The sequence below is a fragment of the Nonomuraea sp. NPDC049725 genome (genome assembly GCF_040674795.1).
GTDB classification, from domain to species: Bacteria; Actinomycetota; Actinomycetes; order Streptosporangiales; family Streptosporangiaceae; genus Nonomuraea; species Nonomuraea ceibae.
Window position 1 is genome coordinate 340,265 of the sequence record NZ_JBFANJ010000010.1, and the last position, 54,216, is coordinate 394,480.

Annotated in this window: 60 protein-coding genes and 1 tRNA gene (2 of these 61 only partly in view); 25 read left to right on the top strand and 36 right to left on the bottom strand. The window is 71.9% G+C overall.

The annotated features are described in order from the left end of the window. Window positions 1–195 carry the 5' portion of a methyltransferase domain-containing protein gene (locus AB0J53_RS26930; protein WP_364177126.1) on the bottom strand. The gene continues 150 nt to the left of window position 1, outside the view, so the window shows 195 of its 345 coding nt (coding positions 1–195); its start codon is at window positions 193–195; the stop codon falls past the left edge of the window. Window positions 196–260: 65 nt separating this feature from the next. Between AB0J53_RS26930 and proS the strand changes: the two genes are divergently transcribed. From proS to AB0J53_RS26945, 3 genes are all read left to right on the top strand, one after another. After that, on the top strand, window positions 261–1,694 hold the full coding sequence (gene proS, locus AB0J53_RS26935; RefSeq protein WP_364177128.1) for a proline--tRNA ligase: 1,434 nt from the start codon (window positions 261–263) through the stop codon (window positions 1,692–1,694). Window positions 1,695–1,770: 76 nt separating this feature from the next. Beyond that, window positions 1,771–2,445 carry a helix-turn-helix domain-containing protein gene (locus tag AB0J53_RS26940; protein WP_364177131.1) on the top strand — a complete coding sequence of 225 codons (675 nt, stop codon included), beginning with the start codon at window positions 1,771–1,773 and terminating at the stop codon, window positions 2,443–2,445. After that, window positions 2,442–3,323 (top strand): alpha/beta fold hydrolase, encoded by an 882-nt coding sequence (locus AB0J53_RS26945; protein ID WP_364177134.1) that lies wholly within the window; start codon window positions 2,442–2,444, stop codon window positions 3,321–3,323. Before AB0J53_RS26940 ends, AB0J53_RS26945 begins: the two co-directional genes overlap by 4 nt. On the opposite strand, the gene AB0J53_RS26950 is transcribed toward AB0J53_RS26945, so the two are convergent. Beyond that, complete coding sequence (locus AB0J53_RS26950) at window positions 3,277–3,549, bottom strand: hypothetical protein (RefSeq protein ID WP_219500250.1); 273 nt, start codon at window positions 3,547–3,549, stop codon at window positions 3,277–3,279. The two genes, AB0J53_RS26945 and AB0J53_RS26950, sit on opposite strands and share 47 nt — an antisense overlap. Window positions 3,550–3,677: 128 nt before the next feature. Here AB0J53_RS26950 and AB0J53_RS26955 point away from each other — a divergent pair, with 128 nt between their 5' ends. The 3 genes from AB0J53_RS26955 to AB0J53_RS26965 all read left to right on the top strand — a co-directional run bounded on the left by AB0J53_RS26955 (window position 3,678) and on the right by AB0J53_RS26965 (window position 6,361). Beyond that, window positions 3,678–4,619 (top strand): histidine kinase, encoded by a 942-nt coding sequence (locus AB0J53_RS26955; RefSeq protein WP_364177138.1) that lies wholly within the window; start codon window positions 3,678–3,680, stop codon window positions 4,617–4,619. Next, entirely contained in the window at window positions 4,616–5,257 is a 642-nt protein-coding gene (locus AB0J53_RS26960; RefSeq protein ID WP_364177141.1) for a response regulator transcription factor, read from the top strand. Before AB0J53_RS26955 ends, AB0J53_RS26960 begins: the two co-directional genes overlap by 4 nt. A 69-nt stretch (window positions 5,258–5,326) precedes the next feature. Next, window positions 5,327–6,361, top strand: coding sequence for an iron-containing alcohol dehydrogenase family protein (locus tag AB0J53_RS26965; protein WP_364177300.1), 1,035 nt, complete (start codon window positions 5,327–5,329; stop codon window positions 6,359–6,361). Window positions 6,362–6,368: 7 nt separating this feature from the next. Here the strand turns inward: AB0J53_RS26965 and AB0J53_RS26970 are convergent, their stop codons facing one another. From AB0J53_RS26970 to AB0J53_RS26985, 4 genes are read right to left on the bottom strand one after another with little or no spacing between them, the layout of a single operon-like run. Further along, window positions 6,369–7,136, bottom strand: a complete 768-nt coding sequence (locus AB0J53_RS26970) for an amino acid ABC transporter ATP-binding protein (RefSeq protein ID WP_219500383.1) — start codon at window positions 7,134–7,136, stop codon at window positions 6,369–6,371. A gap of 29 nt (window positions 7,137–7,165) precedes the next feature. Further along, window positions 7,166–8,074, bottom strand: a complete 909-nt coding sequence (locus AB0J53_RS26975; protein WP_364177144.1) for an amino acid ABC transporter permease — start codon at window positions 8,072–8,074, stop codon at window positions 7,166–7,168. A gap of 1 nt (window position 8,075) precedes the next feature. After that, window positions 8,076–9,029, bottom strand: a complete 954-nt coding sequence (locus tag AB0J53_RS26980; RefSeq protein WP_364177147.1) for an ABC transporter substrate-binding protein — start codon at window positions 9,027–9,029, stop codon at window positions 8,076–8,078. Window positions 9,030–9,045: 16 nt separating this feature from the next. Then, entirely contained in the window at window positions 9,046–10,614 is a 1,569-nt protein-coding gene (locus AB0J53_RS26985; protein WP_219500246.1) for an amidohydrolase, read from the bottom strand. A 112-nt stretch (window positions 10,615–10,726) separates the two neighbouring features. Between AB0J53_RS26985 and AB0J53_RS26990 the strand changes: the two genes are divergently transcribed. Continuing rightward, a complete protein-coding gene (locus tag AB0J53_RS26990) occupies window positions 10,727–11,602 on the top strand; it encodes a LysR family transcriptional regulator (RefSeq protein WP_364177149.1) in 876 nt (291 codons plus the stop codon). Window positions 11,603–11,641: 39 nt separating this feature from the next. Continuing rightward, the gene (locus AB0J53_RS26995) at window positions 11,642–12,817 is read left to right on the top strand and encodes an amidase (protein ID WP_364177152.1); all 1,176 of its coding nucleotides are present in this window, start codon (window positions 11,642–11,644) and stop codon (window positions 12,815–12,817) included. Between the two features lie 12 nt (window positions 12,818–12,829). Here the strand turns inward: AB0J53_RS26995 and AB0J53_RS27000 are convergent, their stop codons facing one another. After that, window positions 12,830–13,861, bottom strand: a complete 1,032-nt coding sequence (locus AB0J53_RS27000; RefSeq protein ID WP_364177154.1) for an AsnC family transcriptional regulator — start codon at window positions 13,859–13,861, stop codon at window positions 12,830–12,832. Between the two features lie 106 nt (window positions 13,862–13,967). Between AB0J53_RS27000 and AB0J53_RS27005 the strand changes: the two genes are divergently transcribed. From AB0J53_RS27005 to AB0J53_RS27015, 3 genes are read left to right on the top strand one after another with little or no spacing between them, the layout of a single operon-like run. Then, window positions 13,968–14,711, top strand: a complete 744-nt coding sequence (locus AB0J53_RS27005) for an amino acid racemase (protein WP_364177157.1) — start codon at window positions 13,968–13,970, stop codon at window positions 14,709–14,711. A gap of 35 nt (window positions 14,712–14,746) precedes the next feature. Continuing rightward, window positions 14,747–15,952, top strand: a complete 1,206-nt coding sequence (locus AB0J53_RS27010; RefSeq protein ID WP_364177160.1) for an MFS transporter — start codon at window positions 14,747–14,749, stop codon at window positions 15,950–15,952. Window positions 15,953–15,985: 33 nt separating this feature from the next. Next, window positions 15,986–16,354 (top strand): MerR family transcriptional regulator, encoded by a 369-nt coding sequence (locus tag AB0J53_RS27015; RefSeq protein ID WP_357586166.1) that lies wholly within the window; start codon window positions 15,986–15,988, stop codon window positions 16,352–16,354. Here the strand turns inward: AB0J53_RS27015 and AB0J53_RS27020 are convergent. From AB0J53_RS27020 to AB0J53_RS27045, 6 genes are all read right to left on the bottom strand, one after another. Continuing rightward, window positions 16,344–16,766, bottom strand: coding sequence for a VOC family protein (locus AB0J53_RS27020; RefSeq protein ID WP_364177163.1), 423 nt, complete (start codon window positions 16,764–16,766; stop codon window positions 16,344–16,346). The genes AB0J53_RS27015 and AB0J53_RS27020 overlap by 11 nt on opposite strands. A 3-nt stretch (window positions 16,767–16,769) precedes the next feature. Further along, entirely contained in the window at window positions 16,770–17,183 is a 414-nt protein-coding gene (locus tag AB0J53_RS27025) for an AraC family transcriptional regulator (protein ID WP_364177166.1), read from the bottom strand. Window positions 17,184–17,203: 20 nt separating this feature from the next. Then, window positions 17,204–17,749, bottom strand: a complete 546-nt coding sequence (locus AB0J53_RS27030) for a dihydrofolate reductase family protein (protein WP_364177169.1) — start codon at window positions 17,747–17,749, stop codon at window positions 17,204–17,206. A 109-nt stretch (window positions 17,750–17,858) separates the two neighbouring features. Further along, complete coding sequence (locus AB0J53_RS27035; protein WP_364177171.1) at window positions 17,859–18,218, bottom strand: DUF1801 domain-containing protein; 360 nt, start codon at window positions 18,216–18,218, stop codon at window positions 17,859–17,861. A gap of 62 nt (window positions 18,219–18,280) precedes the next feature. Then, window positions 18,281–19,483, bottom strand: coding sequence for a glycerophosphodiester phosphodiesterase (locus AB0J53_RS27040; protein ID WP_308125602.1), 1,203 nt, complete (start codon window positions 19,481–19,483; stop codon window positions 18,281–18,283). A gap of 148 nt (window positions 19,484–19,631) precedes the next feature. After that, window positions 19,632–20,291, bottom strand: a complete 660-nt coding sequence (locus AB0J53_RS27045; RefSeq protein WP_364177174.1) for an SDR family NAD(P)-dependent oxidoreductase — start codon at window positions 20,289–20,291, stop codon at window positions 19,632–19,634. Between the two features lie 85 nt (window positions 20,292–20,376). Between AB0J53_RS27045 and AB0J53_RS27050 the strand changes: the two genes are divergently transcribed. After that, entirely contained in the window at window positions 20,377–20,745 is a 369-nt protein-coding gene (locus tag AB0J53_RS27050; protein WP_364177177.1) for a MerR family transcriptional regulator, read from the top strand. On the opposite strand, the gene AB0J53_RS27055 is transcribed toward AB0J53_RS27050, so the two are convergent. Further along, complete coding sequence (locus tag AB0J53_RS27055) at window positions 20,717–21,301, bottom strand: hypothetical protein (RefSeq protein ID WP_364177180.1); 585 nt, start codon at window positions 21,299–21,301, stop codon at window positions 20,717–20,719. The genes AB0J53_RS27050 and AB0J53_RS27055 overlap by 29 nt on opposite strands. A gap of 197 nt (window positions 21,302–21,498) precedes the next feature. Here AB0J53_RS27055 and AB0J53_RS27060 point away from each other — a divergent pair, with 197 nt between their 5' ends. Both AB0J53_RS27060 and AB0J53_RS27065 read left to right on the top strand, forming a co-directional pair. Then, on the top strand, window positions 21,499–22,239 hold the full coding sequence (locus AB0J53_RS27060; protein WP_364177183.1) for a hypothetical protein: 741 nt from the start codon (window positions 21,499–21,501) through the stop codon (window positions 22,237–22,239). 65 nt (window positions 22,240–22,304) lie between these two features. Further along, entirely contained in the window at window positions 22,305–22,760 is a 456-nt protein-coding gene (locus AB0J53_RS27065; RefSeq protein ID WP_364177186.1) for a hypothetical protein, read from the top strand. Here AB0J53_RS27065 and AB0J53_RS27070 read toward each other — a convergent pair. Continuing rightward, window positions 22,742–23,569: a hypothetical protein gene (locus AB0J53_RS27070; RefSeq protein WP_364177189.1), complete on the bottom strand. Its 828-nt coding sequence runs from the start codon at window positions 23,567–23,569 to the stop codon at window positions 22,742–22,744. The genes AB0J53_RS27065 and AB0J53_RS27070 overlap by 19 nt on opposite strands. A 79-nt stretch (window positions 23,570–23,648) precedes the next feature. Between AB0J53_RS27070 and AB0J53_RS27075 the strand changes: the two genes are divergently transcribed. Next, a complete protein-coding gene (locus tag AB0J53_RS27075) occupies window positions 23,649–24,209 on the top strand; it encodes a TetR family transcriptional regulator (RefSeq protein ID WP_364177191.1) in 561 nt (186 codons plus the stop codon). Between the two features lie 3 nt (window positions 24,210–24,212). Here AB0J53_RS27075 and AB0J53_RS27080 read toward each other — a convergent pair whose 3' ends face one another. From AB0J53_RS27080 to AB0J53_RS27100, 5 genes are all read right to left on the bottom strand, one after another. Continuing rightward, on the bottom strand, window positions 24,213–24,917 hold the full coding sequence (locus tag AB0J53_RS27080) for a hypothetical protein (protein WP_364177194.1): 705 nt from the start codon (window positions 24,915–24,917) through the stop codon (window positions 24,213–24,215). After that, window positions 24,910–25,497 (bottom strand): RNA polymerase sigma factor, encoded by a 588-nt coding sequence (locus AB0J53_RS27085; protein WP_364177197.1) that lies wholly within the window; start codon window positions 25,495–25,497, stop codon window positions 24,910–24,912. The genes AB0J53_RS27080 and AB0J53_RS27085 overlap by 8 nt, the downstream gene beginning before the upstream one ends. Window positions 25,498–25,660: 163 nt before the next feature. Further along, complete coding sequence (locus AB0J53_RS27090; RefSeq protein WP_364177200.1) at window positions 25,661–26,149, bottom strand: MerR family transcriptional regulator; 489 nt, start codon at window positions 26,147–26,149, stop codon at window positions 25,661–25,663. Window positions 26,150–26,159: 10 nt separating this feature from the next. Beyond that, window positions 26,160–27,020 carry an SDR family NAD(P)-dependent oxidoreductase gene (locus AB0J53_RS27095; protein WP_364177203.1) on the bottom strand — a complete coding sequence of 287 codons (861 nt, stop codon included), beginning with the start codon at window positions 27,018–27,020 and terminating at the stop codon, window positions 26,160–26,162. 53 nt (window positions 27,021–27,073) lie between these two features. Then, window positions 27,074–29,185, bottom strand: coding sequence for a hypothetical protein (locus tag AB0J53_RS27100; RefSeq protein ID WP_364177206.1), 2,112 nt, complete (start codon window positions 29,183–29,185; stop codon window positions 27,074–27,076). Between the two features lie 218 nt (window positions 29,186–29,403). Here AB0J53_RS27100 and AB0J53_RS27105 point away from each other — a divergent pair, with 218 nt between their 5' ends. Beyond that, complete coding sequence (locus tag AB0J53_RS27105) at window positions 29,404–30,270, top strand: LLM class flavin-dependent oxidoreductase (protein WP_364177209.1); 867 nt, start codon at window positions 29,404–29,406, stop codon at window positions 30,268–30,270. Between the two features lie 48 nt (window positions 30,271–30,318). Here AB0J53_RS27105 and AB0J53_RS27110 read toward each other — a convergent pair whose 3' ends face one another. The 4 genes from AB0J53_RS27110 to AB0J53_RS27125 all read right to left on the bottom strand — a co-directional run bounded on the left by AB0J53_RS27110 (window position 30,319) and on the right by AB0J53_RS27125 (window position 34,079). Then, complete coding sequence (locus tag AB0J53_RS27110) at window positions 30,319–30,945, bottom strand: response regulator transcription factor (RefSeq protein WP_364177212.1); 627 nt, start codon at window positions 30,943–30,945, stop codon at window positions 30,319–30,321. Between the two features lie 16 nt (window positions 30,946–30,961). Beyond that, window positions 30,962–31,948, bottom strand: coding sequence for a histidine kinase (locus AB0J53_RS27115; protein ID WP_364177215.1), 987 nt, complete (start codon window positions 31,946–31,948; stop codon window positions 30,962–30,964). 9 nt (window positions 31,949–31,957) lie between these two features. Beyond that, complete coding sequence (locus AB0J53_RS27120; RefSeq protein ID WP_364177218.1) at window positions 31,958–33,049, bottom strand: hypothetical protein; 1,092 nt, start codon at window positions 33,047–33,049, stop codon at window positions 31,958–31,960. A 124-nt stretch (window positions 33,050–33,173) separates the two neighbouring features. Then, the gene (locus tag AB0J53_RS27125; protein ID WP_364177221.1) at window positions 33,174–34,079 is read right to left on the bottom strand and encodes an NADP-dependent oxidoreductase; all 906 of its coding nucleotides are present in this window, start codon (window positions 34,077–34,079) and stop codon (window positions 33,174–33,176) included. A gap of 234 nt (window positions 34,080–34,313) precedes the next feature. Between AB0J53_RS27125 and AB0J53_RS27130 the strand changes: the two genes are divergently transcribed. Together AB0J53_RS27130 and AB0J53_RS27135 are read left to right on the top strand one after the other, a co-directional pair. After that, complete coding sequence (locus AB0J53_RS27130; RefSeq protein ID WP_364177224.1) at window positions 34,314–36,401, top strand: ATP-binding protein; 2,088 nt, start codon at window positions 34,314–34,316, stop codon at window positions 36,399–36,401. Further along, window positions 36,379–37,023 carry a response regulator transcription factor gene (locus AB0J53_RS27135; protein WP_357586125.1) on the top strand — a complete coding sequence of 215 codons (645 nt, stop codon included), beginning with the start codon at window positions 36,379–36,381 and terminating at the stop codon, window positions 37,021–37,023. The genes AB0J53_RS27130 and AB0J53_RS27135 overlap by 23 nt, the downstream gene beginning before the upstream one ends. Before the next feature lie 170 nt (window positions 37,024–37,193). Here AB0J53_RS27135 and AB0J53_RS27140 read toward each other — a convergent pair whose 3' ends face one another. Continuing rightward, window positions 37,194–40,418 carry a serine/threonine-protein kinase gene (locus tag AB0J53_RS27140; RefSeq protein ID WP_364177304.1) on the bottom strand — a complete coding sequence of 1,075 codons (3,225 nt, stop codon included), beginning with the start codon at window positions 40,416–40,418 and terminating at the stop codon, window positions 37,194–37,196. Here AB0J53_RS27140 and AB0J53_RS27145 point away from each other — a divergent pair. Further along, the gene (locus AB0J53_RS27145) at window positions 40,362–40,871 is read left to right on the top strand and encodes a hypothetical protein (protein ID WP_364177309.1); all 510 of its coding nucleotides are present in this window, start codon (window positions 40,362–40,364) and stop codon (window positions 40,869–40,871) included. The two genes, AB0J53_RS27140 and AB0J53_RS27145, sit on opposite strands and share 57 nt — an antisense overlap. Before the next feature lie 211 nt (window positions 40,872–41,082). On the opposite strand, the gene AB0J53_RS27150 is transcribed toward AB0J53_RS27145, so the two are convergent. Further along, the gene (locus AB0J53_RS27150; protein ID WP_364177227.1) at window positions 41,083–41,541 is read right to left on the bottom strand and encodes a nuclear transport factor 2 family protein; all 459 of its coding nucleotides are present in this window, start codon (window positions 41,539–41,541) and stop codon (window positions 41,083–41,085) included. 131 nt (window positions 41,542–41,672) lie between these two features. Between AB0J53_RS27150 and AB0J53_RS27155 the strand changes: the two genes are divergently transcribed. Continuing rightward, window positions 41,673–42,056, top strand: a complete 384-nt coding sequence (locus AB0J53_RS27155; protein ID WP_308125601.1) for a helix-turn-helix domain-containing protein — start codon at window positions 41,673–41,675, stop codon at window positions 42,054–42,056. A gap of 473 nt (window positions 42,057–42,529) precedes the next feature. Here the strand turns inward: AB0J53_RS27155 and AB0J53_RS27160 are convergent, their stop codons facing one another. After that, complete coding sequence (locus tag AB0J53_RS27160; RefSeq protein WP_364177231.1) at window positions 42,530–43,342, bottom strand: hypothetical protein; 813 nt, start codon at window positions 43,340–43,342, stop codon at window positions 42,530–42,532. 302 nt (window positions 43,343–43,644) lie between these two features. Between AB0J53_RS27160 and AB0J53_RS27165 the strand changes: the two genes are divergently transcribed. Next, window positions 43,645–44,055 carry a tyrosine-type recombinase/integrase gene (locus tag AB0J53_RS27165; protein WP_364177234.1) on the top strand — a complete coding sequence of 137 codons (411 nt, stop codon included), beginning with the start codon at window positions 43,645–43,647 and terminating at the stop codon, window positions 44,053–44,055. Here AB0J53_RS27165 and AB0J53_RS27170 read toward each other — a convergent pair. The 8 genes from AB0J53_RS27170 to galU all read right to left on the bottom strand — a co-directional run bounded on the left by AB0J53_RS27170 (window position 44,049) and on the right by galU (window position 49,050). Further along, window positions 44,049–44,432, bottom strand: coding sequence for a hypothetical protein (locus AB0J53_RS27170; protein WP_364177237.1), 384 nt, complete (start codon window positions 44,430–44,432; stop codon window positions 44,049–44,051). The two genes, AB0J53_RS27165 and AB0J53_RS27170, sit on opposite strands and share 7 nt — an antisense overlap. 65 nt (window positions 44,433–44,497) lie before the next feature. Next, window positions 44,498–44,571, bottom strand: a tRNA-Ala gene (locus tag AB0J53_RS27175). 65 nt (window positions 44,572–44,636) lie between these two features. Continuing rightward, complete coding sequence (locus AB0J53_RS27180; RefSeq protein ID WP_219500185.1) at window positions 44,637–45,224, bottom strand: hypothetical protein; 588 nt, start codon at window positions 45,222–45,224, stop codon at window positions 44,637–44,639. Window positions 45,225–45,348: 124 nt separating this feature from the next. Next, window positions 45,349–45,993 (bottom strand): GNAT family protein, encoded by a 645-nt coding sequence (locus AB0J53_RS27185; RefSeq protein WP_219500184.1) that lies wholly within the window; start codon window positions 45,991–45,993, stop codon window positions 45,349–45,351. 40 nt (window positions 45,994–46,033) lie between these two features. Continuing rightward, window positions 46,034–46,513, bottom strand: a complete 480-nt coding sequence (locus AB0J53_RS27190; protein ID WP_364177240.1) for a MogA/MoaB family molybdenum cofactor biosynthesis protein — start codon at window positions 46,511–46,513, stop codon at window positions 46,034–46,036. After that, window positions 46,510–46,980, bottom strand: a complete 471-nt coding sequence (gene moaC / locus AB0J53_RS27195; protein ID WP_219500182.1) for a cyclic pyranopterin monophosphate synthase MoaC — start codon at window positions 46,978–46,980, stop codon at window positions 46,510–46,512. Before moaC ends, AB0J53_RS27190 begins: the two co-directional genes overlap by 4 nt. Beyond that, on the bottom strand, window positions 46,977–48,161 hold the full coding sequence (gene glp / locus AB0J53_RS27200; protein WP_364177244.1) for a gephyrin-like molybdotransferase Glp: 1,185 nt from the start codon (window positions 48,159–48,161) through the stop codon (window positions 46,977–46,979). Before glp ends, moaC begins: the two co-directional genes overlap by 4 nt. Continuing rightward, window positions 48,148–49,050, bottom strand: a complete 903-nt coding sequence (galU, locus tag AB0J53_RS27205) for a UTP--glucose-1-phosphate uridylyltransferase GalU (protein WP_364177247.1) — start codon at window positions 49,048–49,050, stop codon at window positions 48,148–48,150. The genes glp and galU overlap by 14 nt, the downstream gene beginning before the upstream one ends. A 24-nt stretch (window positions 49,051–49,074) precedes the next feature. On the opposite strand from galU, the gene AB0J53_RS27210 reads away from it, so the two are divergent. The 3 genes from AB0J53_RS27210 to AB0J53_RS27220 all read left to right on the top strand — a co-directional run bounded on the left by AB0J53_RS27210 (window position 49,075) and on the right by AB0J53_RS27220 (window position 51,534). Beyond that, the gene (locus AB0J53_RS27210) at window positions 49,075–49,644 is read left to right on the top strand and encodes a 5-formyltetrahydrofolate cyclo-ligase (protein WP_219500169.1); all 570 of its coding nucleotides are present in this window, start codon (window positions 49,075–49,077) and stop codon (window positions 49,642–49,644) included. A 24-nt stretch (window positions 49,645–49,668) separates the two neighbouring features. Beyond that, window positions 49,669–51,174, top strand: a complete 1,506-nt coding sequence (locus AB0J53_RS27215; protein ID WP_219500167.1) for a potassium/proton antiporter — start codon at window positions 49,669–49,671, stop codon at window positions 51,172–51,174. 69 nt (window positions 51,175–51,243) lie between these two features. Then, window positions 51,244–51,534, top strand: coding sequence for an FmdB family zinc ribbon protein (locus tag AB0J53_RS27220; RefSeq protein ID WP_364177252.1), 291 nt, complete (start codon window positions 51,244–51,246; stop codon window positions 51,532–51,534). A gap of 4 nt (window positions 51,535–51,538) precedes the next feature. Here the strand turns inward: AB0J53_RS27220 and AB0J53_RS27225 are convergent, their stop codons facing one another. Then, window positions 51,539–53,506, bottom strand: coding sequence for an MFS transporter (locus AB0J53_RS27225; RefSeq protein WP_364177255.1), 1,968 nt, complete (start codon window positions 53,504–53,506; stop codon window positions 51,539–51,541). A gap of 319 nt (window positions 53,507–53,825) precedes the next feature. Here AB0J53_RS27225 and AB0J53_RS27230 point away from each other — a divergent pair, with 319 nt between their 5' ends. Continuing rightward, window positions 53,826–54,216, top strand: the 5' portion of a protein-coding gene (locus tag AB0J53_RS27230) for an S-methyl-5'-thioadenosine phosphorylase (protein WP_364177307.1). 206 nt of this gene lie beyond the right edge of the window; the window shows 391 of its 597 coding nt (coding positions 1–391); it begins with the start codon at window positions 53,826–53,828; the stop codon falls past the right edge of the window.

Below are 54,216 nucleotides of genomic sequence, written 5' to 3' on the forward strand. Positions count from 1 at the left end.
GGCGACGTGGTGGGCGTTGCGCTGCCGGGCGGCCTCGATCATCGTGGCCGAGCGGTCGATCGCGGTGACCGTGGCTCCGGCGTCGCAGGCCAGCTCGACCGCCACGCCGCGGCCGCAGCCGATCTCCAGGATCCGCTCTCCCGCCTGGACGCCGAGCGTGTCGACGGCCCAGGCCAGCCGTTCCGGCACCGCCATGCGGGCACCCTAGCAGCGGGCCGGAACGCCGAAAATCCCTGGACAGCGCCCGATATTCTCTGTGGATGGGACGTGATGAACGCGGTGTGACACCTCAGAGCGAGGACTTCTCTGCCTGGTACAACGAGCTGGTCGCCAAGGCCCAGCTGGTGGACCGGGGGCCGGCGAAGGGCACCATGGTCATCCGACCGTATGGCTACCGGCTGTGGGAGCTGCTCCAGGGAGAGCTGGACTGGCGGATCAAGGACACCGGTCACGAGAACGCGTACTTCCCGCTGCTGATCCCGGAGAGCTACCTGCAGCGCGAGGCCCAGCACGTCGAGGGCTTCTCGCCGGAGCTCGCGGTCGTCACGCACGCGGGCGGCAAGGAGCTGGAGGAGCCGCTGATCGTGCGGCCGACCTCCGAGACGATCATCGGCGAGATGATGGCCAAGTGGATCTCCTCCCACCGTGACCTGCCGCTGCTGCTCAACCAGTGGGCCAACGTGGTGCGCTGGGAGATGCGGCCCCGGATGTTCCTGCGCACCACGGAGTTCCTCTGGCAGGAGGGCCACACGGCGCACGCCGACCGGGACGACGCGATGCGCGAGACGATGCTGGCCCTGGACCTCTACGCCGAGGTGGCGCGCGACATCGCGGCGCTGCCGGTGGTGCCGGGCGAGAAGACCGCCGGGGAGCGGTTCGCGGGTGCGGAACGCACGTTCACCATCGAGGCCATGATGCGCGACGGCAAGGCGCTCCAGGCGGGCACCTCCCACTACATGGGGACGAACTTCGCCGAGGCGTTCGACATCCGCTACACCGCCGAGACGGGCAGGCAGGAGACCTGCCACACGACGTCCTGGGGCATGTCGACCCGGATGATCGGCGGCGTGATCATGACGCACGGCGACGACAAGGGCCTGGTGCTGCCGCCCCGGCTCGCGCCGCACCAGGTGGTGATCGTGCCGATCGGCCGGGGCGACGAGGTGCCGGCGGCGGCCCGCGACCTCGCCGGGCGGCTCCGGGCGGCCGGGGTGCGGGTGCACGTCGACGACCGCGCCCACCTGTCGCCGGGTTACCGGTTCAACGACTGGGAGCTGCGCGGGGTGCCGGTCCGGCTGGAGCTCGGGCCGCGTGACCTGGAGTCCGGCACGGTGGTCATGGTCAAGCGGCTCGGCGACGAGGGCAAGCAGCCGATCCCCCTCGACTCGTCCGCCGAGGTGCTGCCGGGGGTGCTGGACGACTTCCAGGCGTTCCTGCTGCGTCGGGCCACCGAGTTCCGCGACGCCCACACGCGGGCGGCCGGCGACTGGGGTTCGTTCACCGATGCCGTCGCCTCGGGCTGGGCGCTGGCCCCGCACTGCGGCGAGCCCGCCTGCGAGGGCGACATCAAGGCCGAGACCGGCGCGACGCCCCGGTGCGTCCCGCTCGACGGGGCCGCCGAGACCGGGGTCTGCGTGCGCTGCGGCCGGCCCGCCGCCTACGGCAAGCGGGTGGTCTTCGGCCGCTCCTACTGACCGGGCCGGCCTCCCGGGATCGGCGGTAGTGACCAGAACTGCTAGTGTGGTCACTACCTCGATCCCGGGAGGCCGCATGCCACGCCCCACGATCCCCGACCGCGCCGCGGTGATCCTCGACCACGCCCGCGCCGTGATCCTGGAGAAGGGCTACCCGCGCGCCACCATCGCCGACATCGCCCGGCGCGCCGGCATCGGCAAGGGCGCCGTCTACCTCGACTTCCCCTCCAAGGAGGCGCTGCTCGACGCCGTGCTGGCGCGCTCCATGCGGGAGCTGGCCGCCGCCGTGCGCGGGCGCGTCGAGCGTCACGACGGCCCCGTCACGCTCTCCGAGCTGTACGGCATCAGCATGGACGCGCTGCTGGCCGACGAGCTCATGCTCGCCTTCTACCTGGCCGACACGGCCGTCCTCGGCGACTACGTACGCGACAAGGGCCCCGAACGGTACGGGCCGCGCCTCGACTGGCTGACCGGCTACGCGAGCGACCTGCGCGAGGCCGGGCTGCTGCGCGGCGACGTCGACCCCGACGCGGCCTCGCTGGTGATGTCCGTCTTCTCCGTCGGCCTGATCAACGCCGCCCCCGTGCTGGGCGACCTGCCCCGCGAGCGGCTCGCGCGGGCCGTACGCGAGATGAGCTCGCTGATCAGCGCCGGCTGGGAGCTCGACCCCGCCGGGGCCGACGCGGCGGCGGTGCGCCAGGCGCACGCCACCCTGCTCGACCGGCTCGACGCCCAGATGGGAGCACCATGACCACCTCCACCACCGTGCTGCGACTCGACGGCGGCCCGCTCAGCGTGCACCGGAGCGGAGACCCGGCCGCCCCGCCCGTGGTCCTGCTGCACGGCGCCATGCTGGACGTCGCCCCGCTCATCTGGCGCCACCTGATCCCCGCCCTGGCGGTCACCCGGCACGTGATCGCCCCCGACCTGCCCCGGCACGGCGGCTCACGCCCCTGGACCGGCACCCTGGACCAGCAGCGGCTGGAAGGCGTGCTCGACGACATGCTCGACCGGCTCGGCGTCGCCCGGGCCCCGTTCGTCGGCCTGTCGATGGGCGGCGGCCTCGCCACCGGCTACGCGCTCACCCGCCCCGAACGGGTCAGCGCGCTCGTCGCGGTCAACCCGGGCGGGCTGGACGACGTGCGCCCCTGGCAGTTCGTCACCTGGCTCGCGCTGCGCTTCCGGCCCGCGCTGCGCTGGACCATGAAGTGGCTGGCCTCCTCCGCCTATCTGCGGCGTTCCATGGTCGACGCGCTCGCCGAGGGGGAGCGTACGCGCGACTTCGCGGAGGTGATGGCGATGACCGAGGCCGAGGCGCGCGCCCGCGCCGCGCACGGCGAGGCCGCCCTGGACGACTGGCAGATCACCGCGTACGGGCCGCGCCGCATGCGGCTGAACCACCTGCCGCACCTGCACCGGCTCGCGGCGCCGTCGCTGTGGGTGCACGGCGAGCACGACACCGCCGTGAACGAGGCCGTCGTCCGCCGCGCCGCCTCGCTCGCCCCCGGCGGCCGCTACGCCGTCGTGCCCGGCGCGGGCCACCTGGCCCCGCTGGACCGGCCCGACGAGGTCAACGCCCTGGTCATGGGCCTGCTGGACGAAGTTCAGCCGGTTCGTCGGCGAATGTGATCACGATGTAGCGGCCGTTGGCGTAGCTGACCACGGGCCGCCCCAGCCTCTCGCCCGCCTGCCGCGCGACCGCCTGGAACAGCTCCACCATCTCGGGCGTGTCGGCGCTCACCCGGAACCGCCCGTGCGTGGTGAGGTGCTCGACGACCAGCGGCACGAAGCCCGCCTCACTCCGGGCCCTTTCGTCCGTGGTGAGCGGGGTGCGGCGGAACGCGGGCTGCGTCATCACTGGTCTCCTTACGACGGCCGCCTCCCAGAATGCCACCCCGCCGACCGCACCCACCGCATGAACCGGGCGGAATCGTCCTTTCGGCCGGTGCAGCGGGGCGGGACCGGCGGCCTACCCTGAACCGCGTGAACGGCCGGGACCGACGGGACGAGCGTACGCGGGCGACGGCGGAGGCCGGGCTCGCGGCGGTGTTCGCCGTCCTGCTGGCCTTCTGGGCCCGTCAGGTCGCCACCAGCTGGGGCCCCGGCTACTGGGCCTTCGGCTGCGTGGCGGGGGCGATCGTGTGCGGGCTCGCCCTGGCGCGCCGGCGGGCGCGGCGGCTGACGGCGTTCGCCGGGTTCGCCGTCGCGGTGGCCGCCGCGCTGACCTCCCGGTCGGCCGGACTGCCCGCCGAGCCGGGCCCGGCGATGGCGCTGGGGCTGTCCGTGCTGGTCGGCTCGGCCGTCCGGGTGCTCCCGGTCCGCCAGGCGGCCGCCGTCGCGGGCGGCGGGCTGGCGGTGGCCGCCTGCACCCTGCTCACCGCCCGGCCGTCCGCCGCGCTCCCGCCCGTGCTGGCGCTGAACCTCGGCGCGTGGCTCGCCGGGGCCGCGACCGGCCTGGCCGTCCGCCTGCTGCACGCCCGCCGCCACGCCAGGGCCGAGGACGTACGCCGCCACGAACGCCTCAGGCTCGCCCGCGAACTGCACGACGTCGTCGCCCACCACGTCACCGGCATCGTGCTCCAGGCCCAGGCCGCCCAGGTGCTCGCCCGCAAACAGCCCGACCGGGTGAGCGGCTCGCTGACCGGCATCGAGAGCGCCGGCTCCGACGCGCTCGCCGCCACCCGCCGCCTCGTCGGCCTGCTGCGCGAGCCCACCCCGCCGCCCCGCGAAAGCCTCACCGACCTGGTCGGACGCTACGACGCCCCGCCCGCCCCCGCCCGCCGCCCTCGCCGCGGCGGCTACGGCCTGCTCGGCATGCGCGAACGCCTCGACGCCCTCGGCGGCACCCTCGACGCCGGCCCGCGCCCCGAGCCGGGCGGCTGGTCCGTCCGCGCCACGCTCCCCCTGCCCGGGGAGCGGCCGTGACCGTCAGCGTGCTGCTGGCCGACGACCAGGCGATGGTACGCGCCAGCCTGCGCGTCATCCTGGAGGACCGGCCCGGCTTCGAGGTCGTCGCCGAGGCCGCCGACGGCGACGAGGCGATCACCCTGGCCCGGCGGCTGCGCCCCGACGTGTGCCTGGTCGACGTGCGGATGCCGCGCCGCGACGGCGTCGAGGTCACCCGCGCCCTGGCCGGCCCCGGCGTGCCCGACCCGCTGCGCGTCGTCGTGGTCACCACCTTCGACCTGGACGAGTACGTCCACGGCGCGCTGCGCGCCGGCGCCGCCGGGTTCGTGCTCAAGGACGCCGGGCCTGACCTGCTCGTGGAGGCCGTCCGGGCGGCGCACGCCGGGGACGCGCTCATCTCCCCGTCGATCACGCCGCGGCTGCTGCACCACCTGACCTCCGCCGGGGCCCCGGCCCCGCGCGTCCCCCTGTCGGACCGGGAGACCGAGATCGTCCGCGCGCTCGCCCGGGGCCGCACCAACCACGAGATCGCCGCCTCGCTCTCCATCTCCCTCAGCACCGTCAAGGGCCACGTCTCGACCGTCCTGACCAAGCTCCCCGCCCGCAACCGCGTCGAGATCGCCGCCTGGGCCTGGGAACACGGCCTCATGACCTGACCTCCGGCCTATGATCGGCCGGACACCCGGCCACCGACGACAAGGACACCCATGCCCCTGCTGGCCCGCATGCTCGCCGCGCCCCTGTTCATCGACGTACGGGCCGGCGCGGTCGCCGGTCTGGGCACGCTGCTGTCCGACCTGCAGATCGCCCGCAGCGGCCGGGTGGCCGTCGCCGTCGGCCCCAGCCAGGGCGACGCCATCCGCGACGAGCTGCGCATCGACGGCGCCGAGGTGCTCCGCATCCCCGACGGCAGCCTGGCCTCGGCCGTCGAGCTCGGGCAGCGGCTGCGCTCCGGCCAGTTCGAGGCGATCGCGGGCATCGGCGGCGGCAAGACCATCGACGTGGCCAAGTTCGCCGCGCACATGGCGGGCATCCCGATGGTCGCGGTGACCACGAGCCTGGGCCACGACGGCATCGCCTCACCCGTCAGCACGCTGCGCCACGAATCGGGCACCGGCTCCTACGGGGTCGTCATGCCGACGGCCGTCCTGGTGGACCTCGACCGCGTCCGGTCCGCCCCGGCGGCGCTGTCCACGGCCGGGATCGGCGACGTGATCAGCGACCTGTCGGCGGTGGCCGACTGGGAGCTGGCCGCGGCGGAGGTAGGCGAGCAGATCGACGGCCTGGCGGTGGCGATGGCCAGGTCGGCGGCCCTGGTGGTGCTGCACCAGCCGGGCCCGGCGCGCGGCGACGAGTTCCTCACCGTGCTGGCCGAGTCGCTGATCATGTCGGGCATGTCGATGGCCGTGGCGGGGTCCAGCCGCCCGGCCAGCGGCGGCGACCACGAGATCATGCACGCCGTCAACGAGCTGTTCCCCGGCACGGCCAGCCACGGCGAGCTCGCCGGAGTGGGCGCGCTGTTCTGCACGTTCCTGCGCGGCGACGACGCCAAGGCCGAGCTCATCTCCGCGTGCCTGCGCCGCCACGGCCTCCCGCGCACGCCCGCCGACCTCGGCCTGTCGGATGCCGACTTCGCCAAGGCCGTGGCGTACGCGCCGCGCACCCGTCCGGGCCGTTACACCATCCTTGAACACCTCGACCTCTCCGAGCCCCAGCTCACCGACCGCGTGAGCGCCTACGTCAAGACGTTCACGGCCTGACCACTCCTCAGGCGTCCGATCGGAGGGCCGCCTCCGGGGCGCCGGGGCCGCGGACGCTGGACAGGAACGCCCTGGTCCGTTCGTGGGCGGGGTTGGCCAGGAGCTCGGCGGGGCGGCCCTGCTCGACGACGACGCCGTCGGCGAAGAAGGTGAGCCGGTCGCCGACCTCGCGGGCGAAGGCGATCTCGTGGGTGACGACGACCATGGTCATCCCGTCGGCGGCCAGGTCGCGCATGACCTCCAGGACCTCGTCGACCAGTTCGGGGTCCAGCGCCGAGGTGGGCTCGTCGAAGAGCATCAGGGCGGGGTTCATGGCGAGCGCCCTGGCGATGGCGACCCGCTGCTGCTGGCCGCCGGAGAGCTGGTGCGGCCGTTTGTGCGCGTGGTCGGCGAGGCCGACCCGGTCGAGGAGTTCGAGCGCCAGCTTGCCGGCCTGGTCCTTGGGGGTGCCGAGGACGTGGACGGGCCCGCAGGCGACGTTCTCCTGCGCGCTGTGGTGGGCGAACAGGTTGAAGCGCTGGAACACCATGCCGATGTTCTTGCGGAAGGCCGCGTACTCCTTGGGCGACCAGGGGTGGTAGCGGCCGTCGCGGAGGGTGTGGCCGACCTCCTCGCCGAGCACGCGCAGGCTGCCGCCGAGCACCGGTTCGAGGCCGTTGAGGCAGCGCAGGAACGTGGACTTGCCGGAGCCGGACGGGCCGATGACGCAGCTGACCTCGCCGGCGGCGACCTCGAAGTCGACGCCGTTGAGCACCTGGACGTCGCCGTAGCTCATGCGCACGCCCGTGGCGCGCACGACGGGGCTCACGCGGGCACCTTGGGCAGGACCTTGGCGGCGACGCCGCCGCGCCGGACGAGCCGGACGGCGTCGGAGCCGAAGCGGCGTTCCAGCCGGCCTTGCAGGAAGGTGGCGACGGTGGTCAGGAGCAGGTACCAGAGGCTGGCCACGATGAGCAGCTCCATGATCATGTTGTTGGTCTTGTAGATCTGGCTCGCGTTGGTCATCAGGTCGTGCCCGGCGACGACGTACACGAGTGAGGTGGTCTTCAGCATGGAGATGAACTCGTTGCCCGTCGGCGGGATGATGATGCGCAGCGCCTGGGGCAGCACGATCACCCGCATGCGCTTGGCCGGGGTCATGCCGAGCGCGTAGGCGGCCTCGCTCTGGCCGGTGTCGACGGCCTGGATGCCGGCGCGCACGGTTTCGGCGAAGTAGGCGGCCAGGTTGAGCCCGAGTCCCAGCATGGCGGCGGTGAACCCGGTCATCACCTGGTTGGTGTCCCACATGAGGCCGATCGAGGTGAACGGGATCTTGATGATGAGGGCCGGGAACAGGAAGGCCAGGTTGTACCAGAAGATGAGCTGGACCAGCACGGGCGTGCCGCGGAAGAACCAGATGTAGAGCGTCGCCAGCCGGCTCAGCACCGGGTTGTGCGCCAGCCGCATGATCGCGATGACCACGCCGAGCACCAGGCCGAGGATGGTGGCCAGGATGGACAGTTCGACGGTGACCCAGACGCCGGCCAGGATCCGCTCGTTGAACAGGTACGTGGCCACCGCGCTCCAGTCGAGGCGCGGGTTGACGACGAGGAGGAAGAGCAGCCAGCCGAAGATCGCCAGGGCGGCCACGGCGGACAGGACGCGGCCCCAGTGGCGGGTGCGGGCGACGGGGATCATGGCCCCCGACGGGCCGGCGATCGGTTCGGTGCGCACGCTACTTCCCGCCGTTGACCACGGCCGACTCGACGGCGAGCTTGTCGAGGTTCCAGGCGGCGAGGATCTTGCCGTACTCGCCGCTCTTGATCAGGGAGTCGAGCGCGCCCTTGACCGATTCGATGAGGGCGGTGTTGTCGGGCTTCATCCCGATTCCCCACGGGCTTTCGGTGCCTTCGAGCGCGATGGCCTCGACCTCGACCTTGGGGTCGGCGGCCTTGTAGGCGGCCACGACATAGTCGGTGATGGTGGCCTGGGCGCGGCCGTTGATGACCTGGAGCATGGCCTCGGTGTCGCCGGGGAACTTGAGGATGTTCAGCGCCTGCTTGCCGCCGGACTTGCAGTCGGCGTCGTACTTCTCGGCGAGCTCCAGGGACGAGCCGTTGTCGACGACGGAGACGGTCTTGCCGCACAGGTCGGCGGGGGTGTTGACGCCGGCCGGGTTGCCCTTCTTGACGAGCAGGCCGGAGCCGGCCTTCACGTAGTCGACGAAGGTGATCTTCGCCTGGCGTTCGGCGTTGTCGGTCATGGAGGAGATCACGAAGTCGTAGCGGCCGGTGAGCACGCCGGGGATCTGGGAGTTGAACTCCTCGTCCGTGAGCGTGTACTTGACGCCGAGCTTCCTGGCGATGGCCCTGGCCAGCGCGGGGTCGAAGCCGATGGCCGTCTTGCCGTCGCTCGCCCACAGCTCCATGGGCGGGTAGCCGATGGAGGAGACGACCTTCAGCCCCTCGGCCTTGACGTCCGCGGGGACCTTGGCCGCGAGCTCCTTGTCCGGGGTGATGGCGTTGATGACGCCGGCCGCCTTCTCCTCGGCGGGGGCCTGGTCGAGGACCACCTCCGCCGCGGGCTCCGCGTCGCCACCGGCGGCGGCGTCGAGGGACTGGGCGCCGCAGGCGGCGGTGGCGGCCAGCAGGGCGCCGCTGACGAGGAGGGTGGGGATACGGGTGTTCACGGGGGGTGGCTCTCCTTCAGGCTCGCTGCCAGCGGACTTCGCCGCCGACAACGGTGGTCATGACCTTGGTGCGCAGCACCGCGTCTGGCGACTCCTGGTAGGGGTCGGTGTCCACCGCGATGAAGTCGGCGAGCATGCCGGGGACGAGCAGGCCCTTGCGGTCCTGCTCGCCTGCCGCGTAGGCCGCGCCGAGGGTGTGCGCGGTGATCGCTTCGGCCATGCTCAGCCGCTGTTCCGGCTGCCATCCGCCGACGGGGGTGCCGTCCTGGCGGGTACGGGTCACCGCGGCGTACAGCGCGGCGAACGGATCGGGGTGCTCGACGGGGGCGTCGGAGCCGAAGGCCAGCGCGACGCCGGCGTTCAGCATGCCGCGCCAGGCGTAGGAGGCCAGGTCGTGGCCGGCGAGCAGCGAGTCGACGAGGTCGATGTCGCTGGTGCAGTGGACGGGCTGCATGGAGGCGACGACGCCGAGCCTGGCCATCCTGGTCAGGTCGGCCGGGCGCAGGTGCTGGGCGTGCTCGATGCGGTGACGCAGCCCGGGGGTGCGGCCGATGGCCTCGTAGGCGTCCAGCACGAGGTGGTTGGCCTGGTCGCCGATGGCGTGCGTGGCGATCGCGACGCCGGCGTCCGCCGCGGTCCTGAACAGCTTGACGAGGTCGTCGTACGGGGTGACCGCGATGCCGACGTTGTCCGAGTCGCCGGCGAACGCCTCGCTCATGTGGCAGGTGTGCGAGCCGAGCGCGCCGTCGCTGAAGATCTTGACCGGGCCGGTGCGGATCCAGTCGTCGCCCTGGCCGGTGCGGCGTCCTTCGGCGATGGCCGCTTCCAGGTGGACGGTCGGGATCGCCTTGTGCACGCGGATCTTGAGCTGGCCGGCGTCGCGCAGCCGCAGGTAGGCGTCGCGGCAGTCCTCGCCGTCGATGTCGTGCACGCTGGTGAGGCCGAGGGAGAGCAGCTCGTCCTGGGCGCGGCGCAGCTTGTCGCTCAGGTCGTCGGAGACCATGAGGGCGCGCAGCGGGTAGGAGGCGGACTCGCGCAGGATGCCGGTGGGCTCGCCGTTGGCGTCCCTGACGATCTCGCCGCCGACGGGGTCGGGGGTGGTGGCGTCGATGCCGGCCAGGCGCAGGGCGGCGGAGTTGGCCCACACGGTGTGGCCGTCGATGTTCGGCAGCGCGATCGGCAGGTCGCCGCTGACGGAGTCGAGCGCGTACCGGTCGGGCTGGGCGGGGGGGTTCCAGGTGTTGCTGTTCCACCGGCCGCCGAACAGCCAGGCGCCGGGGCGCAGCCTGGCGACGTGCGCGCCGATCAGGGTGAGGGCGTCGGCCAGGGAGCGGACGTCGCGCAGGTCGATGGCGTCGAGGCTGTGGGCGTACTGGGCGGTGTGGATGTGGGCGTCGTAGAGGCCGGGCAGGACGGCGGCGCCGTCCAGGTCGACGAGTTCGGCGCCGTGGCCCGCGGCCTCGCGGACCTCGGCCTCGGTGCCGACGGCCACGAGGTGCTCGCCGTCCACGGCCATGGCCTGGGCCGGCGGGCGGCCGTCCGCCCCGGTGTGGATGGCGGCGTTGCGGTACACACGGATGCTCAAAGTGACTCTCAAGGGTGCTGGAGTGACGGTGAGCATCACTGTAGGAGTAGCTAAAAGAACGCGGAAGCGCTATAAACACGGCATTTAGCAACCCTGAGAGCAAGGAACGCTAATGCTGAAGCCGGAACACCTTCGCACTCTGCGTGAGGTCATCCAGTTGGGCTCCTTCGCCGCGGCGGCGAATCGGCTCGGCTACACCTCCTCGGCCGTCTCCCAGCAGATGGCCGCGCTGGAGAAGAAGATCGGCGTGCGGCTGTTCGAGCGCTCGGCGCACAGCGTGCTGCCGACCGACGCGGCGGAGGTGCTGGCCAGGCACGCCGAGACGGTCCTCGTCGACATCGAGCGCATGATCGCCTCCGTCCAGGCCGTGCACCGGGGCAGCGAGCGGCAGATCCGGCTCGGCGTGTTCCCGAGCTTCGCCGACCGGCTGGCCGAGGTGCTGGGGCAGCTGGAGCAGGCGGACCTGGCCGGGGTGCGGATCTCGGTCGCCGAGCCGTCGCAGCTCATCCCGCACCTGGGCGCGGGCGGCGAGATGGACGCGGCGATCGTCTACCAGGTGGGCAACTCGGGGCTGTCGTGGCCGTCGGCGCTGAGCAGGCGGTGGATCGCCGAGGACCGCTACCGGCTGGTGCTGCCCGCGAGCTGGCCCGACCTGTCGCCGTACCGGGCCGAGCAGCTCGTCGACCTGCCGTGGATCGTGCACCACCCGGGCAGCAGCGACGCCTCGTTCTTCGACGGCGTGTTCTCCCGCTGGGACCTGCACCCCCGGGTGGCCTGCCACTCCGACGACTTCAAGATCACGATGTCGCTGATCGAGGCCGGGGTGGGCGCGGCGTTCGTCGCCGACCTGGCGCTGGCCCGGCACGGCCCCGGCGTGGTCGTCGCCGACGTGCCCTGGCTGAACACCAGCCGCAGCATCTTCGCCCTGGTCAGGCCGGACCGCGAGACCGCCAGGCTGCGGGCGCTCCTGGACGCCCTGGAGGTCTGAGCGCTATCAATTCCGCACAGCACCTTCGACAGGAGACCCATGGAACGCGCGGCGGCGATCGCCACTTCGGCCGAGGCCATCAGACGGCACGGTGACCACAACATCCTCATCGAGGCAGGCCCGGCCCCCGTGATCGACAGGCTCGCCACGCTTCCCGCCCGGCCGCCCGGCGGGCCGCTCGACGGCTGGACGTTCGTGGCCAAGGACATGATCGACGTGGCCGGCCTCCCCACCACCAGGGGCTCGATCCTGTACGGCGCCGAGGAGGCGCTGACGACCGCGCCGTGCGTCGAGGTGCTGGAGTCGGCCGGTGCGCTGCTGGTGGGCAAGGCCAACCAGCACGAGTTCGCCTGGGGCGTGACCAGCGAGAACCCGCACTGGGGCGACGTGCGCAACCCGCGCCACCCGCACCTGTCCCCCGGCGGCTCCAGCGGCGGCACCGCGGCGGCGCTGGCGGCCGGCATCGCCAGGTTCGGCCTGGGCACCGACACCGGCGGCTCGGTGCGGATGCCGGCGGCCTGCTGCGGCGTGGTCGGGCTGCGGCCCCGCGCGGGCGCGGTGCCGGGCGCGGGCGTCGCGCCGCTGGCGCCGATGTTCGACGTGGTCGGCCCGATGGCCACCTCGGTCGCCGACCTCGCCCGGGTGTGGGAGGCGCTGTCCGGCACCCCCGTCGCCCCGCTCTCCTCCCTGGCCGGATGGACGGTCGGCGTCGCCGAGGGCTGCGCGCAGGCCGCCGCCTTCGCCGGGCTCGGCGCCGGACTCCGCGAGGTCGCGCTGCCGTACGACATCCTCGCCCCCTACTGGACGATCGTCGGCGCGCAGGCCCGGCGCACGCACGAGGCCACCTACCCGAGGAACGCCGATCACTACAGCGACGGCGTGCGCCGCAAGCTCGACGACGCCGGCCGGATCGGCCGGGACCGTTACGCGGCTGCCGTCGAGGCGCTGGGCGCCGCGCGGGCCGGGTTCGCCGACCGCACGGCCGGGCTGGACCTGCTGATCATGCCCACGCTCGGCGGCCCCGCGCCCCGGGCGGGCTGCGACGAGGCCGCCGTCCGGGGCGAGGCCGGCCGGATCACCGCGGTGGTGTCCGCGCTCGGGCTGCCCGCGCTGGCGATCGGCGACCTGCAGCTGGTCGCCCGGTCCGAGGAGGCGGTGCTGCGTGCCGGGCTGGCCTGGGAGTCGCTGGGCGGGGCGATCCCGCCGCCCCGCTGACCGCCCCACCGGTCACGGGTGCGGCGCCAGGCTCCACGGATCGACGGGCACGACCCCGGTGCAGCGTCCCGCCGGGTCGAGCAGCCTGCCGTACAGCTTGGTCTGGCGCAGCACGACCTGCCGGTCGGCGACGGTCACGTACGGGAACTTCCGCTCCAGGCGCATCACCAGCGGGTGCAGGTCGGTGACGGCGTGCAGGCCGACGGTGAGCAGCATGTTGCTGGTCCCGGCCAGGGCGGCGCAGGTGCGGGTCTCCGGCCAGCCGAGCAGCGCCGTGCCGGTCTCCTCCAGGAGCCGGTCGGGCAGGCGCAGCCACAGCACGGCGGAGGAGTGCCAGCCGGCGTGCGAGCGGGCCAGGTCGCAGCGGAAGTCGATGTCCTCGGTGGCGACGAGCCTGGAGAGCCTGCGCTGCACGGTCCGCTCGGAGGTGCCGACGGTCGCGGCCAGCTCGGCGTAGCCGGCCCGGCCGTCGGCCAGCAGTGCGTGGAAGAGCCGCCGGTCGATCCCGTCCATCCGCCGGGTGGACTCGGGCGGCCCGCTGCGCCTGGCCAGCCCGGCCGCCGCGCCCTGCGGCAGCACCCGCAGCCGCCAGCGGCACGACGCCTCGAACACGCGCGTCGCCAGGTGGGTGCGCACCTTGGCGACGCCGGGCACCCGGGGCAGGTCGGTGAGCAGGTAGTCGGCCAGCGCCGGCATCGAGGCCGCCGCGGCGATCACGAACAGGTCGTGCCCGGCGGCGACGTGCTGCACGGTGATCAGGTGCCTGGCCTCGGCCAGCGTCGCCGCGACCTCGACGGCCGCGCCCGCCGCGCAGTCGATCTCCAGGAACGCCATGCTCATCTCGTGCATCTGCCGTTTGCCGAGCGCGACGGTGGTCCACGCCTCACCCGAACTGGTCAGCCGCTGCCAGCGCCGCGCCGCCGTGGCCGGGTCCGAGCCGGTGGCCTGGCCGATGTCCACCCAGCTCGCGCGCGGGTTGATCTGGAGGGCGTCGATGAGCTCCAGCTCGGCCTCGGACAGCAGTCTGCCGGATTCCTGCACCATGCCTCCCCGGATGACCGATTGCAGCATTTTTCGCGAAAAGTCACCTTATCCGGCGATCCTGTTGCCCGCGGCTGTCCCACCGGCCGCGAAGGAGAGGACGCATCCCGTGACCCGGTCGCACCACCGGCCGGCCCGTCCGCCGCGCCTGGTCGGCGTCCTGGGCGGCATGGGCCCCGCCGCCACCGCCGACTTCTACGGCAAGCTCGTCGAGGAGACCCCCGCCCGAGGCGACCAGAGCCACGTGCCGGTCGTCATCTGGGGCGACCCGCGCGTCCCCGACCGCTCGCTGAGCCTGCTCGGCCTCGGCGAGGACCCGACCCCGCAGCTCCGGCAGGGCATCCAGGCGCTCAGCCGCGCCGGGTGCGAGGTGCTGGCCGTGCCGTGCAACACCGCGCACGCCTTCGTCCCCCGCCTCGCCGACGAGGCCGGGCTCGAGCTCGTCAGCATCGTCGAGGTCACCGCCGACGCCCTCGCCGCCGACGGCGTCACCGCCGCCGGGCTGCTCGCCACCGCCGGCACCCTGCACTCCGGCCTGTACGCGGACGCGCTGCGCGGCCGGGGCGTCGCACCTCTCGAACCGTCAGGCGACGAGCAGGAGCGCGTGTCGGCGGCGATCGCCGCGGTCAAGGCCGGCGCCGTCACCCCGGCGCACCGGCACGCCCTGGCCGAGGTCGCCCGCGCACTCGCCGATCGCGGCGCCGAACGGGTGGTCGCGGCCTGCACCGAGATCGTCCTCGCCCTGGACAGCCGCCGGGTGCCCGTCCCCGTCCTGGACCCGGCCCGCCTCCTGGCCCGCCGCGTCGCCGCCGTCTCCCTGGGTCTCCCGGACCGGTTCCCCCAACGGGCTTGACCTTGACGCCGGGGTCAACGTTCTAGCGTCCCGGCATGACCGCCTCCACCCCAGCAGCCCGCCTCCGATCCACCACGGGACGCGGCCGATCCCCCGCCTGGCTGCTCTGCCTCGCGCTGCTGACGTTCGTCATCGGCACCGACGACTTCGTCATCGCCGGCGTGCTCGGCGAGATCGCCGCCGACCTCCGGGTGACCGAATCGGCGGCCGGCCAGCTCGTCACGGCGTTCTCCCTGGCCTACGCCGCCGCCGCGCCCCTGGCCGCCGTGGCGACCGCGCGGCTGCCCCGCCGGGCCGTCATGATCTGCGGGATGCTGGCCTTCGCCGCGCTGAACGCCCTGGCCGCGCTCGCTCCCACGTACACCGCCCTGATGGTCTGCCGGGTCCTGGCCGCGGTCACCGCCTCGATGATCACCCCGGCCGCGTTCGCGACCGCCGCCGTCCTGGCCCCGCCTGGGCGGGCGGGCCGGTTCATGGGGACGGTGGCGACCGGGCTGACCCTGTCGCTGCTCGCGGGCGTCCCGCTCGGCACCTGGCTGGGCGGCCTGGCCGGCTGGCGCTCGACCATGCTGTTCGTCGCGGCCCTGGCGCTGGTGACGGCCGCCGGCCTGGGACTGTTCATGCCCGCCCTGGACAAGGCGCCGCCCCTCACGCTCGGGCGGCGGCTGGCCCCGCTGGCGAGCCGCCCCGTGCTCGTCTCGCTCGCCGCCATGGTGCCCGGCGCGGCCGGCGGCCTGATGACGTTCGTCTACATCGACCCCATCGCGCAAGCTCTGTCCGGGGTGACCACGTACGGGCTCGCGCTGCTCATCGCGGTGATCGGCGTCGCGGGGATGGCCGGGGCGTGGCTCGGCGGCCGGGGCGCCGACCGGCTGGGCCCCGAGCGCACGATCTTCCTGGCTCTCGCGGTGCAGAGCGCGGGCACGCTGACGCTGACCGCGCTGGCGTGGCTGTGGCCCGGCCGGACGCCGGCGCTGCTGCTCGCCCTGGTGCTGGCCTGCTGGCAGATCGGCGGCTGGGCGTTCAACGCCCCCAGCCAGGCGCGGCTGCTGCGCATCGCCGGCCCCTCCGGCACGGAGGCCCTGGCGCTGAACACCAGCGCCATGTACGCCGGCATCGCCGTCGCGGGCTCGGCCGGCGGGCTGGCGCTGGCCGCCGGAGGCGCGGCGGGGGTGCTGCTGGCCGCTTCCGGGTTCACGCTGCTCGGCCTGGCCATGTTCGCGCTGGCCTGCCGCCGCTAGCCTGCAGACAGGCCGACGACCGTGGGAGGGACCGTGCGCATCGGAGAGCTGGCCCGCCGGACCGGGACGACCACCCGCGCCCTGCGCTACTACGAGCAGCAGGGCCTGCTCACCGCCGTCCGGGGCGGCAACGGCTACCGCGAGTACGACCCGTCCGCCGAGACCCTCGTGCGCAACATCCGCACGCTGCTGGCCGCCGGGCTCACCTCGGACGACATCCGGCAGATCAGCGGCTGCCTGACCGTGGACCTGGCGGGCGAGCCCCCGTGCGACGCGGCAGTCAAGCTGTACGAGCAGCGCCTGCGGGCCGTCGAGGAACGCATGGACACCCTCGCCGACCTGCGCTCCCGTCTCCAAGCCGAGCTCCGGGCGCTGCGCTCCGGCCCCGGCCTCAGCGCCTGACGAACGTCTGCACGAGCCGGAAGCGGTGACCGAACGGGTCGCGGAACATGGCGTCGATCCCGTACGGCCGCTCCTCCGGCTCCTCGACGAACTCGACCCCGGCGCCGCTGAGCTGCTCGTACGCGCCCCGGCAGTCGTCGGTCTCCAGGTGGAACCCGCCCGCCGTCCCCTTGGCCACCAGCTCCAGCACCTGGTCACCGGTGCCGTCGTCGACGACCGGGGGCCGGGGGACGTTCAGGATGAACGACACCTCCGGCTGCCCGGGCGGCCCCACGGTGAGCCAGCGGTATCCGTTCATCTCGGGCATCGAGACGTCCTCACGGACCTCCATGCCGAGCTTGCCGACATAGAAGTCCAGCGCCTCGTCCTGATCGGGCACCCACAGGTTGGCGTGCGTGAGCCGCAGCCGCATCGCTCAGGCACTCCCCTCGGCGCGCACCGGCCGGCCCCACGCCCGCAGCACACAGGCCGGGACGCGCGCCCGGTGCGCGGCGGGGGCGAACCTCGCCCGGTAGGCCGTCGGCGACAGGCCGAACGTCCGCCCGAAACTCGTGGTGAACGCGCCGACGCTGAGCAGGCCCACCTGCCCGCAGATGTCGCTGACCGTCCGGCCGGTGGTGAGCAGCAGCGCCGCGGCGCGCTCCATCCGGCGGGTCAGCAGATACTGGTGCGGCGTCTCCCCGAAGGTCCGCCGGAACTCACGGCTGAAATGCGCCTTCGACATGTACGCGGCCCGCGCCACCTCGGCCACGTCCAGCGGCTCGGCGTAGCGGCTGTCCATCAGGTCCTTGGCGCGTAGCAGGCGCCTTTGCTCCGGAACCTTCCCCATGCGGCCAGTATCGCGAACCGCTATGCGGCCGTGTAGGTGAGCGCCACGACCCCCGTGGCGAACGTCCGGCAGTCGAGGAGCTTGAGCGGCAGCTCGCCGAACCCCTGGCCGAACAGCCGCCGCCCGCTGCCGACGACGACGGGGTTGACCAGGAGGCCCAGCTCGTCGACCAGCCCGGCCCGCAGCAGCGACCTGACGAGGGTCGGGCTGCCGGTGGTGAGGATGTCCGGCCCGTCGCCCCGCCTGAGCGCGGCCACCTCGGCCACGGCGTCCCCCTTGATGAGCGTGGAGTTCTCCCACTCGGCCGCCTCCAGGGTGGTGGAGGCGACGAGCTTGGGCGTCTTGTTCATGGCGTCGGCCATCGGGTTGCCGGACTGGGTCTGGTGCGGCCAGAACGCCGCGAACTGCTCGTAGGTGTGGCGGCCCAGCAGCATGGCGCCGACCCCGGCGCGCCGCCTGGCGAGCTCGGCGCCGATCTCGCCGTCGAAATAGGGGCCCTGCCATTTCTCCGGCGACTCCACGACGCCGTCCAGGGAAATGAAAAGACCGCAGATCATCTTGCGCATGGTTTCTCCAGGGAAAGGCCTCGTACCGGCTCGGGAACGAGGCTTCCACCGGGCTCAGCAGCACGTCAACGGCGCTGCCTTCTCGAAACCTGCTGTTCTGCGCGGCGCGCTACTTGGCGTCCATCAGCGCGATCCAGTCGTTCACCAGCTTCTCCAGCGTCGCCTTGGCGGCCGTGACCTCGTCCATGCTGCGCAGCTTGGCGTAGGCCTTGCCCTTGGGGCCCGGCTCCAGCAGGCCGGTGTCGTCCGTCAGCAGGGCGCCCTGGTGGAAGATGACCGCGACGCAGTCCTTGAGCCTGGGGTTGAACGTGGCCAGCTCCTCCTTGTAGCTGAAGCTGGGGCCGCCCCATTTCACGTCTTCCACGATTTCCGGATGCGCGCTGATGATGGCCCTGACGGCGGCCATCTCTGCCTTCAGCGGGTGGTCGAGCTTGTCGAGGAAGTCGTCAACCTTCGCGGAGTTGGACATTTCGCAAAGCTAACACCGGCTGCGGTCCCGTCAGCTTCTTCCATCGTGCTCGACCGGCGTTCCTACTCCTGGCCCTCCTCGGGCAGGCCGTTGTCGAACTGCTTCGGCTGCACGTGCTTGTGCGGCCCGCCCCGCTCGGCCTTGGCCAGCGCGGCGGTGTCCGGGTAGTCGGTGACGAAGGCGTCCACGCCCAGGTCCAGGTGGGCGCGGTACTCGGCGAGCGCGTCACCGTGGTCCGTCGGGACCTGGCCCCGGCGCAGCGGCCCCGGCAGGTACTGGTTCTCGCTGCGGAAGGTGTAGACGCCGATCTTCAGCCCCGCCCGGTGCGCGTCGGACACCAGCGTCGTCGGCTTGCCCCAGCTTCCGTCCGGGTTGACGGGGATGGCGGAGGACTTGTCCGGCCCGATCCACTGCGCGTACTCGGCGATCTTCGCCAGCCCCTCGGGCTTCATCATGTCGGCGTACGTCGTCGGGTCCCCGGCCGCCTTCAGGTCGTACGGCTGGCCGCTGGTGCCGAGCGCCTGCCACAGCGGCACCCGCAGGTCCTTGGCCACCCGCTTCAGGCTCGACGGCTCGAACGACTGCACCACCACGGGGCTGTTCGGCCGGTTGAGCCCGTTGCGCTTGACCGTCTCGATCAGCGGCTCCTCCAGCGGCAGCCCGATGGACCTGAAGTACGTCGGGTGCTTGGTCTCGGGGAACACGCCGACCCGCTTGCCGTACTGGCGCGACATCCGCTCGGCCAGGTCGATCACCTCCTGGAAGGTGAGCACCTGGTAGTAGCCGTTGTAGACGGTGTTGCGCTGGCGGATCGACGGCAGCCGCTCGACCGCGCGCAGCGTCTTCAGCTCGGCCAGGGTGAAGTCCTCCGTGAACCAGCCGGTCACGTTCCGTCCGTCGATGACCTTGGTGGTCCTGCGGGCGGCGAACTCGGGGCGCAGGGACACGTCGGTGGTGCCGGAGATCTCGTTCTCGTGCCTGGCCACCAGCACGTGGTCCTTGGTCGGCACCAGGTCGGGCTCGATCCAGTCGGCGCCCAGGGCGACGGCGAGCTCGTAGCTGCCCTGCGTGTGCTCGGGGCGGTGGCCCGCCGCGCCGCGGTGGCCGATGACGACGACCTGGGACCGGTCCGGCTTCCCCGCCGCCACGGCCGCGGTCGGGGCGGGGGCCGGGGTCGCGGCGGCGGCTCCTCCGGCACCGGCCACGGCCGCGGCTCCGGCGAGGGGGGTGAGGACGGCGAGGGTGGTGGCTGCGATCTTGCGCACGTGAAGCTCCCTGCGGCAGCTGCACCGGAGACTCTCACCGGTGATCACCGCGCGGATTATGGTACGGACCGAAATCCCCCAATGGGACAACAATGGCGAAATTTCCGGTGACCGGCATGGCAACGAGCCTGTGCCTCCGCCGAGCCGGTCACCGAGAGTCACCGGCGTGCAGGGCTTCCCGCTCCCACTCGGGGCGTGGCTGCGTGTGCAGCCGCCAATAGTGCTCGGCGATGTCGTCCGGGTCGAAGTCGGTGCCCGGAGCGACCGGACCCGCCACGGTCACGCTCGCCACGTGCACCCCGGCGGACCCGTACTCCTGGTCGAGCAGCGTGACCAGCGTCCGCACGCCCGCCTTGCCCAGCGAGAGGCTCACGTACTGCGGCTTGGGCTCGGGCATGCCGCCGGTGACGAGGAACGTCCCGTGGCCGCGCGCCGCCATCGCGGGCGCGAGCCGGGCGGCGGCGTTGAGCGCGCCGACCACGTTCACCGCCCACGCCTCCATGTGCCCGCGCACCGACAGCTCGCCCGGCCGGTCGGCCCGGATGATCGCGGCGTTGTACACGACGACGTCCGGCACGCCATGCGCCCTGACCGCCTCGTCGAGCGCGGCGCGCAGCGCGGCCTCGTCGGTGCTGTCCGCCTCCAGCCGCAGGACCGGAACCCCCTCGGCGGCGACCGCCTCCCCCACCGCGCGCAACGTCCGCCCGCTCCGCGCGACCAGCGTGATCGACAGCCCCTCCCTGGCGAACCGGCGAGCCACCGCCTGCCCGATCCCCGGCCCCGCCCCGATGATCACCGCACTCGACACCGACATCTCCCCCTTTTTCGTGACCAGTGATAATTGGGGACGGTAAGGCGTCACATCGATGTGAAGGTCAAGCGGAAGGAGCCGGATGCGCATCGGCGACCTCGCCCACCGGACCGGGGTGCACCGGCGGCTGCTGCGCTACTACGAGGAGCAGGGCCTCCTCAGCCCGGCCCGGCTGGTCAACGGCTACCGCGAGTACAGCGAGGCGGACATCGCCACCGTGCGCCACATCCGCGCCATGCTCGCCGCCGGGCTCCCCACCGCGGTCATCGGCCGCGTCCTGCACTGCGTCCACGACACGGACACCGGCCTGCCCGTGCCGGCCGACTGCCCGGCCTTCATCGAGGCCCTGCACCACCAACGCACCCGCATCGCCGACGCGATCGCCGCACTCCAGACATCCCAGGACCTCCTGGACGCCCTCCTCAACACGGCCCAGCGCCGTCGGGCGTGACCGCGAGCAGGCCGGTCCCCCGCACCTTCGTGTCGCCGCCCAGCGTGAACGGCGTGACGCCGAAGGCGGCGACCTCGGGAGCCAGCTCGAAGGCCGCCACCGTCCACTCCTCGACCTGCTCGGCGCTCGCCGCCCGCAGATCACCGTCGGCCGGCAGCCCGAGCTCCAGCAGCTTCACCCGTTCGCAGGGCAGCGGAGTGCCGAGGGCGAGCGAGGCGTCGTCCGGCTCGCCCGTTGCCGCGTACCGGCGGATCACCTGGCCGTTCTCCGCCACCAGCCAGGCCGACCCGTCGTCCTGCGCGCCGAAGTAGTAAGCCTGCGCCGCTCCGTACCGGTCACTGAGCTCCTGGCACGACCGCAGCACCTCCGCATGCCGCTCACCGCAAGGATCGCACCAGGCCCCCATCACCAGGGTCCAGCCGTCCACCTCGGGAGAGACGAACACCCGCGAAAGGTGCTCACGGTCCCCCGGCTCGCCATGCCCATCGGCGTCGATCACCTCACGCGCCTCGGCGAACGTGACCGGCCGAGGCGACGACAACCCCAGGATCGCCATGACCCCGGCCTGATCACCGGTGGGAACCGCGATCCAGTAATTCCAGCACGTCGAGATCGGCTCAGCCCGATCACCCGCAGTCGCCCGCACCCGCCCACCATGCCAGAACGCCCGACCTCCGCCCATCCCACGTACGGGGGGTGACATTTTCCCTACCCACGCGCACCCAGGAGTGACCGAAGGGCCAGTCTGGAACCATGTCGAAGAATCCGGCAGAGCAGGAGCGGACGGCCGGTCCGCAGCCGTGGCGGGCCGTGCGGATCGCCGCGATCACGGTGCTGGGGGTCTCGGCGCTGACCTGGTTCGTCACCGACCCGTTCCACGTGCCGGAGGACGTGCTGGAGACGCTGGACCAACGGGCCAGCGTGATCGGCATGTTCACCGGCGCGGCCGGGCTCGTCATCGCGACCCTGGGATTGCGCGCCCAACTCCAGAACCGTCCCGCCGACACCGTCCCCTCCTCCACAGCCACCCCGGCCCCCCGGCGTCGTACGACCATGCTGCTCGCGACCGTCCCCGCCGTCGCGGCCCTGATCGTGCTGGCCGTCGTCTGGATCGCGCTGCCGGGCGGCCCGCCCCGCTACGAGGCCGAGACGGGCGTGCCCCACAAGGCCGTGCCCCTCAACGGTGTCGACGGCGCGTCGAACCGCGCCTCGATGGGCTATCTGAACGAGCCCGACAGCTGGGTGGACATCCGCGTACAGGCACCCCAGGCCGGCACCTACACCGCGCACGTGCGCTACCGCGCCGGCGACGGCCACGCGCGTCACTTCGTGACGGTAAATGGCCAGGACAGGCAAATACTGGAATATCCCGCGCTCGGCTGGGGAACCTGGGCGACCGCCTCGCTCCCGGTCAAGCTGAACCAGGGCTCGAACACGCTGCGCTTCCAGCATCACGCCAGGTTCGCCGAACTGGACTACATCGAAATCACCTGACCGGATTTCCGAACGCAGAGACGGTCTCCCCTATCGGCGGGCATCACGTCGTTAGAGTGCTTTCCGTGATCCTTTCCAGCCGGCCCGTCCGCTTTCCTGTCGCTTTACTCACGGCCCTGCTTATGCTGACCGCCTGCTCAGAGCGCGTAAGGGGCGCCTCCGTACCTGCGGAAAAGAGCCCATCGGCGCGGCCGTTGGTCGATCTGCGCAAGGAGGTGAAGCGGAAAGGGAAAGTCCTGCTGCACCACATTGCCAAAAGCGGCGAGACTGATTGGACAGGCGAACTGAAGGTGGGGAACTCGTACAAGCTGGCCGTGGACTGCACCGGCTCCTGGGGGGAGCTGGCAATAGCGCTCAGCGAGAGCTTCCGGACGACGCGGCGGTGCAGCGCTGGCTATACCACGTTCACGTTGGACAACTACCCCGCCAAGAAACCGAGACCGCGCACGTTGACCATCAAGGCACCGCCTGACGCCCGCTGGACGGTGATGGTGGCCGGCATTTACCAGGGGAAGAAATAGGGCAGCGCGGCTGTGATCCCGAGATACGCGACGCCGCACCTGAGACAGAGCGCGCCTTCCCCACCACCGCCCACCGGATCATCGCGGCCCGCGTACGCCCGGTGTACGCGATGAACGAATCGACGACCCTGCGTCTGGGGCGGGGTTCGTGCAGCCGGCGAGGCCAGCTCCTCGACCTGGAACGTGTTCGACTGGCGGAAGCCCTGCGCGCCGCTCAGGAAGACCAGCACGGGGTGCCGCCCGGGCGCGGCGGGCGCGCCGGCGACGGCGTTGGTGCGCACCTGCCGCAGGTGCCGGAACGTGATCCCGGGCGCGCCGAGCACCCGGGCGATCCCGTCCACGAGAGGGCCGTCCTGCACGTACGCGGCTCGCCGCGCGGCCGGATCGGCCTGGGCCGGGTACCAGATCTGCGCCATCAGCTCGCGCGGCGCGCCGGGGTCGGAGCCGAGGATTTCGCGGCGGGAGTGGTCGGTCCAGTGGTACGTGAGGGTGCCGACCTCGTGGGGGCCGGTGGGCTGCGGAAACCGGAACACGGGCAGCAGCACCGGCACCGCCACCACGACCACCATCACGGTCACCATCACGACCGCCATCACGACCGGCCCCAGCACGGCCCGCGCACGGCAGGCGCACACAGCCGTCAGTGCCGCCGCCAGCGCGTACGCCGGAGCCATCGGCCACCGCGCCCCCTCCACCAGCACCTGCGCCACGACCGCCACCGGAATCCCCAGCGCGAACAGCACCGACGCCCGCGACCGCCAGAACGCCAGCGCCTCCACCACCACCAACACGATCTCGAACGGCCTCATCGTCGCCCCTCACTGTGTGTCAGTGACTGCCCAATTGGCAGCCACTGCCACATCCAGGGTACGCCGGTACGCTGGCTTCGTGTCCTTGACCCTGCGCCAGCGCAACCGGCTCTCAGCGATCCACCGGATCATGGACACGGCGATGGACCTGTTCGACGAACGCGGCTACAACGCCGTGACGATCGACGAGATCGCCGCCGCGTCCGGGGTGTCACCGCGCACCTTCTACCGCTATTTCGGCACCAAGGAGGGCCTGTTCACCACGGACGCGTACGCGATGGCCGGCCTCGACCTCTACTCCACCCAGCTCGACCCCGAGGACCTGCCGGGCACGCTGGAGAGGCTGATCCGCCTGTTCGACGAGTCCCCCGGCCACTCCCCCTGGCGCGGGATGCGTTACGTGCTGGAGGAGCCGGCGGTGCGGGCGGCGGTGTACGGCTCGCTGGACCAGGCCGCCGAACGCCTGGCCACCCAGTTGCGCGACCGAGGCGCCCCGCCGGGGGACGCCCGGGTGGTGGCGCGGACGTTCTGGTTCGGGGTCTACTTCGGCTCGCTGGAGCAGTGGCACCTGGAAGGGCGTTCGCGCCCCCTGCTCGACTACGTGCTCGCCGGCATGACCGCCCTGACCGCCCTCAGCTGAGCATCACCCGCCGGGCGGCGGCGTGGCGTCACCGATGTCGCCGGCCGAAGGGTCCGCCACGACCTCGCACGGCTCGACGGGCCCGGTCGTCAGCCGCCCGCTGAACTGCCAGGCGACCCCGGGACGCTCCACCGTGGGCGTGACCGGATTCTCGCTGACCTCGATCATCGCGATCTGGCCCGACTGGATGTGGCGCGGGTAGATGGTGATGCCGTCCTTCGGGCGAATCGCCTGGTACGAGATCGACTTCTGCAGTCTCTGCCGAAGCCTGGCCTGCGTGGCGGCATCGTTGCTCGACAGCTCCTCCCTGGTCGCGCCGAAGTGGTCACCCTTGAGGAAGGGCGCCCGGTTGTTTCCGCAGCGCTTGCCGAGAGGCAGGTAGGTGATGTCGGCCCGCACCCCCCAATCGGCCAGCTCCTTCTCAAGGTGCTCGGGGTCCCGGAAGTCGTAGATCTTGAGGTTGATCGATCCGTCCTGGTTCTTCGTCAGGGCGTACGCGGGCTCGGCGGAACCGAGCAGGGAAGGCACGGCCACGCCCACCGCGACGGCCGCCGCCACGGCCGCGCCCATCGCGAGCCACCGCCCGGTGCGCCGACCGAACCGGGGCGGCGGCGCGGTCGCCTCCCGGACGAGCCGGAGCCGTTGCCGGGCCAGGGAGCGGGGCGGCTCGTGCTCCAGTTCCTTGATGAGCGTCTTCAGGTCATCCATGATCGTTCTCCTCCAATGGGTTGACTCCGCCCAGCGTGTGGCGGACCTTGCGCCGGGCCCGATTGAGCCGCGACTTGACCGTGCCGACCGGGATGCCGAGTGCGCGGGCCGCTTCCTCGTACGTCATGTCGCTCCAGGCGACCAGCAGCAGGACGTCGCGGTCGCCCCGCGACAGCAGCGCGAGCGCGTTCAGCAGGACCGTCCGCGACCCTTGGGCGGTCAGCTCGCGGGTGATCGCCTCTTCCGGCCCCTCGACGGGCCGGGCCGGGCTCTGCCGCTCCAGCGCCCGGTAGCGGCTGACCTCGGTCCGGCGGTGGCCGGTGATGAGCCTGGTCGCGATCCCCAGCAGCCACGGCCGGGCATCGCGGTAGGAGCTGTCGTACGCGTCGCGCCGGCGGAAGGCGATCAGGAACGTCTCCCCGACAAGGTCCTCGGCGAGTTCCGGGCCGAGCCGGAAGGAGATGTACCGGTAGAGCGTCGGGGCATGGCGGTCGAACAGGGCGGCGAACTTCTCCGGATCATCGAGCGAGCCTGCGATGATCTCGGAGTCCACCACCGCTGGTGACGTGTCGGTCACCATAGATGATCTATTTCCAGCATGGGACCCCCTTCGAGATGTCATCTGTGTCTTGTCACGAGAGCCGGAAGTGTTCACCGGTGCCGTCGCCGGGGTCCTGAAACGACGAATCCCGCCCGATCGCGATGATCGGACGGGATCCCGTCGGCTATGCCTGGTCAGGGGGTCATGCCGGGCCGGGGTCCTGGACGTCCGGCCCGGTCGCGCCCCCGTACGTGGCGATCTTGTACTCGACCGCCGTGAGGGAGAGGGTGAGCTCACGGATCCGGCGGCGGATGGTGTCGCGATGCTCGACCAGCACATCGAGCCGCTCCGGCACCGTGTGCGCCCCGGAGTCGACGAGCGAGATGTAGTGCTGCAGGTCGCGCATCGGCATGCCGGACAGCCGCATCCGCATGAGGAACACCAGCCGCCGAACCACGTCGGCGTCGTAGACGCGATGCCCGCTGCTGTCACGGGCCACCTCGACCAGCCCGGCCCGCTCGTAGTAGCGCAGCGTGTGGGGCGAGATGTCGAGAAGGTCCGCGACCTCGGCGATCGTCATCGTCTCGGGCAGATCGCCCAGGTCGGCCAGGCGGTGGATCGCCTCGACCGACAGCGGCCCGTCGTCCCCGAGCGCCGCCAGCGCCCTGGCCATCAGCTCGTCGGTAGCCATGACCACGAGCCTAGACGGGCCGTACCGATGCGGGGACACCCTCAAAGTCGGCGCTGCGGGCGACCTCGGCCCACCGCTCGACCTCGTCCAGGCCGCGCCGGTAGGCGCCCCAGATGCGCTCGACCGCCTCGCGCCCCAGCGGCAGCCGGAGTGGCACCTCGTCGCCGTGCGCGAGGGACACGATGATCTCGGCCGCCCGCACCGGGTCGCCTTCCTGGCGGCCGTCGGTCCCGGCCATGTCCGCCCGGACGTTGGCGAGCAGGTCCCGGTACGTCGCGGACGGCTCGGCGAACTCCAGCACGTCGCCCCCGTTGAAGCCGGTCCTGAACCGGCTCGGCTCGACGATCATCACGCGGACGCCGAACGGCGCGACCTCCCCGGCCAGGGCCTCCGACCAGCCTTCGAGCGCGAACTTCGACGCCGAGTACGCCGACACGCCGGGGAACGAGGTCCGCCCGCCCTGGCTGCTCATCTGCACGATCGTCCCGGTGCCCCGCTCGCGCATCGCGGGCAGCACCGCGCGGACGAGCGCGGCAGGGCCGAACAGGTGCAGATCCATCAGCTCCCGCAACTGCGCATCGCTGACCTCCTCGACTGCTCCGACCACGGCCCGGCCCGCGTTGTTGACCAGCACATCGATCTGACCGAAACGGTCGAGGCCGTCCCGTACGAGGCGCTCGGCCCCGGCGACGTCCCGGGCGTCGAACGCCGCGACCAGGCAGCTGTCCGGGTACTCGGCCTCCAGGTCGGCCACGCTCCCGGGCCTGCGTACCGCCGCCACCACGCGGTCGCCCGCCTTGAGCGCCGCCTCCGCCAGTGCGCGCCCGAATCCGCGGGACGCGCCGGTGATGATCCAAGTCCGTGTTGTCATGGCGTGGACGCTAGGCGTTGGAGCGCGCTCAAACGCAAACCGTCGCCGCCTGGTCAGATGAGGGGCGAGGTCACCCGCAGGGACCACTCGTCCTCGCGCGGGTTCGCGTCGATCCAGGCGATCACCGGCCGGCCGGTGCCGGTGAGGGACATGGCCAGTTGCTCCGGGACGTTCCCCGCCTTGGCGATCCTCGCGGCCAGGCAGGCGGTGCCCCGGCAGGAATGGACGACCAGGTGCGCGTCGGCGAACGTCGCCACCAGCGCCCGGTCGCCGGAGAGCACCAGGCCGGGCGGGTCCTCGTGACGATCCCCGGCGAGCGTGGCGCTCTCCGCCCTGGAACAGGCCCGGTCCTGGCAGTCGAGCAGCTTGATCGCGGCGGCTGCCGGGTCCCCGTAGGCGATGACCGGCCGCCCGTCCCGCCGTACGGCCAGGGACAGGCCGCGCATCCGGGCCCCGGCTGCGGTCAGCGGCGGTCCCGGCGTGGTCACCGTGGCCGACGCGCAGTCCGCTGTCTCGCAGGTCACCAGGGAGACCGCGCCGCTGTCACCGTCACGGACGGCGGCGACAGGCCGGCCGTCCGGGCCGAAGGCGACCTTCAACGCGTGCTTGTCGGTGGTCCCCGCGATGTCACGCCTCAGCCGTACCGGGGTATGCCGCACCGGATCGGCGCACGCGAGGTCGCGGCACGAGGTGAAGGTCAGCGTCTTGGCGTCGTCGGGCCTGTCGGCCTGAACCAGCACCACGCCGCCCGGGTGGGCCGCCACCGCCAGCCTCGACCACAGGAACTGCCCGTCGTCCTGGGACCACCAGGCGATCGGCTTCCCGGGAGCCGAGCAGCGGGCCTGGTCGCAGGCCGCCAGGCGGAGCCGGTAGTTGCGCTCCGCCTGGTCCCAGTCCCAGGAGGCGACCACCGTCCTGCCGTCGGGCAGAGCCGCGGTCGCGGCGAACCGGTCGGTACGGTTGTCACCCGCGTAGAAGATGTCCAGGTCGGCGCAGGTGAGGTCCGGGCAGGTCAGCATCCTGGGCGCGTCGTCGTCGAAGCCCTGCATGTACATCGCGAGCTTCGGCCCGGGAGAGACGTACAGCGCCGTGAGGTCCCGCGACCACACGACAGGCCCGCGGTCGCCATCGTCGTCGCCCGCCTCGTCCGCCTCGTCCGCCGGGGACAACGCGGCCACGTGGTCGGAGACCTCCACCCACCCCAGCGGGTTCACCGCGGCGACGGCGCCGGTCACCAGGCCGGGCAGCACGAGCAGCGCCAAAATCGGTGCCGTCCGGGTACGCGCTCCGTCCCGCTCCGGTAACCGGTCGACGATGGCGCGCAGTTCGGGACGGCTCACCTCGTGCCACTGCTTCGCGATGCGGTTCAGGAAGACCACGGCGAGCACGGCGGCCTGGAACGCGGACAGCAGGACGGCGGCGGCCGAGTTCACCGCGACGTTCACCGGATAGGGCAGGCGGTCGGCCACCCAGTCGAAGCCGCCGGCGGCCAGGCCGGGCAAGATGATCACGCCAATCGCCAGCAGGAGCGGCGAGGTGAACCGCATCGTCGCCACGAGCCGGTACGCCCGGCGCAGCGCCGCGAACGGCCCCAGCTCCTCCAGCAGCATGGCGGGCATCGCCAGCAGGCCGGGCATCAGGACCAGCCCGACGACCACGATCGCCGCGATGCCCGCCCACGGGTTCACGAACACGGTCAACGCCACCCCGGCAGCCGCCGTCAGTGCCAGGAAGGCGACCTGGACGAAGGCGAGCGCGGTGAGCCCTCGCCCCCGCCGTACCGCCACCCGGAGCGCGGACCGCCAGTGCACCGGCCAGCCCAGCACCCGGCCCGCGGCCATGAGCATGGTCGCGCCCCCGGCGACCGCGGCGGCGGGCACGCCGATCAGCACCAGCACGCCGAGCCAGGCGAACAGCGGCACATCCGCGTCCCCGACCAGCTCGATCCGCCCGTTGACCACCAGAAGCCGCCCGGCGGCCGCGATCGGCAACAGCGCCGCCGCCAGCAGGCCGACCGGGATCGACAGCACCGTCGTGGGCACCATCAGCGTGAACAGGTGGCGTAGGACGCGCGTGCCCACGATGCTCAATGCCGACGTTCCGACCAGGGCGGCCCGCATGCGTTCCGCCCAGACGTCCGCCACCGCACCGGAATTGTCTGCCATGCGGGAGATCCAACCAGGCCCGCTTTCAACTCACTGAACAATTCCGGCCGTTCCCGGAACAGGCGGACTGCCTCCCTTGAGGAATTCCGCCGCCCGGCGAACGATCTCCCCACGCGCCCCGCAATTTGACCTCAACCCGCCTTGAGTTCCTAGCGTGATCTGCGATTCCGGTCCGAACTCCCAGGAGGGTCACCATGCGGATCAGCACCAGCTTGCCCATGACACAGACCGGCGTGCCGGACATCGCGATGGCGAAGCGCCTTGAGGACCTCGGCTACGACTCGCTCGGCATGGCCGACTTCATCGTCGGAGACGGGACGCCGAGCTTCGACGCCATGCTCGTCCTGGCCGCCGCCGCAACGGTGACCGACACGATCGGGCTGGAGTTCGGCGTGCTCAGCCTCCCGCTGCGCCCCACCGCCTGGATCGCCGCGCAGATACAGACCCTTCAGCACTTGTCAGGCAACCGGGTCACCCTGGGCGTCGGGATCGGCGGCTTCCCCGGCTCGCCGTTCTGGCGTGCGGTCGGAGCGCCCGTTCAGGGCCGGGGGCGCCGGGCCGACGAAGCCCTGCGGGCGCTCCCCGGCCTGATCCGTGGTGAGGCGACCCGACTCGGCGAGGACCAGGTCACTCTCGGCCCGGCCGCCCCGGTCCCACCCATCCTCGTCGGCGGAAACTCCGAGGCGGCGATGCGCCGCGCCGTCCGCCTCGGTGACGGCTGGGTGCCCTCCTTGATCAGCCCCGCGGCTCTGCGCAAGAAGGCGGTACGGCTGCGCGAGATCGCCGACGAGCTGGGCCGCCCGGTTCCGTCGATCTCGGTAGGCGGCCATGCGATCCTCGTCGACGACCCGGCCGCCGTCGCCTCCTTCACCCGCATCCTGGTGGACGTGCACGGCATGACCCCGGAGGAAGCGGCAGCCGTACCCGTCACCGGCACCCCGGCGCAGGTGGCGGACCGTCTCCACGCCTACGCGGAGGCGGGCGCCGACACGGTCGGGCTCAGCCTCGACGGCGGGGACTGGACCCGGCAGGCGGAGGCGTTGGCGGAGGCCAGAGCACAACTGACCCATGTCCGGGACGCCTGAGGCAGGCGACCCGCGAACCTGGACCTGAGCCGCTCGACGGGTCCGGGGTCAGCGGACCTGGCCGCTGCTCCAGGCCCAGGCGGCGATGCCGACCCGGTTGGCGGCTCCCACCTTGCGCTGGATATGCGCAATGTGCGTTTTGACCGTGCCCGGGCTGATGCCCAGCTCGGCGGCGATGTCGGCGTTGGTGCGCCCTCGCGCCACCAGAAGGGCGATCTCCAGCTCACGCGCGGTGAGCGGGTCCTTCAGCGGCGGCGGGGCCGTCCGGATCAGGCCCCGGAGCAGCCGGAGGGTCACCTGCGGGCTGATCAGCGTGTCACCTGCCATCGCCGCGCGGACCGCTTCCACCAGCAGGGCGGGGCCCGACCGTTTGAGCAGGAAGCCGCACGCCCCTTCCCGCAGCGCGGTGTGGACGTACTCGTCCAGGTCGAAGGTGGTCACGACGATCACGCGGGTCTCGGCGGCGAGCTGCCGGGTGACCTCCAGCCCGTCCAGGCCCGGCATGCGGATGTCGGCCAGCACCACATCGGGACGCAGGTGACGGGCCAGCTCAAGCGCCCGCGCGCCGTCGGCGGCCTCGCCCACCACGGTCATGTCCGGCTGCGCGTCGAGGATCAGCCGGAACCCGATCCGCACGTCCTCCTGGTCGTCGGCGATGAGAATCCGCGTCGTCATCCGTAACCGCCGGCCGTCATGCGGGGATCCGCGCGGTGACCTGCCAGCCACGCCGGTCCGGGCCTGCCGCCAGCTTCCCACCACGCGCCTCCAGCAGGTGGGCCAGGCTCGCCAGCCCGAAACCGCCGGCTCTGGTGCTCTGCGACCTGCCCCCGCCGTCGTCCTCCACCCGTACGCGCAAGGTCTCCCCTTCCTTGCGAACCTCCACCCGCACGGTCGTGGTACGCGGTGCGTGCCGGCGTACGTTGGTCAGCGCCTCCGTCACCACCCGGTAGGCCAGCGACGACACCTCGTGGCGTACCGCCAGGCCCGGCTCGACGGCCAGCTCCACCCGCACGGCCGGCGAGAACGCGTCCGCCAGGCGCTCCAGCTCCTCGATCCCCGGCCCTCGCTCGCCCAGCGCGTGCACGGCCCGGTCCAGCGAGGCCAGCGCCCGCTGCCCGGCGTCCTCGATGCGCCGCAGCGCCTCGGCGACCGGCTCCGGCAGCGTGCCGGCCACCACCTGGGCGGCCTGCGCCTGCACCAGCATGCCGTTGAGGTCGTGGGCGACGAAGTCGTGCAGGTCGCGGGCGAGCCCGAGCCGCTGCGCCCGCTCGGCCTCCTCGACCGCACGCCGCCGCTTGTCGTCCAGCCCGCGCAGGTAGAGCCCGGCCCCCACGGCCGCCACAGCGCCGAGCGCCCACCCGGCACAGGCGCCGAACGCCAGTTGCGGCGGCCCCTGCCACACGGCCCGGAGAAGGATGAGCGCCACGGCCAGCCCGCTCAGCCCCGCGGACACGGCCGCCCGCCCTCCTGGGGAGCGCCGGACGGTGACAGCGGTCAGGACCAGGAGCACCGACACCTCGCCCACCTGCAACGGCGCGCTGCCGCTGACCGTCCCGGTCAGCGGATGCGCCAGGGTGACGGCCAGCGAGAGCGCCCCGGCGGCTCCCGCTCCCCAGGCCACCGGGAGCCGGCGTGCCGCGTCACCACGCCGGCCCGCCGCCTCGCCGTACGCCCTCATGCCGAAAGCCTAACCACGCTCGGCCGCCGGCTCGGCTTCCCTGAGCCCACCGCCTCCGCACACCCGGCAGACCCCACGGCGGCGCAGGTAGTAGGCGAGGGCGGCGGCGGCCAGCGCGACGCCCCACAGGGGCCACGTCAGCGGCGGCAACCACGTCGCCCACATGCCCCAGTCGTCGAACCCGTGCACCATGCGCAGGCGCCAGTACGTGAGCCCGCCCGACAATACGATCACCGACACGATCGAGGCGGGAACGACGGCCAGCATGAGCGGCACCGGCCGGCCCGCCCTGAACCAGATCCAGCGCGGGTAGACCTCGCCCCAGCGCCGCACGAGCCCCAGCGTGAGAATCGCCCCCGCCAGCCCCATCAGGCTGAGGAACAGCCCGCCCCAGCGGAGCCCCGACTCGTCCAACCACCGCCAGAACTCCTCGGTGATCCCCAGTGGGATGCCCGCTGCCCAGGCGAAGCGGCTGGCGTCGTACAAGGCCGGGACGGCCGCCGCGACCACCACCGCCCACCGGCCCCAGCGTCGCGCCGCCTGCGGCGTGGCCCAGCGTGCCGGCCCGTACGCGCCCCGCCCGCACATCAGGCACCTGGCCGCCGTACGCCGCTGGTAGGCCAGCGCCGCCATCGCCCACAGCAGCCCGCCCACCAGGACGACGAACAGGTTGACCCGCGACCACGGCACCAGCTCCGACATCGGCTGCCCTCCCGGCACCCCGGTGAAGGCGAACACCGCCAGCAGCGGCGCATAGGCCACCAGCATCAGCACCCGGTTGTCGGTGACCACCACGGTCAGCACGACCGCCGCCGCCCAGGCGAACCCCAACAGCACGGCACGGCCCCGCCGCACCCCTCGCGCGAGCGCCAGCCCGGCGGCCGCCCCCAGCACGCCGAGCACCGCGATCACCGGCCCCGCCCGCTCGGGGGTCGCCTCCCCGAGCACCGACAGCCCCGGCTCCCAGTCGGGATCGCTCCTGCCGAAGGGGAACCCGCTGCCGCCGAGCGCCCAGTACAGCCCGAGCGCCCCGTAACCCAGCGCCCAGACGGCCGCCGCGTACCCGGCCCAGTGGGGCCACTTCACCATGACCTTCCTCATGGCTCAAGCCTCGATCCCGGCCCCGCGCCGCCCTATCCGCCGAACGGCAGAACTTCCCCGGCATTCACGCCACCGCCTCTGCAAAAGGACAGAGGGCGGCGACGTGCCCTCCCGGATGGTCCGTTCAGAAGAGCAGCGCGATCTTCCCGTTCAGGCTCCCCCGCCGGAAATGCTCGTGCGCGGCTTTCACGTGCTGCACGGCGTACTGCGCGTCGACCCGCGCCTTCAGCCGCCCGCCGTCCACAGCCGCGGCGAGTTCGGCGAGGCCGCGGCCGTCCTCGCGTACCTGGTTGACCGTGGTACGCACCCGACGATGCGACAGGTCGGGGACGGGCCCGGCCTGAGTGGCGATCGAGGCGTACCGGCCGCCGTCGGCCACGGCGTCGGTGACGAAGGCGCCGAAGGTGTCGAAGACGGCGTCGTAGCCGCCCGCCGGCAGGGTGGTCCGGTCGGTGGTGACATGCTCGGCCCCCAGTTCCCGTACCACCTTGACCTGCGCCTGCCTGGACACCAGCGCGTCCACCTGCGCTCCGCGAGCAACCGCGAGCTGCACGGCGAGCCCGCCGACGGCTCCCGCCGCACCCGCCACCAGCAGCTTGTCTCCCTGGCCGACCTCCAGCCAGTCCAGGGTCTGCAGCGCGGTCAGTCCCGGCAGGGGCAGGGTCGCCGCCTCGGCCAGGCTGACCGACGTGGGCGCCTGGGCGATGGAGTCAGCCGGGATGGCGACGAGGTCGGCCCATGAGCCGCGCCCGGTCGCGAGCTGGTGCGACATGCCGAACACCCGCTCGCCCACGGACAGCCCGCTCGTGCCCGGGTCGACGACGATCCCCGCGAGCTCCCAGCCCAGCGTCATCGGCAACGGCGGCGTGCCCTCCCCGATGGCCCCTTCCCGCGTCTTGTCGTCAACCGGGTTCACGGCCGAGGCGACGACCCGCACCAGCACCTCGCCCTCGGCCGGCCGGGGCTCCGGCACGTCGACCAGCGCCAGCACGTCAAGGTCTCCGAAGCGGTCGATCCGCAGAGCACGCATACCCAACTCTCCTAGAGTTCGATGAGCGTCCAACTTTAAACGGTGGCCCGTTTCGCGCCACCGGCAGACCCCGGCGGGCCTCCAGTGCCATCGTGACGATCACGGACGCGGCGACGCCTTGCACGGTGATCGTTCCGGACCGCCCGGCCGGGATGAATGTCCTATGTGTCCCGGGACGGCGTCCCTCCCCGCCGGGCTCGTGAACGGCTACCTTGGCTCCTGATCGGAGGGATCGTGACGGCGACCGAGGTGAAGCCGGCGACGGGCCGGGCCGCGTGGTGGTGGTGCGGGCTGACCCTGGCCCTGGCCGCGACGGCCGCCGCCCTGGCGGGCGCCAACGGCAGCGCTCCGGCGCCGGTGCTCCACCTGCTGTTCGTGACGGCCTGCGCCCTGGTGGGCGGCCTGATCTGCGCCCGGCGGCCCGGGCACATGGTGGGCCGGCTGCTCGCGCTGTCCGCGTTCTGCTTCGCGCTGTACGAGGCCACCGGCCAGTACGCGATCCTCGGGCTGATCACCCATCCGGGGCTGCCACTGGCCGCGCCGCTGGCCTGGCCGCAGACCTGGCTGTGGGTGCCGGCCAACACGGCGGCGGCCCTGGTTCCGCTGTTCTTCCCCGGCGGGCGGCTGCCCTCCGCCTCCTTACGCCCGTGGCCGGCCGCGGCGGTGGCCGTCGCGGCGGTCGTCGCCGTGCTGAGCGCGCTGCGCCCCGGGCCGGACACCCAGGTGGGCGCCGGCGCCGGGGTGCCCAACCCGCTCGGCGTGCCCGCCCTGGCCCCCGTCGCGCCGGCGCTGGAGCCGGTGCTGGGCGGCGTGCTGGTGGCAGTGTTCGCCGTCGGCGCCGCCGGGCTGGGCAGGCGGCTGCTGCGCAGCGACGGCCCCGAACGCCGCCAGGTCGCCTGGCTGCTCTACGGGGCCGGGATCGAGGCCCTGGTGATCGGGGCCAGGCTGGTGGCGGGGCTCACCGACGACGTCCCCGGCTCCGTGTGGCCCGCCCACGACCCCGTGTGGGAGCTGGTCGCCGCCCTGGGCGCCGCCCTCGTCCCGGTCACCATCGGCGTGGCGATCCTGCGTCACCGGCTCTTCGACATCGACCTGGTGATCAACCGGACGCTGGTCTACGTGCTGCTGTCGGGCTGCGTGACCGGCGGGTACGTCCTCGTGGTCGGCTATCTGGGGGCGCTCTTCCCCGCCCAGGACCTGCCGATCTCCGTGGGGGCCGCCGGGCTGGTCGCGCTGGCCTTCGCCCCGCTGCGCCGGCGGCTGCAGGGCTGGGTCAACCTGCTGACCTACGGCGAGGCCGACGACCCGTACGCCGCGCTCACCCGGCTGGGCCGCAGGCTGGAGAACGCCGCCGGCCCCGACGCCGGACTGTCCGGGATCGCCCGGTCGATCGCCGAGGCGCTGCGCCTGCCGTACGCGGCGGTGGAGACCGCCGGGGGCGAGCGCCACGCCTACACCGCGCCGGGCCCGGCCGCTACGGGCGACGCGGGCCTGACCCGGCTGCCGCTGACGCACAACGGCCGGCAGGTCGGCGGCCTGATCCTGCGCCCCCGGCCGGGGGAGACCGGGTTCGGCCCCCGTGACCTGCGCGTCCTGGCGGACCTGGCCCGGCAGGTGGCCGTGGCCGTGCACGCCGCACGGCTCTCCGCCGACCTGCGGCGGTCGCGGGAGCGGCTCGTCATGGCCCGCGAGGAGGAGCGGCGCCGGCTGCGGCGCGACCTGCACGACGGCCTCGGGCCGACCCTGGCCGCGCTGACCATGCGGGCCGAGGCCGCCCACGACCTGGCGGCCGACGAGCGCGTACGGGAACTGCTGGCCGACATCGTCGGCGACGCCGAGGCCGCGCTGGCCGACGTGCGAACCCTGGTGGAAGGGCTTCGCCCGCCGGCGCTGGACTCCCTGGGCCTGGCCGGGGCGTTGCGCGCCCACGCCGCCCGCCAGCCCTCAGGGCTGCGCGTGGAGGTGCACGCCCCGGACGACGTGCCCGTCCTGCCCGCCGCCACCGAGGTCGCCGCGTACCGGATCGCGAGCGAGGCTCTGGCCAACACGCGCAGGCACGCGGGAGCCACGTACGCCCGCCTGCGGATCGAGCTCGCCGGCGGGAGGCTGAACCTGGAGATCTGCGACGACGGCCGCGGGATCGGACGGCGGGAGTCCACCACGGCGGGCTCGGGGGTCGGGCTGGCGTCGATGCGCGAACGTGCCCTGGAGCTGGGAGGATCCTGCACCGTCGAGGAGCGTCCCGGCGGCGGCACCCGCGTCCGGGTCGAGCTGCCCGCAGGCGGGGAGGGGAACGGCGATGATCAGGATCTTGGTGGTTGACGACCATCCGGGGTTCCGCGCGGGGCTGCGCGCGCTGCTGTCGGGAGCCGACGGGATCGAGGTCGCCGACGAGGCGGGCAGCGGGGAGCAGGCGCTCGCACTGGCGGGCCGCGCGCAGCCGGACGTGGTGCTGATGGACCTGGAGATGCCGGGCATGGGCGGGATCGCGGCGACCGAGCTGCTGGTCCGCGACCATCCGCACATCAGGGTGGTGGTGCTCAGCATGTCCGACGACGACGACTCGGTGTTCGCGGCCGTGCGGGCCGGGGCCCGCGGCTACGTCCTCAAGGGGGCGCGCAAGGCGGAGATCGTCCGTGCGGTGCAGGTGGTGGCCGAGGGCGGCGCCGTCTTCGGCCCCGCGCTCGGCCATCGCCTGGCCGACTACTTCAGCGGCGGCGGCGAACGGCCCGGGGCGGCGCTGCCCGGGCTGACGCAGCGCGAGAGCGAGATCCTCGACCTGGTCGCCAGGCACCTGACCAATCCGCAGATCGCCGCCCGGCTCGGGCTGAGCCAGAAGACGGTCCGCAACCACGTCTCGGCCATCTTCACCAAGCTCCAGGTCGCCGACCGTTCGCAGGCCATCGTCCGCGCCCGGGAGTCAGGCCTGGGCGCGAACGGCTAGCACCTTGCCGTTCCCTCGGGACAGGACCGCCGCTGATCCGAAGCCACGGCGCGACGTTCACCGACCCGCGTTTCGCAGCCGATGCGCTGACGTTCCTCCGATCACCCTGACCAGGTACGACCCCCGACGTCCAAGGCGAGCATCGCGCACGGCTTCGTCGGGGTCGCCGGCTAGGGACACGCCTTTCTGTACGGCAGCGTGGGTACGATCACCCGCCACTGGGCCGCGCTCAGCCCGCCCGCCTTCGCGCACACCGCCGCAGCCAACGCCTCCCCGCCCACGGCGTGCCGCCTGACCGCGCCGTTGCCGTTCACGGTCAGCACCGCCGACCCGTCGCCGGTGAACGCCACGTCGAGCGGCGCCCCGATCTCCGGGTCCTGCCCGCCGCCCTGGTCGAGCAGCGCGCCCAGGTCCGTGCCCGACATCACGTCGACCAGCCGCACCCTTCCCCCCACCTGAAGGCTGGCGAGCAGGTCCTCGCGCGGCGAGTAGGCGGCGGGGTCGCCGAACCCGCGCGCGGTGGCGAGCCTGCGGCGCGTGGCCACGTCCCAGACCGTCATCCGTCGCCGCGCGTCGAGCACCACGACCGCCTTGCCGGAGCGGGTGAAGTACGCGCGCACCCCCTCGGCGTTCCTGCCGCCGCCGCCGAACGCCGGCCCCAGCGCCTTGCCTGCGGCCGTCTCCAGCAGGTGAACGCGGTCGCCCGCCACCACCAGCGTCCGCCCGTTGGCGGAGAAGGCCGCGTACTTCGCCGCGCCCGCCTCGGCCGACCACATGCGCCGCCCGGTCTGCCGGTCCCACAGCTCGACCCCGCCCTTCTCGGTGACCACAACCAGCCTGGCGCCGTCGGGAGAGAAGGCCACCTGCGCGGCGGACGTACGCAGCGTGCCCTGGACGGCGGCCGAGGCGGTGTCCACGATCCGCACCCCGGGCCCGAACATGGCGACGAAACGGGCGTCCGGGCTGAACACCGCGTACTCCGCCTCCGGCAGCGCGCCGACCTTCCTCCCGCCGACGGCCGACAGCTCGCCGTCGCGGACCACGAGCCGCCCGTCGCCGCTCAGCGCCGCCGCGCTCACCAGGCGATCGTCGTCCTCGGTGGTCAGGTCGCCCACGTCCACCGAGAAAACCTGGTCACCCACCAGATAGCGGAACGTACTTCCGTCGAAGGCCCCCTGAACCGCCTCGTCGACTCCTCCCCGTACCTGGACCGTGGTGAGCAGTTGCGTGTCCGACCTGCGCCAGAACTGGATGGACCGCGATGCCACCGTCGCGACGAGGCCGGCGCCGAACACGGCCGCGCCACCGTTCCAGGTGCCCTGGGTGCCGGCGCCGTCCTTGTCGCCGATGAAGTCCTTCGCCCCGGTCCGCAGGTTGGTCAGCTCCAGCAGGCGACCGCGCCGTGCGGCCCGCCAGGCCCCGTCCCGGCTGAATGTGCCCGCGGCGGCGGGCCCGAGCGCCTTGGCGGCGCCGGTTCGCAGGTCCCAGCGGGTACGCCGGTCAGCCTCCTCGAGCAGGACGGAATCGTCCCGCTCGAACGCCACGTCGACCCACTCGTTCGTGAAATCCTTGGCACCAGGGAAGACGTGGTCGCTGATCTTCCTGCCGCTGGCGAGGTCCACCGCGGATGCGCGCCTGGCCGTCACGGTCACCAGCACCTTGCCCGACGGGCTCAGCGTCACGCTGTCCATCGGCTCGGCCCGCCGGGCGGCGTGTGTCCGCAGGAGCCGGCCGTTGCGCACGTCCCACACGCGCGTCGCGGTGGAATCGGCGCTGATCAGCGTCCGGCCGTCGGCGCCGAGCGCGCGTACCGTGTCGCCCGCGGTCGACGGGTCGCGGAACATCGCCGTCTCGCGCTGCGCCAGCGAGGCCACCAGGGCCGCCCTGGTGGCCGGCGTGCGGTCCAGCCGCCAGGCCGCCAGGCTCGCCAGCATCGCCTGGTGAGGGTCGCTCCCGCGGGTCGTGGTCGCCACCCCCGCGAGCCTGGCCGCCTCCGACCTGGTCAGCTGCCCGGCTATCTGCTCAGCCCGGCCGTCGGCCACCGCGCCCTGCTGTACGGCCAGCCCGCCGGCCACCAGCGCGATCACCAGCAGCCCGCCCAGGCTCAGCGAGGTCAGCCGGGCCCGCCTGGCCCTGTGCCTGGTCAGGGTGGCCGCCGCGGACAGGAAGTCACGTTCGGTGGGCGACAGGGTGATGTCGCGGCGGGCGGTGGCTGCCCACTCCAACGCGCTGTCCAGGCTGCTGCCTTGGAACAGGTCGCCGTCCCGGCGTCCCGCCGCCTTCCATCGTCGCGCCGCGGTGAGGATCTGCCGGTGTACGGCCAGGCCGTCGCGGTTGGTCTCGATCCACCGGCGGTACCGCGGCCAGGCCTGGGGCAGGGCCGGCCTGGCCAGCCGTACGCCGCCGTCCTGCCTGGCCAGGAAGTAGCCGAACACGGCGAGGATCCTGCGCACGGCGGCCACCTCGTGCGACGCCCGCCCCTCGATGAGCTCGGCCAGCTCGGCGTGCCGGGTCGACAGCTCGCCCGCCTCGTCCACCGTCACCAGCCGCAGTAACACCTCGGGGACCAGCTCGCGCTCGGCCGGATCGAGCATCGCGTACGCCTGCTCGGCCAGCGTGCCGAGTGCGGGATCGTGCCCCTGCGCGCCGATCCCGGCGGCCCGGTGGCCGCCCTGGGCGAGCAGGCGGGCGGTGTCGAGGTCGCCGTCGCCGCTGACCAGCGCCAGCAGCAGCTCGCGGGCGGTCGGCCGCTGGGCCGGCTCCTTGGCCAGCGCGGAGGAGACCAACCGGCGCAGCGTGCCGGGCAGCGCGGACAGGTCGGGGGTGGCCGACAGCACCTGGTGCATGACGCTTCCCAGGTTCTCGGCGTGGAACGGATCACGGCCGGTGGCGGCGAAGACGATGACGGCTCCCCAGGCGAACACGTCCGCCGAGGCGTCCGCTCGCTGGCCGATGAACACCTCAGGGGCCATGTAGGTGGGCGTGCCGCTCACCACGCCGGTCGCGGTGAGCGACATCTCGGCGGTCCTGGCGATGCCGAAGTCGATCACGCGGGGGCCGTCCGGGCCCAGCAGCACGTTGTCGGGCTTCAGGTCGCGGTGGATCACCCCGGCGTCGTGGATGGCGGTCAGCGCCGTCGCGATGGCGGTGGCCAGGCGGTGCAGGTCGTCACCCGCGAAGATCCTGCCCGCCGTACGCAGGCTCGGGCCCTCCACGTACTCGCTGACGATGTAGGGACGCGGGCCCTCCAGCTTGGCCTCGATGATCGGCGCGGTGCAGAACGAGGCCACCCGCTGGGCGGCCGCCGCCTCCCGGCCGAGCTGGGCCACCTGATCGCCGTGAAGCACCTTGATCGCCACCCGGCGGCCGTCCTCGGCGTATGCCTCATACACCACTCCCTGGCCGCCGGCGCCGAGCCGCCCGGCCAGCCAGTAACGACCGAGCCGCTGAGGGTCTCCTTCGATCAACACGCCTGGTTTGATGCGATCATCACCGACGAAGTTCCGCCCAAAACACCCACGTACGCATCGCTGCAGGCAGAGGGCCACATCAAGGTTGGCCCTGCAGGCTGTATGGGGATCATGCGCGACGCGGTTCGCCCGCTGTCGGCGGCTAACGTCGATCAGCACGCCAGGTTCATCTACGCCGTCGAGGGAAAAGTGATCACCGGCCTCGGCCCGATGTTGCCCGATGAGCCGCGCTGGGGCACCGAACCGGATCGGCTCCTGCCACCTCTGGAAGGCCTCGGCCTGGTCGATGAGTTCGATGAGGATGAGGAATGGCAAACGCCTGTGGGCGGTTCGTTGGCGAACCCCTGGGGCCGCCGCTGCTCCAGCAGACCGGCGTAGGTGGGACGATCGATAGCGGCCTCGACCACAGTGGTGTCGCTACGCAGCTTCCGTCCTCGCAGCGTAGCGGTGGTTGTCCCGAGACCGCAGCACCGGCCACCACCTCCGACGGAAATGACAGCAACGTCATTCTCAACCCGCCAGGCCTCACAGCGCTGTAATTGCCGAGCTCGGAAGCACTTACCCCGGCGACTTCCTCAGGGGCGAGCAACTATTGGGACGATGGCTGCGCCCGTTGACGCGCTGCGGCTTCCAGGTCGCGGTTGCCCTCCTCGTACAGCACCCGGACACGGGAGGAGCACAGTTTCCACTCACCGTCTCGCCGTTCGAGGCCGAGCGTGTAGTGGCAGCCGATCACCCAGATAGGGGCATCGGCGGCCTCGGTGATCAAGTGCGTGACACGGGCGTCAAAGCGCGCCGTCGCCTCGGGTTCCTCACCCAGGTCGACCACGATCGGACCCAGCAGGTGTTGCGTAGCATCGAAGCCAGGAAGGAAACTCTGCAGGCCCGATACGAAATCGCCTGCAGACACCCGTTCCGGACCACCCTGTTTCGACGGGTAATCAAGATCAACGAAATCCGTTGCCAGTGCGCCGATCGTTTCCCAATCATGCGCGTCCAGCGCATGAAAGAGCCGAGTCACCAACTCCGCGATCGCCATCTTCTCCATGGATTGCACCACGTCGCTCCTCCGCTTGAACGGTCGCCTGGCCGGTTGCACCGGACATGCCGCACCGATGTCCAGGACCGGCTCCCGGCCCTGCATGCTGGGATGTGACGGCAACACTAAGGAGGCCCTACGTGGCTCACCAAACGGTCAGCTACACAGCGACCGAGTTCCTGCACAGCTGCCCGGGCCCGGTGGTCGAGCCCGACCCGTCGTGCCCGGTAGAGATCACCCTCGCCACGTTGCGCGGACGGTGGACCGCCCTGGTCATCCTCGAACTGCTGCACGGTCCGCGCAGCTTCAGCCAGCTCGCACAGGCCCTCCCCACACTCTCCGACAAGGTCCTCACCGACCGGCTGACCCAACTGGTCGAGGCCGGCGCCCTCAATCGCCACCGCAAGCCGGGCTGGCCGCCAAGAGTGGGCTACGCCCTCACCGAACGCGGCCGCGCCCTCGCACCGGTCCTGCAGGCGCTGTGGGAGTGGGGCTCGACCACCACAGCCCCTCGGCCACGGTAGGCAACTGCCGGAGCACACCAATGCCTGTGCGGTGCCAAACGGCGAACACTGTTGCTGAGCTAGGGGTTCGCAGGGCAATCAGGTTGCCCTGCGGTACTCGCGAACTCTGGAATTTCTGGCGGTCAGAGCCACATAAGCCCAAAACCCACATTGCTCACCGTCGGTGACGCGCGGTAGGAGCAAGTCCCAGCGGACAGCACCCACCCAGACCGGCGGCCAAGATCGACGAAGCCGAGCTGCGGCAGCGATCGCACAACCTCGCCCTTTCGATGCAAAACCATTTGATCGCGACCCTCATCAAGCTCCTTAGCAGGCTGAGCTGCGTAAGCAGTCTGGTGAGATCTGCAGGCGTCCGCACTTGTATGCCTGGATTTTCACGCAGTTGGTAACTCAGCAGCACGGCGACCAGACGACTGCACAGCCACGGACCGAGCCGAGCTGGTCTCAGAAGCTTCCAATCTCCCGATGGCCGATCACATGAGCTCGTGGATGCTCTGAGGAGATCGCCGATAGGGAGAGCGAGTAACGATGAATGATGGCTTGCCACGCACACACCAAGTGAGCGCTTCCGGGTCGTCCTTGGGCCTCGGCTGCAACGCCCAGTCATATACGCCTATCCGGATCTCCCATCCACTAGGCGGACTGTGGCGGTCTTCCGCCGCGTAGTCGGTTCCATCGCCTTCTTGGGCAGCCCACACGCGCAGGAAGGTCGCCGGGCCGCGGGACCAAAGCTCTTCCAAGTTGTTCTGCGCCCACAGCTCTCGCCAACGTTCGGTCCACGCACCGATGGTCGTCTCGAGAACGACGGCCCCGCCAGGCGGTACTCGCACACCACGGTGATCACTGATGGGCTCAGGAAGAGGCTCGGGCCATAGCGGAGTCGATCCGCCTACACATGACCATGGGTCGTCCACGACGACGGTCCGCGTGTCCTCATTAACGAGGATGCCTCGGACAGGAGCTTCGAGCCAGTTCCCCTCGAAATCCTCCTGACTGACGAACTCAAATACGTACTGGTCGCAGATCACCTTTCCGAGGTGGGTGAGCCTCCACCCCTGGGGGCTCTCCAAACTCACGTAAACCCTTACACGTCCGGAGTCGGCTTCGGCTCGCGCCTGCTGAACGGCCGCAAGCTCATCGGCGTCCGCACTTCGAGCAGCTGCATAGGCAGAGTCGGCAGCAGCCTTGGCCGAATGCACTGCAGCGATTGCGGATCGACGCGCATACAACAAGGAAGCTACCGCGATGATGGCGGCAACTATCGCGATCACATCCGAGGTGGCCACGTATGCAATCGTAGGAGCGCCAAGGCCGCCAGAACTGCTTATTGCAATAAAGTCCGGCTATTTCGGGAGAAGCCGTTTGATCGCCAGGGCATCCTCCGTGATGCCGGTGAACGCCCTGTATGCGCTTCTGCCTGCGTCCGTTGGTGCGGTGGGGTGGCCGGGCGGGACCGGCCCGGAGAGGCCGCACGCCCGCCCGGACCGCCCGGCCGCCCGCCGCCCATCGGACGGCGGCTTGATGACGTAGGGAAGATATGAGTCACGGTCGATCTTGACTGGCTGCCGGTTCGGCGTCGTTACTGCTGGTGCGCTGCCAGTTCGGCCATGCTGCTGGTCACCGCGTCAGCCCTGGCCTGTGTGAGGCGTTCGGCTTTGTCGGGCTCAGCGGCATGGGCGATGCTGCGTGTTCCCGCGTCGTGTGCGGTCTGCATGTCGAAGTCGGAACCCCGATCAGCACGGCCCTCGCTGGCCCACGCCGCTCGTTCCGGACCGTCCTCAAAAGGGCCGGCCTCGACCCGAAGAACTGGACACCCCGCGAGATGCGGCACAGCTTCGTCTCATTGCTCTCCGACTCCGGCATGCCCATCGAGGCCATCTCACGCCTGGTCGGCCACCACAACACCAGCGTCACCGAAACGGTCTACCTCAAGCAGCTCCGTCCGGTGCTCCTGGAGGGCGCCGAGGCAATGGATCGTATCTTCGACCGGGGTCAGTGATTTCTGATCCAGGATTCCAAGGTGCACTGCTCGTGCAGTGGGAACGCCTCGCCACCCCATTGCCGGGCATACGCTGCTTCTCCCATCCGTGAGAGCAGCAGCCTGACCGATCGCGCCACCGCATCGACGAGCGGACGGACCTCGCTCCGAACCGCGAACAGCTCCCTTCCCGCTTCGTCCGGTTCAGGCCTCATCCGGTCGTAGAAGGACAGGATGCGCACCTGTAGCGCGTCGTCCTCGCGGGTGAAGACCCATCGGTACTCCGTGGGCTCGCTGTCCCGCGAAAGGCGACTGTCTTGGCCCTGAGTGACCTGCACCAGGCCGCGTAAGAGGTGCTCAGGCTGATTGATCATCTTGGCCTTCAACCGGATAGTCACTCAGTTGATCGCTCAGTAACGCAGAAGGCCGCTCCCGATCACTCGGAAGCGGCCTTTGACCTGGGTGGAGATGAGGGGATTCGAACCCCTGACCCCTTCGATGCGAACGAAGTGCGCTACCGGACTGCGCTACATCCCCAAGGACTCGACCAGATTAGCAAACTCCAGAGGGTCCTCGCGCCACCCTTTCGGTCGCGCACCCCGTCAGTCGCCCACCGCGCGCCGCGGCGGTTCGGCGTACTGGTCGAAGAGGACGTCCGCCTGCCGGGCCTCGAACTCGATGATCTCCGCCTCCGCCTGCTGGGCGGCGAGCTCGGCGGCGCGGCGTTCGCGGATGCGGCGGGCGCGTTCGCGGGCGCGGGCGGCGCGCTGGCGGCGTTCGCGGTCGACCTGTACGGCCATCCGCAGGAACGCCAGGTAGCCGATCATGATCACGCCCGAGGGGGCCACGGCCCACCACGGGATGAGCTGGAAGGCGGCCGTCGCGATGGAGGCCGCCACCAGCAGCAGCGTGAAGAACAGCAACCGTCTGCGCCGCGCTACGATGATCGCGCGGCGGCGGGCGCGGAACTGGCGGGGGTCGACGTAGTCGGCCGGCGGCGCGTCGTCCTCCAGGCCCGTGCCCGAGTCCTGGGGCGAGCGGGTCAGGTCGGGGAGCTGGTGTTCGCCGGTGTAGTGTTCCTCGAGTTCGGCCAGTTCGGCGAGGTTCGTCTTGTCCCGGCGCAGCCACATGGGGACCAGGACGCACAGCCACATGATGACGATGGCAAGGTAGAGGAGGGCACCGCTCACGGCCACCTCCGGGCAGCATGAAGACGCCTGTGGGTCATCGGCGTCTTCAAAGTGCTCACGTCACGCACCGTAAGACCGCGTGTCACTGATTGACGAGCATTCGGTGCGGTGTGTCGCGAGATCGTCAAACCTCTTCAACCGGAGAACCACCGTGAGCCGCTGACTCACGCGCGCGACGCCACTGCACCAGCAGGCCGCCGGGGACGTCCTCGACGGTCAGCGCGTAGCAGATGTGGTCGCGCCAGGCTCCGTCGATGTGGAGTTGGCGACGCCGTATGCCTTCTTCCCTGAAGCCGAGCTTCTCAACCACCCTACGGCTTGCCTGGTTCTCGGGGCGGATGTTTGCTTCGAGCCGATGCAATCCGGTGGTGAAGAAGCAGTGGTCGACGGCCAGGGCGAGGGCGGTCGGGGTGATGCCGCGGCCGGCGAGCGCGCCGTCGATCCAGTAGCCGACCTGGGCGGAGCGGGCCGAGCCCCAGACGATGGCGCCGATGGTGAGCTGGCCGGCGAACCGGCCGCCGTACGTGACGACCCACGGCAGGGCGAGCCCCTGGCGGGCTTCGCGGCGCAGGGTGCCGACCATGGAGACGTACGGGCTGAGCCCGGTCTTGAACAGCGGGGTCTCCGGGTTGCTGGGTTCCCAGGGGCGGAGCCAGTCGGCGTTGCGCACCCGGGTGTCGCGCCATACGCGCACGTCCGCCAGCCGGAGCGGCCGGAGGCCGACCGGACCTTCGCTCAGCGCCGCAGGCCAGCCGCGTAGTCGATCCACCACACCATCATCCCCCCAACCGGCGCGCTGCCGCCACGGGTCAGGAACCGGGGTGGTCGCCGCCGCGGATCTGGTCGACGGCGTGGCGCAGGATGGGCGCGAGGACGGCCACCCCGTCGCGTACGCCGCCGGTCGAGCCGGGCAGGTTGACGATCAGCGTGTTGCCGGCCTGCCCGGCGAGGCCGCGGGACAGGACGGCGGTGGGGACCTGGTCGCGGTTGGCCTGGCGGATGGTCTCGGCGATGCCGGGGATCTCGCGGGTGATCACCCGGGCGGTCATCTCGGGCGTCAGGTCGGTCGGGGTGAGGCCGGTGCCGCCGGTGGTCACGATCACGTCGTAGCCGGAGGCGACGCCTTCGCGCAGGGCGGTCTCGACGGCGTCGCCGTCGGGCACCACGGTGGGGCCGTCGACGGCGCACCCGGCGTCCTGGAGCAGGGAAACCAGGACAGGTCCTGATTTATCGGCGTAAACGCCGGTGAAGGCGCGGTTCGAGACCGTCACCACCAGTGTCCGGATCATCCCCGCCTCCAGATCCCGGTCTTGCCCCCGGTCTTCTCCTCCACCCGCACGTCACTGATCACGGCGGCCGGATCGACGGCCTTCACCATGTCCACCAGCGCCAGCCCCGCCACGGTGACGGCGGTCAGCGCCTCCATCTCGACGCCGGTGCGGTCGGCCGTCTTCACCCGGCAGGTGATCGCCACGCCCCAGTCCTCCACGTCGAGGCTGACCTTCACCCCGTGCAGCGCGATCGGATGGCAGAGCGGCACCAGGTCGGGCGTCCGCTTCGCGCCCATGATCCCGGCGATGCGGGCCACGCCCAGCGCGTCGCCCTTGGGCACCTCGCCGGACCGCAGCAGCTCCACGACCTCGCCGGACAGCAGCACCCGCCCGGTCGCCGTGGCGGTGCGGACGCTGACGTCCTTGGCGGAGACGTCCACCATCCGCGCCGCGCCGGTCTCGTCCAGATGCGTGAACTCGCTCAAAGCCGGATCACCCGTACTTCCTCTCCGGCGGTCAGCGCCGTGACCTCCTCGGGCACCACGATCAGCGCGTCGGCCGAGGCCAGCGCCGCGAGCTGGTGGGAGCCCTGCCCGCGCACCGGCTCGACGACGTCGCCGGCCAGCCGCCCGCGCAGGAACGACCTCTTGCCCTCCGGCGAGCGCACGTCGGCGCCGAGCCGGACGGCCGTCGTCTCCGGGAACCCGGCCTCCAGCCCACGCATCCGCCGCAGCGCGGGCCGTACGAAGAGCATGAAGGAGACGAACGACGAGACCGGATTGCCGGGCAGCGCGAACACCGGCACCTGGTCGTCGCCCACCACGCCGAACCCCTGCGGCATGCCGGGCTGCATGGCGACCTTCTCGAACCGCACGGTGCCCAGCGGCCCCAGCGCCTCCTTGACCGGCTCGTACGCGCCCATCGACACCCCGCCGCTGGTGATCACGGCGTCGGCGCGGACGAGCTGGGCGTCGAGCTGCTCCAGGAACGCGGCCGGGTCGTCGCCCACGGTCGGCGCGCGGAAGCCGTCGCCGCCCGCCTCGCGCACGGCGGCGGTGAGCGTGAAGCTGTTGGAGTCCCAGATCTGCCCGTGGCCGAGCGCCAGCCCCGGCTCGACCAGCTCGGCCCCGGTGGCCAGCACGACGACGCGGGGCCGGGGGCGTACGAGAACCCGGCGGCGGCCGACGCCCGCGATGATGCCGAGCTGGGCGGGACCGATCACGGTGCCCGGCCGGAGCACCGTGTCGCCGGCCCGCACGTCCTCGCCGGCCAGCCGGATCGCGTTGCCGACGGCGGCGGCGCGGTCGACGCGGACGGCGACCTTGCCGCCGTCGGTCCACTCCACGGGCACCACCGCGTCGGCACCGGCGGGCATGGGCCCGCCGGTCATGATCCGCGCGGCGTGCCCGGGGCCGATGGCGAGCATCTCACCGGCCCCGGCGGCCACGTCGTCGATCACCGGGAGCGTGACGGGCACGTCCTGGACGTCGACGGCGCGTACGGCATAGCCGTCCATGGCGGAGTTGTTGAACGGCGGCAGCGGCACCGGCGAGACGATCTCCTCCGCCAGTGTCGTGCCGAGCGCGCTCTCCAGCTCCACCTCGAGCGGCGCGAGCGGCCGCACGGTGGACAGGATGTCAGCGAGGTGCTGATCAACCGACTTCATCGAGGAACTCTCGCAACCACGGCAGGAACTCGGGAGCCAGGTCGGGCCGGTCCGCGGCGAACTTCACCACGGTGCGCAGATAGTCGAGCTTGTCACCGGTGTCGTAGCGGCGGCCCCGGAACAGCACGCCGTGGACCGGCCCGCCCTCGCTGGAGTCGCGCCCGGCCAGCGTGCGCAGCGCGTCGGTGAGCTGGATCTCGTTGCCGCGCCCGGGCGGCGTGTTCTCCAGCACCTCGAACACGGCGGGGTCGATGACATAACGCCCGATGATCGCCCAGTTGGACGGCGCCTCGTCGACCGGCGGCTTCTCCACCAGGTCGGTCACGCGGACGACGTCGTCCTCGTCGGTCGCCTCGATCGTCGCCACGCCGTAGAGGGACACCTGCTCCTTGGGCACCTCCATCAGCGCGATGACGCTGCCGCCGAACGTGTCGCGCACCTGGATCATGCGCTGCAACAGCGCGTCACGCCGGTCGATCAGGTCGTCACCGAGCAGGCACGCGAACGGATGGTCACCGACGTGCTGCTTGGCGCAGAGCACCGCGTGCCCGAGCCCCTTCGGCTCACCCTGCCGCACGTAGTGCAGGGTCGCCAGCGAGGCCGGCTCACGGACCTGGGACAACCGGTGCTCGTCGCCCTTGGCTTCGAGCACCTCCTCCAGCTCGAACGCGCGGTCGAAATGATCCTCGATCGACCGTTTGTTCTTGCCCGTGACCATCAGCACGTCGAGGAGCCCGGCGGAGGCCGCCTCCTCGACGACATACTGGATGGCGGGCTTGTCGACGATGGGCAACATCTCCTTGGGTGTCGCCTTGGTCGCCGGAAGGAACCGGGTGCCCAGACCCGCGGCGGGCACGACGGCTTTCGTCACAGGGTCGAAGTCAGCCATGAGTAGACCCTAGTGGAGGACCCTGTGGACAAGCTCAACCTGCGCCGTGAGCTGATTTCGGCGCGTGCCTCCCTCACTCCCGGCCAATTGCGCGCCAACTCCATCAAGATCCGCGAAACCCTCCTTGACCAGCCGTGGGTCCAGATGGCCGGGCTCGTCGCCTGCTACTGGTCGATCGGAACCGAGCCGGAGACGCACGGGCTGGTGTTCGCGCTGTGGAAGCACGGCGCGACCGTGATGCTGCCGGTCCTGCGCGAGGACGACGACCTCGACTGGGCGGTGTACGACGGGCCCGACACGCTGGCGCCGGGCCGGTTCGGGCTGATGGAGCCGGTCGACACGCGGCGCGGCACCGGCGCGATCCGCACGGCCGCGCTGGTGATCGTCCCCGCGCTGGCCGTCGACCGGCACACCGGGGTACGTCTCGGGCGCGGCGGAGGATCGTACGACCGGGCCCTGAGCAGGGTCGGGCCGAACGTGCCGACGGTCGCCCTGCTCCACGACGGCGAGCTGCGCGAGGACGTGCCCGCCGAACCGCACGATCGCCGGGTCCGCTTTGCGATCACCCCGGAGGGACTGACTAGTCTAAAGTGACTACGCACGCATAGAGGGGACTGGATGACGCTTGATGTCTGGCTCCTTCTCGGCGCTGCCATCGTCATCGCCGCAGTCGTGTCCGTACGGGTCGCCCACCGCAGCGGCCTGCCCAGCCTGCTCCTCTTCCTCGGCTTCGGCCTGCTGCTGGGCGACGCGGGGTTCGGCATCCCGTTCAGCGACCCGGAGGTCGCCCAGCGCATCGGCCTGATCGCGCTCGCGGTGATCCTGGCCGAGGGCGGCCTGACCACCAACTGGAACCACGTACGCCGCGCGGTGCCGATGGCGCTCATCCTGGCCACGATCGGCGTCGCGGTCAGCATCGTCGTCGTCGCGGCGGCCGTGCAGGCGCTGCTCGGCGTCGGCCTGACCACCGCGCTGATCCTCGGCGCGGTGCTCGCACCCACCGACGCCGCCGCCGTGTTCTCCGTGCTGCGCAGGCTGCCGCTGCCCTCGAAGCTGTCCGGCACCCTGGAGGCCGAGTCCGGCTTCAACGACGCCCCCACCGTGATCGCCGTCGTGCTGCTGAGCAGCGCCGCCCAGCCGACCCCCAGCATGGGCTCGTTCCTGCTGGAGACGACGCTGGAGCTGCTCATCGGCGGCGGCGTCGGCCTCGCCGTCGGCCCCGCCGGCGCCTACGCGCTGCGCCGCATCGCCCTGCCGGTGTCCGGCCTCTACCCGATCGCCGTCCTGGCGCTCTCCCTCGCCTCCTACGGCGGCGCGGTCATGCTGCACGGCTCGGGATTCCTCGCGGTGTACGTGACCGCGCTCATCCTCGGCAACTCGCGGCTCCCCCACCGGGCGGCGACCAGGGGCTTCGCGGAGGCGGCGGCCTGGCTGGCGCAGATCGGGCTGTTCGTCATGCTCGGCATGCTGGCCAGCCCCAAGGAGATGCCGTCGGCGATCGTACCCGGCCTCATCGCCGGCACCGTGCTCGCGCTGGTGGCCAGGCCGCTGTCGGTGATGGTCAGCGCGGCCGTCGCCCGCGTGGGCCGGCTGGCCACGATCACCTGGCGCGAGCAGGCGTTCCTGTCGTGGGCCGGGCTGCGCGGCGCGATCCCCATCGTGCTCGCGACGATCCCGTGGGCGGCCGACGTCCCCGGCTCCAAGGACATCTTCAACCAGGTGTTCGTGATCGTCATCGTGTTCACGCTGCTCCAGGGGCCGACGCTGCCGTTCGCGGCCCGGCTGCTCAAGGTGGCCGCCCCCGGCGAGGCGCACGACCTGGAGGTGGAGTCGGCGCCGCTGGAGGAGCTCAACGCCGACCTGCTCCAGATCAAGGTCCCGCCCGGCTCCAAGCTGCACGGCGTGGAGATCTTCGAGCTGCGGCTCCCGGCCGGCGCCCAGGTGACGCTCATCGTCCGCGAGGGCAGGTCGTTCGTGCCGGCCGCCAACACCCGCGTCCGCGTCGACGACCAGATCCTGCTCGTCACCACCGCCGCCTGCCGCGACCAGGCCGAGACCCGCATGCGCGCCGTCAGCCGCCGCGGCAAGCTGGCCGGATGGTACGGGGAGCGGGGAGTGGAATAGTCGTTTGACCGTATCGGTTACCATTAGCAGTCGCATCGCTCGAGTGCCAAACCCCTGAAGGAGGAGCGCGTGCCGACCTACCAGTACGCCTGCAACGACTGCGGTGAGCAGCTCGAAGTCGTTCAGAAGTTCACCGACGATGCGCTGACCGTGTGCCCGGCGTGCCAGGGCAACCTGCGCAAGGTGTTCTCCGCCGTGGGCATCGTGTTCAAGGGCTCCGGCTTCTACAAGACCGACAACCGCTCGTCATCGACGTCCGCTCCGGCCACGGCTTCCTCGAAGCCCGCGGAGTCCAAGTCGGCCGAGTCGTCGTCGAAGCCCGCCGAGTCGAAGCCCACTCCGGCCGCCGCGTCCAACTGACGAGCTAGCGGGGCCTGTCGCCCGCGGCGCCCAGCAGCTCCGGGGCGATCCGGTCGAGGAGCTCCTCCAGTTGCGGGTGCGGCCCCCAGTCGGCCACCAGCCGGCCCAGGGCCTCGCGCGAGCTGCGCAGCAGCCGCAGCGCCGCCGCCTGCCCGCGCTCGGTGAGCCGCAGCCACTCCTCGTCCGCCGACCGCTCCACGTAGCCGTCGGCGACGAGCCGGTCCACGTACGGTCTGCCGCGCGCCCTGCTGACCTGGGCGCGCTCGGCCAGGTCGACGGCCTTGACCCAGCCCTCGCCGCCCAGCCTGGCGATGATCCACACGCCTTCGGGCCGCATGCCCTCCAGCCCGGCCAGGTCGCCCATCCGCGCGTAGTAGCCCTTGCGCAGGTCGGCGTCCGCCAGCCGGACGAGGCCCCGCTCGACCTCGGCCAGCGACGACCGCTCTGCCGACGTGGCGCCGAGCCCCTCGCCGATGTCGGAGGCCCGGGTGGTCTGCCTGAGCCGGTGCTCCGGGATGAACCAGGTCAGCACGAACGCCACCAGCATGATCGGCGCCGCCACCCGGAACACGGCGGCGATCGCGTCGGCGTAGACGTGCAGGAAGTCGGCGGCAAGGTCGGACGGCAGCCGCTGGATCGCGGTCGGGTCGCGCTGGATCTGCGCCGGGTCGAAGCCGGGCGGCAGCGTGGTCGTGCGCAGCACCTGGGCCACGTCGGTGCTCAGCGTGGCCGCGAAGACCGAGCCCAGCGTCGCCACCCCGAACGAGCCGCCGATCGAACGGAAGAAGGTCGCCCCGGAGGTGGCCACGCCGAGATCCTTGAAGTCGACGGCGTTCTGCACGACGATCACCAGGACCTGCATGGTCATGCCCAGCCCGATGCCGAGGATCAGCAGGTAGGCGGCCATGACGGCGGTGCCGCTGTGCTCGGTGAGCGTGGACAGCAGGAACATGCCGGCGCTGGCGATCGCGGTGCCGGCGATCGGGAAATATCGGTATTTGCCGGTCTTCGAGATGACGAATCCGCTCACGATGGAGAGCGTCAGCGTCCCCGCCATCATCGGCAGCAGGAACACCCCCGACAGCGTCGGCGTCACCCCGTGCACGATCTGCAGGTAGAGCGGCAGGTACGTGAGCGCGCCGAACATCCCGAACCCGACCACGAACCCGACCACCGACGACATCGCGAACGCCCTGTTGCGGAACAGCCCGAGCGGCAGCACCGGCTCCCTGGCCCGCCGCTCCGCCCGGATCCAGCCGGCCACCAGCACGACCGCCGCGACCGCCAGGCCGATGATCACCGGCTCGGTCCACGCGTAGGTGTTGCCGCCCCACGTCGTGATCAGCACCAGGCAGGTGGTCGCCCCGCCGAGCAGCGCCACGCCCGCGTAGTCGATCGTGTGGCGGGTGCGGCTCGCGTCGCCGGGCAGCGCCGCCACGATCACCAGCAACGCGACCGCGCCGAGCGGCAGGTTGACGTAGAACACCCAGTGCCACGACAGATGGTCGACGAACAGCCCGCCGAGCAGCGGCCCCACGATGCTCGACACCGCGAACACCGCCCCGAAGAACCCCTGGTACTTCCCCCGGTCGCGGGCCGACACCACGTCACCGACGATGGCCTGGGCCAGCACCATCAGCCCGCCGCCGCCGAGCCCCTGGATCGCCCGGAACGCGATGAGCTGCCCCATGCTCTGGCTCAGCCCACACAGCGCCGACCCCGCCAGGAAGATCACGATCGCGGCCAGGAACAGCCTCTTGCGCCCGTACTGGTCGCCCAGCTTGCCCCACAGCGGCGTCGACACGGTGGCGGCCAGCATGTAGCCCGTCACCACCCACGCCAGGTGCTCCAGCCCGCCGAGGTCGCTCACGATCGTCGGCAGCGCCGTGGACACGATCGTCTGATCGAGCGCTGCCAGCAGCATGCCGAGCATGAGCGCGACGATGATGAGCCCCAGGCCACGTTGCCGCATGCCTGCGATCATACTCATCGTGAGGATTCGAACACGTTCCGCTGCCGGTTATCCACAGAACGGGGTTCGGGGTCTCGGCGGCCACCCGGCGCGCCGCTAATGTCGGCGCCATGGTCACTCGCGCAGACATCGGCGTCATCGGCGGTTCCGGCTTCTACTCCCTGCTCGACGACGCGGAGGAGGTCGAGGTCACGACCCCCTACGGCCCGCCCAGCGACACCGTCACCGTGGGCCGCATCGGCTCGCGCCCGGTCGCGTTCATCCCCGGCACGGCCGCGACCACCGCTTCCCTCCCCACCGCATCCCCTACCGGGCCAACCTGTGGGCGCTGCACTCGCTCGGCGTGCGCCAGGTGCTCGCCCCCAGCGCCGTCGGCTCGCTCCGGGCCGAGCTGGGCCCCGGCGCGATCGTCGTGCCCGACCAGCTGGTCGACCGCACCTCCGGCCGCGTCCAGACCTATTACGACACCGGCGGCGCCGTGCACGTCTCCTTCGCCGACCCCTACTGCCCCGCCGGCCGCGCGGTCGCCGTCGCCGCGGCGCGGGCCGGCGAGTGGGAGGCGCTCGACGGCGGCACCCTGGTCGTCATCGAGGGCCCGCGCTTCTCCACCCGGGCCGAGTCGCAGTGGTTCCAGCGCAACGGCTGGGCCATCGTCGGCATGACCGGCTTCCCCGAGGCCGTCCTGGCCCGCGAGCTGGCCCTGTGTTACA

Excerpts from the sequence above, each read along its gene's own strand:
- AB0J53_RS27190 (WP_364177240.1), bottom strand. The coding sequence starts at position 46,513 with ATGATCCGGACACTGGTGGTGACGGTCTCGAACCGCGCCTTCACCGGC.
- AB0J53_RS27135 (WP_357586125.1), top strand. The coding sequence starts at position 36,379 with ATGATCAGGATCTTGGTGGTTGACGACCATCCGGGGTTCCGCGCGGGG.
- AB0J53_RS27030 (WP_364177169.1), bottom strand. The coding sequence starts at position 17,749 with ATGCGCAAGATGATCTGCGGTCTTTTCATTTCCCTGGACGGCGTCGTG.
- AB0J53_RS26990 (WP_364177149.1), top strand. The coding sequence starts at position 10,727 with ATGCTGAAGCCGGAACACCTTCGCACTCTGCGTGAGGTCATCCAGTTG.
- AB0J53_RS27020 (WP_364177163.1), bottom strand. The coding sequence starts at position 16,766 with ATGCGGCTGCGGCTCACGCACGCCAACCTGTGGGTGCCCGATCAGGAC.
- AB0J53_RS26995 (WP_364177152.1), top strand. The coding sequence starts at position 11,642 with ATGGAACGCGCGGCGGCGATCGCCACTTCGGCCGAGGCCATCAGACGG.
- AB0J53_RS27110 (WP_364177212.1), bottom strand. The coding sequence starts at position 30,945 with ATGACGACGCGGATTCTCATCGCCGACGACCAGGAGGACGTGCGGATC.
- AB0J53_RS26950 (WP_219500250.1), bottom strand. The coding sequence starts at position 3,549 with ATGACGCAGCCCGCGTTCCGCCGCACCCCGCTCACCACGGACGAAAGG.
- AB0J53_RS26945 (WP_364177134.1), top strand. The coding sequence starts at position 2,442 with ATGACCACCTCCACCACCGTGCTGCGACTCGACGGCGGCCCGCTCAGC.
- AB0J53_RS27215 (WP_219500167.1), top strand. The coding sequence starts at position 49,669 with ATGACGCTTGATGTCTGGCTCCTTCTCGGCGCTGCCATCGTCATCGCC.
- AB0J53_RS27085 (WP_364177197.1), bottom strand. The coding sequence starts at position 25,497 with ATGGTGACCGACACGTCACCAGCGGTGGTGGACTCCGAGATCATCGCA.
- AB0J53_RS27125 (WP_364177221.1), bottom strand. The coding sequence starts at position 34,079 with ATGCGTGCTCTGCGGATCGACCGCTTCGGAGACCTTGACGTGCTGGCG.
- glp (WP_364177244.1), bottom strand. The coding sequence starts at position 48,161 with ATGAAGTCGGTTGATCAGCACCTCGCTGACATCCTGTCCACCGTGCGG.
- AB0J53_RS27055 (WP_364177180.1), bottom strand. The coding sequence starts at position 21,301 with ATGGCGATCCTGGGGTTGTCGTCGCCTCGGCCGGTCACGTTCGCCGAG.
- AB0J53_RS27025 (WP_364177166.1), bottom strand. The coding sequence starts at position 17,183 with ATGGGGAAGGTTCCGGAGCAAAGGCGCCTGCTACGCGCCAAGGACCTG.
- AB0J53_RS27050 (WP_364177177.1), top strand. The coding sequence starts at position 20,377 with ATGCGCATCGGCGACCTCGCCCACCGGACCGGGGTGCACCGGCGGCTG.
- AB0J53_RS27120 (WP_364177218.1), bottom strand. The coding sequence starts at position 33,049 with ATGAGGAAGGTCATGGTGAAGTGGCCCCACTGGGCCGGGTACGCGGCG.
- AB0J53_RS27095 (WP_364177203.1), bottom strand. The coding sequence starts at position 27,020 with ATGACAACACGGACTTGGATCATCACCGGCGCGTCCCGCGGATTCGGG.
- AB0J53_RS27080 (WP_364177194.1), bottom strand. The coding sequence starts at position 24,917 with ATGGATGACCTGAAGACGCTCATCAAGGAACTGGAGCACGAGCCGCCC.
- AB0J53_RS27010 (WP_364177160.1), top strand. The coding sequence starts at position 14,747 with ATGACCGCCTCCACCCCAGCAGCCCGCCTCCGATCCACCACGGGACGC.
- AB0J53_RS26970 (WP_219500383.1), bottom strand. The coding sequence starts at position 7,136 with ATGAGCTACGGCGACGTCCAGGTGCTCAACGGCGTCGACTTCGAGGTC.
- proS (WP_364177128.1), top strand. The coding sequence starts at position 261 with ATGGGACGTGATGAACGCGGTGTGACACCTCAGAGCGAGGACTTCTCT.
- AB0J53_RS26940 (WP_364177131.1), top strand. The coding sequence starts at position 1,771 with ATGCCACGCCCCACGATCCCCGACCGCGCCGCGGTGATCCTCGACCAC.
- AB0J53_RS26965 (WP_364177300.1), top strand. The coding sequence starts at position 5,327 with ATGCTCGCCGCGCCCCTGTTCATCGACGTACGGGCCGGCGCGGTCGCC.
- galU (WP_364177247.1), bottom strand. The coding sequence starts at position 49,050 with ATGGCTGACTTCGACCCTGTGACGAAAGCCGTCGTGCCCGCCGCGGGT.
- AB0J53_RS27090 (WP_364177200.1), bottom strand. The coding sequence starts at position 26,149 with ATGGCTACCGACGAGCTGATGGCCAGGGCGCTGGCGGCGCTCGGGGAC.
- AB0J53_RS27115 (WP_364177215.1), bottom strand. The coding sequence starts at position 31,948 with ATGAGGGCGTACGGCGAGGCGGCGGGCCGGCGTGGTGACGCGGCACGC.
- AB0J53_RS27070 (WP_364177189.1), bottom strand. The coding sequence starts at position 23,569 with ATGAGGCCGTTCGAGATCGTGTTGGTGGTGGTGGAGGCGCTGGCGTTC.
- AB0J53_RS27150 (WP_364177227.1), bottom strand. The coding sequence starts at position 41,541 with ATGGAGAAGATGGCGATCGCGGAGTTGGTGACTCGGCTCTTTCATGCG.
- AB0J53_RS27035 (WP_364177171.1), bottom strand. The coding sequence starts at position 18,218 with ATGTCCAACTCCGCGAAGGTTGACGACTTCCTCGACAAGCTCGACCAC.
- AB0J53_RS27105 (WP_364177209.1), top strand. The coding sequence starts at position 29,404 with ATGACACAGACCGGCGTGCCGGACATCGCGATGGCGAAGCGCCTTGAG.
- AB0J53_RS27100 (WP_364177206.1), bottom strand. The coding sequence starts at position 29,185 with ATGGCAGACAATTCCGGTGCGGTGGCGGACGTCTGGGCGGAACGCATG.
- AB0J53_RS27225 (WP_364177255.1), bottom strand. The coding sequence starts at position 53,506 with ATGCGGCAACGTGGCCTGGGGCTCATCATCGTCGCGCTCATGCTCGGC.
- AB0J53_RS27000 (WP_364177154.1), bottom strand. The coding sequence starts at position 13,861 with ATGGTGCAGGAATCCGGCAGACTGCTGTCCGAGGCCGAGCTGGAGCTC.
- AB0J53_RS27060 (WP_364177183.1), top strand. The coding sequence starts at position 21,499 with ATGTCGAAGAATCCGGCAGAGCAGGAGCGGACGGCCGGTCCGCAGCCG.